The following is a 57,671-nucleotide window of genomic DNA, read 5'->3' on the forward strand; positions in this document are numbered from 1 at the left end:
TTGAGACAGGGTTAGGAAGACTCGCGCAACCTTGTAGAAGTCAGTATAGAAAAGGATAAGTGAAATTAATGCGATCGGTTTATTAAGGGTACAATCGCCTTCGCAGCAGTACCGGCATTAGACGTTTTTTGGCAGAGGCAAGGGTATTTCACTATAATCCGCACTAGGTTTATGGATAATGAAAGCCTTAGCGCAACTCCTCCAGCCGTTGTTTTAACATCTCTATCATATGATTATCAAAATCCGCCTGCCGTTCAAGGGCGATTTTATATCTCTCATGGGCCCCTGAATTGGGATAAACCGTCCGGTTAACCGGAAATTCAATCTCTCCGCCCTGGCCCTGTTTTTCCAACACCAGCAGCGCCGCCCCGCGCAGCGATCCCTCTTCAATGTCTGAGACGTCAAGGGATTCCCCAAGGCAATCGGCGACAATCTGCGGCCAGACAGAGGAACGCAAAAAGCCGGCGCCGGTGGCGATAATCCGCCGTTTTCCTGGCCATGCCCGATCCAGCCGGTTTTTCAGGAAGGCAAAACGTAAACCGACGCTTTCCAGCATCGCGCGATAAATCTCCACCGACGTGGTGGCCGCCGTGATACCGCTAATGGCTGCGGTGCGCCCTTCCGACCACTGCGGGCTGCGGGAACCCAAAAAATAGGGCAGCACGCACAGGCCATGGTCATCCGGCGCCAAAGCCGCCACCCGATCATCAATATCCGCTGCGGATTCCTTATCCAGCAGCTGTCGCGCCCAGGCAGCGGCGTTTCCCCCTTCCGACAAGGCCATACCGCCGGCGAAGCGTTTGTCATCAACGCGATAACACCACAGTCCCGCATCAGGCACAGACACACTGTCGGCTTGCCACACCATACGCATGGATCCGCTGGTGCCCAGCATCAATACCAGTGAATCAAGGCTGTTTGCCCCTGCGCCGATATTGGAACAGGCGCCGTCACCCCATGCCGGATACCAAGGGATGGCAGCCAGCCTGGGCCAGCGCTCGCCCCATGGGGCAACCAATCCCCGCAGCGGTTCATCGGAGATGGGCGGCAACTGCTCCGGCTTGATGCGGGCGATACCGATAGCCTCACGTGACCATTGTTTTTGATTGAGATCGCACAGCCCGCTGCCTGAGGCCATGGAAACAGACGTGCCGATGCGGCCGAAGAGGCGAAGAAACAGCAGGTCGGCGGCGGATAACCAATAACGGGTCTGGGCGAACGCCGTTGCATGCTGTGCCGCCAGCCAGCGCAGACGCGCCGGCCAATAGCTGGAGTGCACCGGACATCCCGTCAAGGCATGGAGACGGCGGCCGATGCCGGAGTATTTCAACGCGGCGGCTTCATGGGCCGATCGGCCGTCCGCCCAGGTGATAATGGGAAAGGTAGCGGCTTGCCGATCGTTTATTCCCGTCAGGCTATGCCAGAACGTACTGATACCCACTCCGGTAATATTCAGCCGGTCCGGCGTAATGGACATCAGCTCATCCAACGCGCCGAACAGATCGTTAAACAGGGTATCGGCATCCAGGGTCGCCTTGCCCATGGCGTCGGTGTCCAGACTGTACCCGCGGCGGATACATTCCCCGCTCTGGCGGCCATAACCGTCAAACAGGGCTGCACGGAGCGAGGACGAACCTATGTCGATAGCCAATACATAAGTGGAATGCGTCATGCTAACCTCTTACTGCTTTACCGGCGGCCGGAAAGAGGCCAGCATCACCGCGCCAATCACGAAGGAAGCGCACAGAAACAGCAAACCGGCCCGCGGCGTCCCGGTCCAGTCCACCAGCATACCGACTATCCATGGGCCGAAGAAACCGCCCAAATTGCCCACCGAGTTGATGGCGGCAAGGCCGACGGCGGCGGACAGACCTGATAAAAAGGCCGTCGGGATGGTCCACCACACCGCGATATAGCCATAGGCGGCCACGGATATCAGGCACAGCCAGAGCATGGACAGCCAGGTGTTGGTGGTTATGGACAAAAGAAACATACCCACGGCCCCGATAAGAATTACCGTAACCACATGCCATTTCCGCTCCATGGTCTTATCCGAATGCCAACCGTTGATAAGCATGGCTATCCCCCCCACGACGGTTGGGATCACCACCAGGAAACCAATAACGGTGTTGGAAAAGTGCGCCTGAAAGCCCTTGATAAGGGTCGGCATCCAGAACGTGATGCCATAAATTGCCATGACAATCCATACATAGGTAACGGCTAAATAAAGAATATGTTTATCGCCCAGAATTTTCCACCAATGCACCTGCGGTGGCGTAGAATTCGCGGCTTCGATTTCCAGTTCATCTTTAACCCAGGACTTTTCCTCGGAGGAAAGCCATTTAACGTCTTGCGGGGAGTCATTAAGTACAAAAAATGTGGCGATGCCGAGCAGTATGGCGGGAACAGCTTCCAGTAAAATCATCCAGCGCCAGCCGGAGAAACCCAGCCAATGGATATTATCCATAATGATCCCGCTTAACGGCGCGCCCAGGCAATTACAAACGATTTGCGCCAGGAAAAATGTGGCCATGGCGCCGGCGCGGTGACGGCGCGGGAACCAATAGGTCAGATAAAAGGCGATGCCGGGGAAAAAACCGGCTTCCGCCGCACCCAGCAGGAAACGCAATATATATAAATGATATATTCCCGTGGCGAAAGCGGTTAAAAACGCCACGAGGCCCCAGGAGATTAATATACGGGCTATCCACTTTCTTGCACCGAATTTATGTAGAGCAACATTACTCGGCACTTCAAATATAAAATAGCCAATAAAAAAAATACTGGCCACCATACCGAACTGGCTGCCGGTTATTTTAAGCTCGCCATTCATTTGCAGCGCGGCATAGCTGATATTGGTGCGATCCAAATAGGCGATGGCATACAATATAAGTAAAAAAGGGATAAGCCTCCAGCGCATTTTTTTCAGAGTGGATTCTTCGATCTGCGTCATAGCTTGCAGGTTATTTTTTTGGGATATGATCTGGCTCAAGATATCCTCCTGATATTGTTTTTTTGCAGACAGCTCCCTGAATTACATTCAGGGGTAGGGTTGGTAAAACATTCAATTATTATTTATTGCAAATTGGCATGCCGTTTATCGAGGTCAGCATCCTGCTGGCCGCGCAAATGTTGAATACGCCATGCAATGGCGTCACCGGCTATCAATAGAGATTGCTCGAATAAAGAACCTGCATGTTGTTCGGTTGCCACCAGGGTACGGGACGGTATTTGAATATGAATATCCGCATCCACCTCTGGCGCCGGGGCTGAACTGATTAACACCACTTTCGCCCCAGCCTTGCGGGCCGCCGCTATATGGGAAAGCGTTACGGTGGTTTTCGCCGATGAGGAGACCGCCACTAATAATTCATTTTTTCCGATGGCGGGCGTGTTGCTCTCTCCGGCGACATATACCTGAATGCCGATATGCATCAGGCGTATGGCGATGGCTTTTACCATCAGGCCCGAGCGCCCCTGCCCGCTAAAAAAAACTCTGGGTGTTTGATGAATACTATCCGCCAGCCGATTCAGCCGTTCGCCATCCAGAGCATTTCTGATTTGGTCGAGTTCTGAAATAACGGTCAAAATTCTTTCCTTCGCATCATAGGCGGCCATTATTTTTCCTCACTCTTTTTAACCGCATGACCGCCAATAACCCCGCGCAGGGCGGCAATGCTTTTGATCGTCGGGGAATCATCCTGCTGCGAACGAAACCTTGCCTGCAGCGCGGCGCTGATGGTGGGCGTAGGAACCCGCAGCCGGATGGCTTCTTCAACCGTCCAGCGCCCCATGCCGGAATCGGCGGCGTACCCTTTCACCCCCTTAAGGGAAACATCCGGCGTTAATGCTTCGATGAGTTTTTCCAACAGATGGGAACGTATCGAGCAGCCGTTTTGCCACGCCTCCATGGTGGCCAAGACATCGACCTCAATGTCCGAGGCCGCCAAAAGCTCATACCCTTCACCATAAGCCTGCATCAAGGCATACTCGACGCCGTTATGGACCGCTTTGGTGAAATGGCCCGCGGCGCTGTTGCCGACCCGGGCCCAAGCGCCTTTTGCGGCCAGCGCCTCAAACAGCGGCGAAAGATTGGCGAATACCTGTTCGTTGGCCCCCACCAGTAAACCGCAGCCTTCCCTTGCGCCCTGCGTCCCGCCGCTGACGCCGGCATCAACAAAAATAATGCCTTTCTCGCCCAAGCTGCGGCCGCGGCGAAGGGTATCCCTAAAATCGGAATTACCGCCGTCAACGACAATATCCCCTTCGCCGAGAAGCGGCTTCAGCGTGGAGATAACCTGCTCGGTGGCGTTGCCCGGCGGCGTCATTACCCATAAAATACGGGGAAGCGGCAACAGACCGATGGCTTCTTCAATACTGGGACAGACGGTAATGTTATGGTTTTTCGCTTCTTCCAGCGCCACAGGATCCTTATCCACCGCCACCACCTCATGACCGGCGTTGTGCAAACGCCGCACCATGGCCCCGCCCATTTTGCCCAAACCAATAAAACCGAGTTTCATAACCCATCCCTTTTTCATTACCCTCAAGATTATTTTGACGTTACTCTGATGTTGCCTTTAAAGTAAAGAAGTAAATAAATTTCAGCATTGTTTACATTTCTGTAAATAAATATCAAAAAGGCAATCCTCAGGATTGCCAATATTAAATTGAGATCAATGTCTCATTATTCAGGATTGATTTTTAGAGCAATAAAATGAAATTAAAATAAAAGGTGATGGCGGGGATATATATTTCACTTGTTGTTTACAGAGTCATGGCAACCGCATGCACACATGACTCACTCTTTATCAGCCTTGCATATCTTTTCTGATCATATCCATGACTTTCAAATTCATGATACTTTCGTCCAGGGATAACAGCGGCGCGGAAGGGTCAAGCACGGCATCGGAAAAGTGAGTGATTTCCGCCTTGTAACGGTCCGATTCCGCTACCGGAATGGCACGCACGCCCTCGGCCTGGTGCAGATAGACTTCGCCCGCGTCATCCAGAAAGGTATTATCGATCCGCAGCATTCCCTTGGTGCCGATGATTTCCGCATAAATCCGGGAAAAAGCGTTAAATCCGCAATGTATATTGGCAATCAAGCCATCATCATACTGCAACAAGGCCGATAGATTGGTATCCACGCCCTGCTCCGTTTCCACCAGGGCCTTACAGCGCAGCGGCAGCCGTCCGGTCACCATGCCGACAAAATTGACCGGGTAACAACCGACATCATAAAGCGCGCCGCCGCCCAGTTCCGGCTTGGCTTTGATGGTATTCGGCCGGTCCAGCAGGAAGCGGAACGAGGCATTGATATGGCGCAGGTCGCCCAAGGCTCCGCTGTCCAGTATCTCCTTCACCACCTGCATGCGATCGGTATAGCGGTACATAAACGCTTCCATCAAAATACGCTGTTGCGCTTGGGCCGCCTGGTGCATCTCTTGCGCTTCGGCGGCGGTGAGCCCCAGGGGTTTTTCACACAGCACATGCTTGCCTGCCTTCAGCGCCTTAATCACCCAATCTTTATGCAAAGAATTCGGCAACGGAATATACACTGCCTGGATGTCATCATCGGCCAAGAGAGCCTCATAACTGTCATAAGTCCGTTCCCATTCTTTGGCGGGCAATTCCCCGGCGTTGCGCGAGGCTACCCCGAGCAGACGGGCATTAGACGCCCTGCCTATGGCCGGGATAACGGAAAGTCTTGCTATACGGGCATAGCCTAGCACACCCCAATTTACGATATCAGACATCTGATTTCCCTCACATGCTAAATGATATTTTATTGATAAATAATGAATTAAAAAATTATTCCGAACACCGCTTCTGCAGGCCGGCGCGACAGCGCCCATGATAGTTCAAACATATGACTAATGGTGTGACAGCTTTTACAGATTTATTGTACCAATAAAAATATTTATCATATAGGTGGAGGCTTTTAGGGAGCGCCGTCGCCTTTTACAACGCTGCGAGGTGCTGATACTGGCTATAACCGGCTACACGCTGCCAACGTGGTGTTCGGACTGGTAAATTAATAAGCAAGCCTCCAATCTGACTTCACCTCACGAAGGAGATCCAAAGGCCCATCCATCACGGCCAGGGGACAGTAATCAATCTTTATTGAGAATCTCCAGATATTTCAAATAGGCATAGACACGATGCCGTTTATGACCCGTAATCTCGGCGATTAAATGCTGTTCCTTTTCCAAAACGGTTAATACCTTACCTGTTGTGGCGGCGGTCAACCCTGTTCGCTCAACCAGCTTGCTGATGCTGGCGATAGGGTACTCGAAGAACGCATCCAAAATCAGTTTAGCCGACCCCGACAAACGGCCGAGTCCGGATAATAAAGCCTTATGCTCAATATGCAGTAGATTAAGCTCTTTGGTCATTTCAACAGCCTGAGTCGCTGTAGCGGCAACAGCATCGACAAAAAACAATAACCATGCCTCCCAATCACCGGTCATTCTTGTCTGCTGCAAACGCTCATAATAGATATGGCGGTGCTTTTTGAAAAACACAGATAAATAGAGCAACGGCTGCTGCAAGACCTTAGCTTCCACCAGAATTAACGGTATCAGCAAACGGCCCAAACGGCCATTACCATCCATAAAGGGATGTATGGTTTCAAATTGAGCATGGACCAAAGCGGCTTTGACCAAAGGATCGGTTGCCTCGGGCTGATCATTGATAAATTTTTCCAACTCGCTCCAACATTCGCCCAAAGCATGGCCCGGCGGAGGAACAAAAGCGGCCTCATCGGCCCTATGGCCGCCAATCCAAACTTGATGTTGCCTGAATTCGCCTGGGCCGCGGCTGATGCCTCGTCCGGAGGTCATGAGGGCCCGATGCATCTCTACGAGCAAACGAAATGTAATCGGATAGCCCTCATTGATACGCTGGACGCCCAGATAAAGTGCATTCACATAACAAGATACCTCCTGCACATCATCCATGGGTACGCCTGGAGAGCCTTTCATCTCAAACAGCATCAGGTCGTTTAAGGAAGATTGAGTCCCTTCAATTTGCGAGGACATAACGGCTTCTTTACGCACATAACTATAGAGAAAAAGCTTGGTATCAGGCAACAACATGCCGATAGCGTCCAGGCGGCCCAGTGCGCGATTGGCATCATTGATCCTTTTTTGCAATTTGCTATCGATTTGCAACGCCGGCGAGGGCGGCAGCGCATGGGGAATAAATGCTTGACAGCTGATGCTGCCCGCTATGCTGGGAACATAACGGCCGGTTAGTCCGCGTTGCATAGGGTCTCCTGGACGAAGTTAAAATTAGATTCTCCCTTATTTTAACTTAAGCCTTAACTTAAAATAATAGCATTCGTTATTTTAACTTGGTCCTTAACTTAAAATAAGATGATGTCTTATTTTAGTTTCACTCATGAATTATAACTTTGGAAATTAAATGCCGATTTGACGCGGTCACCGTAAACCGCAAGGTTATGCTCTCAGGTTCTAGCGTAATAGGCGGCCAATACGCTGCTTAAATGATCTTGCAGCGCTTTTTCCGCGCCGTCCGCATCGTGGCGACGGATGGCTTCGTAAAGCGTTACGTGCTGCTCATAGCTGCGGCTATTATGCCGAATAATCTTTTCCGGCTCGGTCAGTCCCACCCGCATGGCGATAAGCCAGTCCAGCAGCGCGTGATGGATGGTCAAAAAAAGCGGATTGCCGGGAATGGAGGCCAGCACGCGGTGAAACGCCACATCGGTGCGCACAAACAGCATATTATCCGCCAGTGCCCGGCTGTTGGCCTCCAGCGCCTGCTTTAGTTTGCTTATCTGCGCGTCGGTGGCGTGAACCGCGGCATGGCGTACCAGGCTGGACTCGAAAAACATACGCAACTGCTCGAAATGCTTGATGCCGCCCGGCTGGGTAAGGAAGTCCTTGGCCATACCGGAGAGTTCGCTTATCACGGTATCGGCGGACGGACGGCTCACCCTAGCCCGCTCGCCATTGCTAATCTGCACCAGGCCCTTGCGCTTAAGGGCCGCCAGCGCTTCGCGCACAGATGGCCGGCCCACATGGAAAAAATCCATCAGTTCCCGTTCGGAGGGCAATTGATCGCCTTCGACAAATTCGCCGCGACGAATCATGAACTCCAGTTCTTCCTCAACCATATCCGAAAGCTTCTTGCGCTTTACCGGACGGCTTTGCATAAAGGGAACCTGGTTGTCAGCGGTGGATTGCTTATTCAGACTTGTCATGGGCCTTTCCATTGAACGGATACCAGGGTCAAGGATAACCTATTATACCATCGCGCTACCACCAGGGACCGGCCGCATTTATTCAAATGCGTTGCGCTCGGATTCCTGCCTCAGGATCGTTTTTCCGACGCGCCCGCCAGCGGCTGTGCATTTTGCTGCAAAGCCGCGCTGTTCGCCCTGTGCCGCCGGCGTTGTTCTTTTTCATGCCTGCGCCATTCGTCCCGGGGCATGGCGCCGCTGAACGGCAATCCGTCCACCGTGTCGAATTTAAGCAGCGCCTGTGGACGCAGCCAGCGCTGCAACCGGGACGGCATATCAAAGCCGATAAGCAGCAGCGTCACGAAGGTCAGGCCGAATGACAACGAAGCCAGCGCCGTACCCAGATCCAGCCGCTGGGAAATAGCCGCTCCGAGCACCGGCGCCAGGGCGCCGCCCAGCGCGCCCACGTTGTAGGTGAATCCTAGCCCCGCAGCCCGCTGATGAGTATCGAAGTAGCCGCCCACCAGTTTGGGCAGCAGGCCGGAGATCCCCTGCCCCAGCATTTGCTGGAAAAATAGCAGCGCACCCAGAGCCACCAGATTGGATGAGGTCATGGCGAATACCGGGATGATAAGCAGTTGCGACAAAAACAGGCTATACACATAGGCTTTGCGCGTGCCGAGCCAGTCGCCGATAAAGCCGGCCAGGCAGCACCCCACCGCGGCGCCGAAGCCGCTGAAAAACAGAATATGGGCCACCAGGGTGGGATTGAGGCCCAGCTCGGTTTTAAGATAGGTGGGCAGCAGCGCCTGAATAGGCCAGGAGTAAAGAAAGGCGCTGAACACCACCAGCATCAGCATCACCCCGGTAGGCCAGCGATCGCCGCTGCTTTGCACCATAAAACTGATGAAGACGGCGGCGCAGGCGATGCCAAGAAACGCCGCCACCGCCGCCGGGCCGGCATGACCGGAGAAACAAAGATACAGCATGGCGATAACCGCCGCCGTGGCGATGGCATTCCAAACCCGATGCCTGCCGCGGTAAAGGATATCAATCATCGTCTGTTTATGCCCATGCTGGGTTTTCTGCGCTTGCCATTCCACCGTTTCCGGAATGCTGCGGCGTAGCCAGAGAGCGAAAATAATCGGGACGATACCGATGAAGAACAGCATCCGCCAGCCCCAGATGGGTATGATCACGCTGTAAATCTGCGCCGCAGCCACCGCGCCGATGGCAAAGCCGGAGATGAGAAAGCCGCTGGCCTTATTACGCAAGTGCTGCGGCCAAATTTCGATGACATAGGTCGAGCTGGCGCCATATTCCCCCGCCATGCCCATGCCGATGATCACCCGTGCGACGAAGAGAAAGGTATAGCCGGGCGCCAGTCCGCACGCCAGCGTCCCCAGTGAAAACAGCAGGATGCTGGTGACCATGGCCATACGACGGCCGTATTTATCCCCCAGCGCCCCCAGTATCAGCCCGCCGAACCAGCGGGAAATAAACGCGGCGCTGATAAGAGTAGCGGCCTGCACCGTAGTTAAACCGAAATCCTGTTTGACTTCGGTGAGTACTAGGGCCATCAGGACAAAATCAAAACCATCCAGGGCATAGCCGATCCAGGCCGCGGCGAAGGCCTTCCATTGCGGTAGCGATAGCTGACGATACCAGGGTAGGGTCACAGAGGGTTGACGCATGATAATCTCCTACACTTTGCAGTGCATGTTTATCAGGCCCGGCCGCAACGGAACCGGGAGTCGGCACATAAGGTAAAATAAACCGGTCCCGCTCGCGCGGGCCGGCAGTTTTTTCTAGTTTTTATGGTGTTGAAATTCCGCCTGCAACTCCCTTGCGATACGTTTCAATTCAGGCAGATGATTTTCTTGCACCGGTGAAAAAGGCTTGCGGCACGCGGCGCAGCGAATAACGCCCCATTCCTGGAGGATGGTTTTCAGGCCGCCGAACACGCCCGTTTTTACCAGAACGTCGATCACCTGGTTGCATGAGGACTGTATCCGACGCGCCAGGTCGATATCCCTGTTTGCCAAAGCACGCAGGATGCCTTGGTAGCGCCAGCCCATGACGTTATAGGTACTGCCGATGCCGCCCTGGGCGCCCGCCATCTGGCCGGACAGGAAAATTTCGTCATATCCGTTGTAAAGAATTTTATCGGGATAGGCCCGATGGATCTGTTCAAGCTGATAAAAGTCGCCGGAAGTATGTTTGAGAGCGGCCACGTTCGGCAGCGACAACAGTTCGCCGAGCTCTTCCATCCCGAGCTTCACGCCGCTCATTGCCGGGATATTGTAGATAATCATCGGCTTGCCCTGGGCGGCGGCGATAATGTCACTGTAATGAGCACGCAGTTCGGGAAAAGTGAATGGATAATAAAACGGTGTCACCGCTGACACCGCGTCATAACCATACTCCGCCGCCGCTTCCGCCAGGGCGCAGCTTTCGGCGGTGCTGATGCCGCCTATATGGGCCACCAGCGCCAGCTTGCCTTTTGCTTCTTCTGCCACGATGCGCAGTACCCCCCGCCGCTCGGCGCTGTTTTGCAGCAGCGCCTCAGCGGTGGAACCGCCCACATAAAGCCCATCAACGCCTTGTTGTATGTTATGGCGCACCAGGCTGCGCAGGCTTGCCTCATCAATGCGGAATTGTTCATCGTAGGGGGTCAGCAGTGCGGTAATAACGCCGGTTAATGCAGTTTTCATCATTCCTCCGGAGAGTTCTTTGATTGGAATAACTATATACCTTGATACCTTTTATACCAGTTTAAGAAAAGCAATCTCTAGAGTGAATACGCGTTTTGTGATGAGGATCCTGGTTCTGCCATCATCGCCGCTTATCGGTCAGATACGCGATAATGATAAAGGAATGCCATATCGATCGGTAACGATCGCTATCACTGGGAAATGAGCTAGACAGTTGGCTAAGCATTTAAATTATCATATGTGGTATATAGCTTTATTAAGTATTTACCCGAAGAAGCCCGGTGCTTTTTTGCTAATGAATTTTAGAGCGTGAAGGTAAAAAGATGAAGCTTTACAAATAGATTTATACAGGATATACCTTGAAGTTTGATGCAAACAAAGGCTACAATTCATTAAAAGTTGCAAAGCGGACAATAAATAGACCTGTTGAGAGAAACGAATAGATTGTGAAAAAACCCAGCAAATTATTTATCGTTGCATAGATAAAAAACAACAATTAAAAGCACTAGAACATTATATGAAACCAATCATTTTTAGCATACTAATGATCATCACCTCAAATTCTTTTGCATATGGTAATATACTTTTCTTTTGCACAACCGATGAGGACGACACTATATCCGTGCAAGAATATGAAAATAAACTTAGGATTAAAATAAATAGCTTAATATTTTTTTCCGACGAAAACATAGATTTAATAAAAGAAAGATATTTAAAGAGCATAAAAAAGGTACCTGAATATAATGTCATTACATTTCATGTAAAAGAGGTTGAATATAATCTAGGCTCATTTAAAACAACAGTGAACCAGGCCGAACCGAGCAGTAAGCTGTTTACTTTTTCGACTAAAATGCTACCCATAAAAGAGCTCTATTGTTCATTCGGTGAAGATAATAATAATTTTGAAATCTGGAAAAAGAACGGAAGTTAGATTGTTTTAGTAGCTTAGTTTTAATATCCTATTTTTTATAATGACTATTTTCTCTGCAGTACCCGATTTTTCATATAATGACAGTGCACGCTTATAAGCCTTAAGAGCTTCACCTTTGTCCTTCTTTGTTCCTACAATTTCATTTTTATTTGGATCGTGATATCCCCCCCACAAGTACGCATAGACCCGATTGTTATAAATTGCACTGCTCTCAAAATTGAATGCTCCGTCGGCCATTAAAGCATTCATATGTTGCGCCCGAAGTACTTCCACAGCCTTGTTAAAGTATTGGATTCTATCCTTGTAGCCGTTAAAACCTCCATTAACACGCGCTGTTACCATGTTGAAATCATCAGCTTTTGCGTAATTATTGATATTTTTATTATCGTATTTCATATAAAACCAAAAGGCAGAAGTAACACAATGAGGAGAAGAAAGCAATTTATCCCTACAAGCATCATCAGAAGTAAAATCTTTACCGACTGAAATGCCATATGCCTGGTAGGCGCTTTGAAAAGTTAATTGAATTAACCCCCTCCCATACCATGGAGCATAACTTTTTTTCTCACCATGTATCTCTTTAGTGAGTCTCAGTCCACCACTTTCATGACAGACCTGGGCCAGAAAATGTGCTTTTTCCCGGCAAGTGTCCATTCCATATTGTTTGAATCCGTCATTAAAGGCTTGAACATAAGTTTCCAGAATGCCTTTATTGGCTTCAGGTGCCATTGCACACAGCTCTTCAAGAGTGATATCCCTGTTACAGGCACAAGTATTGGCATCACTCTTAGATATCGCCTCCAAAAACGTCACCGGATGCAAATGCCACAGCGCCTCGCTGCTGCGTATCTCCGGCACGTCCTTCATCCATACCAGCGCATCTATAAACTGCCGGTTGTAAAGCGCCAGGGCCGGCTGATGTTTGCCCTGCTCATCCAGCGCCGCCCGCCACAGCGCCGACATTCCGTCATGCAGCCATTCGCTGTGGTGCTTGACAATAAGACGCTGAACCTGCTTGAGAATATGTGATTGCCGGTTGTGCAGAAACTGCCACAGTCTTTTACTGAATTTTTCCCCATCGCTTTCGAACTCCATCTCCTTGAGCAGCCGCTGGTAGCCCTCGATGTAGGTTAACGAATACATATCGCGGGTGTTCTGTTGCGCCAGCTCGGCGAGCCGCTGAAATCCCTGCCGCAGCCAGCCCTCTCGGGGCGTTTGTCGCACGGTCCGCGGCGGCTCATCCTGCTCCAGCAGGATAAATCCGCGCTTTGCCAGGTCAAACTGATTGACTACGGTCACGTCGCTCTCGGCCAGCCAGGACCTCTCCGCCGGAATCTCATACCACGCGTTATCCCCGGACTTCTGCCAGCGGGTTTTGCTTCGTGGAGTGAAGCGTTCTTCGCCGGTAAGTACCGGGTCGTCGCCGATGACGGACGCCACAAAGGTATTATCCCGCTCCCGGTGGAAATAGCGCGGCTTGCCACGGGGGGAATGAATAAAGGGCTCCCCGGCGGTAACCCCGGCCCGGTTGGCCACAAAATCCGGCAGCCGGCTGTCCTGGCTGAACACCTCAAGATGGCAGAAATGATGCGGGGCGCTGTGGGGCGATTCCAGATAGCCGAGGTGGCCGATAATCTCGCCGGCGCTGACCGGCAGCACGTTGTCGCCGGCCAGGGCGACCACCTCGTTGAATACGCCTTTTTTCCGGGCCGCTTTCATCCAGCGGGGAAGCGCGCCGGCGCCGCCCCGGCGTTTAAGATACTTCTCCTGCCCCGATATCCAGCCGCTCTCTCCCACCGCCAGCCCGGCGGATACCCCTTCGGGCACGGACATGACCCGCACGTACACAAACGGCACGGCCCGGCGGTCCAGCAGAAAGGTCGCCTCCTCCAGGATTTCCACCGTGCTGAGCCGAGGCAACTGCGTGTAGGTATCCCGCGGGGCCGGGTAACGGTTTTGCACATCGTAACAGGTCCGCGCCTGCGCCCCGTCGCCGCCGGGCAGTCCCTGCCGCACCCAGCCCGGCGCGGGATTGTCCCGGCGGACCTTAAGCGCCGTGGCGGCCACCTCGCCGATGACGGTGTCGCTCGCGCCGTACACCGACAGCGGCGCCAACTGCATCCACAGGGTATAAAAATCCAGCCCATGCGCCGGTCTGGCCTTATCGGGCACGCAGGTGGATTTCACCAGAATAAACGTCGTGCTGAATTTCAGGGCGCGTTTGTTGTGGACGGCGGCGCGGTAATCGTCGTTGAGCCGGTAGGCCACGATATGGCCGTCGGTCATGCTTTTCAGGCCGTGACCGGCCGGGCCGTCGGGACGGTAAATTGCCCCGGGGACGAAGCTGTCGAAAAGATGGAGGCCGCCGTGCCAATGGCCCTGCGATTTGAGCAGCCAAAAGGCATCGCCCTGGGTGCCCTGCAGGGCCGACATAAATTCGCTTGCCGATGAATACCCATCCGTGGGCAAAACCATTTTCATCCGTGATCCCTTGTTATATTTCAGGATTCCATTCCCTATGGCAGCATTGATCGCTTTGGAGCGATTTGCAGCCACTACGCCAACGCTGCTTGTCCATAAATTCAGAACGCGATACAACACGTTGAGTTTATTGATAAAAGCGTGGTGAGACAGCGACTTTTAGCATGGGTAGCGGGGGTGTTTCTTGCAAAAATCGCTCTTAACGGGCGGTCGCAGAGAAATATGCGATCCATGTAACATAAAAAGAATAATGATGTTAACAATGTGTTTTTATCATGAAATATTGTCGACAATATTCAATATTCAATCGCACTGCGTAAGGGAGAGTTCACCAGCGGCACAGGAACTGAGCTCTCGCAGAGAAACGCCCGAGCGGTGTAGAGACTTAAGCAATGCGTTTTTTTGTCATTTTCCGGCTGTACTCGTAAGGAACCGGGACGGTGAATGGCATGTTGCGGCGGCTTCTCCGGCGGTTATCCCACCATGGGAATAGACGCTCGGGGCGCCCCTTATCAGGCATCGTGGTCGGGGCGAACACCGACACGGAGGCCTTTACATGCGAGCCGATGGGGGATTGAACAGCCTCTTACCGGCAATGATTACCTGCAAAGCTTGTCGGCGGACGGTTGCCGCCAGGCTGCTACCCGTTTGACGGAGAGTATGACAATGAAATTGATAATGTTCCGGGGAGCGACGGGCAGAGTCTTTATGTTGATTTGCCTGATGTATTTTATTGAATATATAGATCGGGTGAATATCTCTATCGCTGCGCCGCTGCTCAAAACCGAGATGCATCTGTCCAACACGCAGTTGGGGCTTGTCCTTTCCGCTTTTGGTTACTGTTACGCTATTTTCCAGATCATCAACGGCTACATGGGCGATAAAATCGGTCCGCGTCGCATGTTGGCTCTGTCAGGCCTTTTTTGGGCGGCGGGAACGCTGGCCACCGGGCTGTCCGGCGGCCTTATTGCGCTGTTCTTCAGCCGCATGCTGGTAGGGTTGGGTGAAGCGGGAACCATTCCCAACGCCACGCGGGCTATGGGAAACTGGGTGCCGGTGGCGCGCCGCGGATTTGCGCAAGGCTTTACCCATTCGTCGGCACGCGCAGCGGCGGCGATAACGCCGCCTATCATGGTGGCGTTGATTCCGTTGATCGGCTGGCGCGGCGCCTTTGTGGTGCTGGGATGTGCCAGCCTGATATGGGTGGCGCTGTGGTGCTTCTATTTCCGTAACGATCCACGTAAACATCCGAAGGTCACGGAGGATGAGATTGCCCTGTTACCCCCCTATTCAGGACCGGCTCATCGCACACCGGTTCCCTGGCTGGCGCTGACCCGGCGTATCCTGCCGGTAACGCTGGTGTTTTTCTGCCATGCCTGGACATTGTGGCTTTATCTCAGCTGGCTGCCGAGCTTTTTTGTCGGCGAGTACGGCATCAATTTGAAAACATCCGCGCTATTTACCTCGGGCGTGTTTATCGCCGGCGTTCTGGGCAATACCGCCGGCGGGCTGTTAACCGATGCGTGGTTTCAGCGGACCAAGAATATCAATGCGGCGCGACGTAATATCATTATTTTCGCCTTTTTGGGTTCCCTGGCGTTTATGTCCTGCGTCCTGTTCATTCATCAGCAGAATGTGATTGCGCTGTGTCTGGCCGCATCGCTGTTTTTCCTGGAGCTGGCGGAGGGGCCTATCTGGGCGGTGCCGCTGGATGTGGCCCCCGCCTATGCCGGGGTGGCCAGCGGCTTTGTCAGCACCTCGGCGGGGATAGCGGGCGTTGTCTCTCCGCTGGCGTTTGGTTATATCAGCGATGTTACCGGCAGCTACCGGCTGCCGTTCATTATGTCCATTGCGCTGTTGTTATGCGGCGTGGTGCTTTCATTCTGGATCCGGCCGGACCGGCCGCTGCAACGTCTGGAAAAGCTTCCCCCGCAGATGAAATCCGCACGGGTTCATCAATAATTACGATAGGGCGGGATTTCCCCGCCAAAAGCTTGTCCCGGATTCGCCATGCCTTAACGGCATGGCTACTCTCTATCAATAGCCGGAGGTCTCCGCTACCGGGGCTTTGGGCGCATCGATCAAATGCTGCCTGAACACGGTAACAGCCTGAAGGAGTTTTATGGTGCGATCCCGCAGACCATCGGTCACGGAGGTGGTCTCTCCCACCAATAGAGCATTTTGCTGCATGGCCTCATCGAGCTGGGCAACGGCAATATTCACTTGACCGATGCCTTCCGATTGTTCGGTGGTGGCCAGGCTGATTTCACTGATCATTGACGATACGCGGGTTACCTGGTTCACAATATCATGCATGACTTCACCAGCGTTATTCGCCAGTTGGCTGCCGGTGGCGATTTTTTCCACACTGTCATTAATCAAGTCTTTGATTTCTTTGGCGGCATTGGCGCTGCGCTGCGCCAATGACCGCACTTCGCCGGCGACTACCGCGAATCCCCGTCCTGTTTCACCGGCACGCGCCGCTTCAACGGCGGCATTCAGCGCCAGGATATTGGTTTGGAAGGCAATGCCGTCGATGACCGAAATGATCTCGCTGATTTTTTTGCTCGAGCTGGTAATGGTGGCCATGGTTTTCACCACCTGTCCCACCACCGCGCCGCCTTTACTCGCGGCTTCACTGGCGGATTTGGCCTGTTTACTGGCGTTATGGGCGGTATCGGCATTATTTTTCACCGTTGCCGTCATCTGTTCCATGGAGGCGGCGGTTTGTTCAAGGCTGGAGGCCGCATCTTCGCTGCGGGAACTCAGTTCGCCATTGCCCCTGGCTATGCCGTCCCCCGCATGCTGCAAGCCGGATATTTGCTCATTGACATCATCGGTAAATGACCGCAGATTCAATCCCGCCTGATTGATGGCACGCAAAATCATGCCTACTTCATCAACGCGATTTAGAGACATATTACTGTCAAATTGGCCGGCGGCGACGCTAAGCGCCTGTTTCAGCACGCGTTCAAGCGGTCGTGATACCAAAATTTCCATCCAGAGTGAAAGCAATAGGGACATACAAGCGGCCACTGCCACGGTCAGCCCTATTTCTTGCGCAGGAAGCGCCAATAGATATGCGCTTATCAGGCTCAGGGGCACAATCGCCAATGCCCCGCAGCGAATGCGCCATCGCACCGACATGGTTTGCAGACAGGACATCCAGCCAAACAGCCCGCCGCGAAGGGCCAGCCCCTCGTGGAACTTGACGCCGCCGGTTTTACCCGCCGTAAAATTCCGATAAAACCGGTCCGTCTCCTCCACCTCTTTACGCGTTGGTTTGGTGCGAACCGACATATAACCGGTCAACTGGCCGTTGCGAATTATAGGAGTCACATTCGCCCGCACCCAATAATAATCGCCATTCTTGCGACGGTTTTTCACCAGCGCGGTCCATGAGCGGCCGGCCTGTATCGTTTTCCATAAATCGGCAAAGGCTTGGGAGGGCATGTCGGGATGGCGCACGATATTATGAGGCTGCCCCAGAAGTTCATTGGGTTGATAGCCGCTCGCCTGAATAAAGGCAGCATTGGCGTAGGTAATATGGCTCTGCGTATCCGTCACAGACATCAGGGTGGCGTCGTCTGGTAAAATATATTCGTTCTGGGTCACAGGCAGATTGCTACGCATGCTAAAAACCCTGCAATAAGAGGTGGGAAAAATAAAGCGATGGAATCTTATCGGCACCTATTGAACAAACTTTACCTGTTTAGCCTCGCCCTTGTTTAATTTATATCCTGCATCACACAGCGCGTGGTCCGGCGATATAGCCGATACGATAGCGATCCGGGAAGCCGGGTTCCTCCGGCCGGCTTGAGAAACGAGCGCGAAGCACACGCCAACGGCTGCAGTCCCAGGCCGTGAGCTCATTCCCGCCGCCCGGTTGCAACGCCTCCGTCAGAGTAGTGTAGGGTGTAATGATGTGGGTGGAGATCGTTGCGAAGAGGCAACCGTCAATGGCGGTCAGATCGGGCGAGGATATTACCGTCCAACACTCAATGACCGGCCAGCCAAAGTCGTGAATCAGCTTTTCAAAAGCGTCGCTTTGCAAAAAGCCGGTCATTGCCGTGCCGTCCCGCCATACATAGAGCGGCGCGTAGCGATTCTCTTTGCCGTCAGGGGACACTCCACCGCGACGGGCATACAGGTAGGTCTTGAATACCAGACCGGGATAATTATCCAGCCGGGCGCCATTATCATGGATGCGCTGTTCGATGATGGACATATCATAGTCAGCCGGCAGGGTGAAACGATATTGCATGGCAATCATACGCGCTCCGGGGAGTAAAGTTGGCCATTGCCGAAACACCAGTCTTCCGGCGAGTTAAAACGCACCACGATCATCACATCTTCCGGCCGGATGCCGGGGCTTTCTTCCAGTCGCTGCGTCAACAGCCGGTAGAAATTCGCCTTCTGATCGCGGCTTCGCGGGCGTCCGGCGGTGATGTGAAATTGCACCTGCAGTGGTGAACGGATGCCGGTGAGATAATGCGGATCGCTGATAAGGCGCGATTCAGGCAGGCATTCTATGACCTGGAAACGATCGCCGTCCGGCACGTCAAAAGCGTCCACCAGCGTGCGGTGTAGCTGATTCGATAGCTGTGCCAGCCATGTCTCGCTGCGGCCTTCGGCCAAGATAATACGGGTAAAAGGCATCAGGATTCCTCCTCGGGCAAACAGGCCAGCGCAGTGGCGGCGGCCGGCCAACCGGCGTAAAAAGCCAGATGGGTTATCATCTCCACCAGTTCCTGTCGCGTCAGGCCATTCGCTAACCCATAGCGGAAATGCCACGCTAATTGCCGCTCGCGTCCCAAGGCAATCAGCGCCGCCAGCGTTGCCAGGCTGCGATCCCGCGGCGACAGCGGCGAACGTTGCCAGATATCGCCAAACAGTATCTGTTCGCTGAGCTCCGCCAGTTTGGGGGCCACACTGATCATCTGTTGCAATGCCGCGTTTTCTGCCATGGTTAACTCCATCAATTGTTGATGTAGCTATTGTGAAAGCAGGGCTTGATTTATAAAATCAAAACTATCAGCATTGACGATCCCATAAAACAGGACATTTACTGAAACGACCGGTCACACTGGATGGTGAAGCCCTGCGTTCGTTTGTGTCAGGCATCGAGGCAGGAAGCTTCGCCATCGCCGCGCAGCGCTTAAACCGTTCCACTTCCGCCGTCAGCGCACATCTGAAAAAACTCGAACAGCAATGCGGCACTGCATTAGTGGTTAGAACCGGCCGGCATCTGACGCTGACCCCCAGCGGCGAAGTCCTGCTGGGTTTTGCCCGCCGCCTGCTGACGCTCAATGATGAAGCCTATCAAGCGCTGTGCGGCATGACCTTGCAGGGAGAAGTGAGGTTCGGCATGCAGGAAGACTTTGGCGAAACGCTGTTGCCCGCGGTATTGGGAGATTTTTCACGTGCTCATGGGGATGTACAGATTGCCGCACGCATTGGACGCAATCAGGAGTTGAAACAAGCCATTAAGGAGCAGCGATTGGATCTGGCGCTGATTTGGCAGGATGAAGCCCCGCCAATGCCGGGTGAACTGTTGACCGAACTGCCGGTGCGCTGGTTATCTCATCCCCGTTTGGACGCCGCGGCCCTGATTGCCGGCGGGCGGCCATTACCGCTGGTGATGTTTGAGACGCCCTGCCTGTTCCGCAAACGGGCGATAGAAGCGTTGGATCGCGCAGCCATTCCCTGGCGGGTGGTATTCGAAAGCCGCAGCCTCGGAGGCATCTGGGCGGCGGTAACGGCCGGGCTGGGCCTGACGTTACGTACCTTGATGGGCAAACCCGCTGAACTTAACGCCCTTCCCCATCCGTTGCTGCCGGATGCCGGTTCGTTAGGGGTAGCGCTGCTGCAATCGGACATTGCGCTGAGCCCCGCCGCAGAGCGGTTACGGGACATTATCCAACAGGCCCTGCTTGTGCATCACGCCCGCCTGGGCGGCGGATAAGCTCAAGGGGACCTTCCCGGTCCCCTTGGCTACTCTACTATCATCAAAAAATCTAATTATTATTCACAATGGCCGAAGATATCCTCGAAGAACAGCATTCTTGAACGGCTTTTCAATGAATGTTTTTGCTCATCCAGGTATCTACGAACTTGGCGGCTTGCAGGTTATTTTTCTCCAGCATGATGAAATGGCCGTTGCCGTTTATTCCTACGCTCGGCAGGCGAATAAAATCGTTTTTGACCCCCGCTTGCGCCAGGTATTTTGAAGTGCACAGGTCAAAGGGGACATGGTATGACGCCGCGCTGCCCACCATCAGGATAGGGACCTGAGCCAGAGCGGCCAGTTTACGAACCGGCTCTGCCTGCAGCCAGCAGGGGGCAATATCCGGCTTATCTGATTTTGTCTGCTCTACGGGCTTAAGGTCTGAGGTATCGACAAGAGGCGGATCATAGGTTAACTGAGTCTGCGTCAGGCCATAAGGCCGGGCTATTTTGTTGCCGTATTTGAACCACCCGGGCGCACCGGTATCCTTGATATTGTAAAAAGGCGGTCCGCTGGACTCGATGGCGATCACCCCTTTGACGCTCTTCGGGCGATCGTTCGCGATACCCCAGCCGATGGGGCCGGATTGTGAGTGGGTCAGCAGGATGACCGGTCCTATCTTATCAATCAGCGCATCGGCGGCGGCCCGGTTGAGCGTCTCGTTTTGCTGAAGATTGGTCATGTCCTCCATCTGCGAAGCGTAGAATTGATCGAAGGTCGCATCACCCGGCTTGCCCTCTCCCGGCCACTGGGTATGTTCCTTGGCTTGGGGATAAAGGGCCGTATCCTGCTGGCGGGAAAACCATTGGATGGAGTAGCTGGTATCGGGCTTGCGGGTCGGTCCGTAAGCATCGGGGAAATAGCCGGAACGTCCGCGCCCCACTTGATCCACCACGTATACCGCATAACCGCGGCTCAAGAAATAGGTTGCCCAGCCCTCGCGGCCGTCGGGCGTTTCATAATAGCCTTCACCCGTTTGCCCGCCGCCGTGAATCATTAACAACGGATAGGGGTGCGTTTGTTTAGCGGGAATCTGGTATTGCACATACATTTGCCCCGACATGCGCTGCCCCTTGCTTGTCGGCGTATATTTACCGACGACAAAAAAATTACCCTGGCTGGCAATGGAGATCGGCCCCCCTTCGATAGGCGCTGAATGGATGGCTTTCGCGGGTTCTTGCGCTGACGTGCTGGTGAGCGTTGCTCCATAAAAAACGGCGGTTATGCAGAGACATCCTAAAATATCCGGACCTTTCATCGTCGCTTACCTTCTTGTTGAGTAGGTTATTTTCACTACCGCTACCCCGGCTACTATTTCGACATCGACGGCTTAACCTGAAAAGTAGTCAATAATTTCCACATAGCAGAAAATATTTATTTACTACAGACATCACTGCGAGATATAAGAGATATTGAAGTCAGCGTCAAGAACAGCCGCCGTTTTACTATCGACAATGTGATGCAGGAATCTTTTTCGCTGGTTTTACGACCACGCGGATATATCAGCCATTGCCGGGAAGGGAGTAAAGCAGAGCAACGCCAACGGTTTATCGGGCTAAGGGCAAGCGGAGAACGTCGGCAAGATGATCGAGGATGACCCGCGTTTTGGGCGGCATACGGTGGCCAACGGGAATCAAGGCATGCACCGGCGCACCCTCGACGTCGGCTGCAGGCAGAACGTGATGCAGCGCCCCGGAGAGAACATAGGGTTGGGCAACCCTGTTGAACAGCTGGGCAATGCCCAGGCCGTTGATGGCGGCATCAACCATCGCCCCGCCATCGGACAGAATCATCGCGGGATCAGGGGAAAGGTCCATTGTTTGACCACCGTCCCATAGGGTCCATGGGCGCAGGCGGCCAGAGATGGTGCGAAACATGATGGCTTGCTGGTTGCACAACTGCTTCACTGACATGATGGGGTCGCGCTCTGCCAAATAAGCGGCTGACGCATACAATCCGAGACGGAGATCGCAAAGCTTGCGCACGGTCATCTCGCCCTCGGCGGGAAGATGCCCGATGCGAACCACGATATCCCATCCTTCCCCCACGGCGTCCACATGGCGATCGTCCAGGGTGAACTCCAGGGTAATTTTCGGGTAGCGTTTTTGGATGACGGTAAAGGTGGGTAATAACAGCCTGCCCAGACCCACCGGAACATTCAGACGCACCCGCCCGGCGGGATCTTCATGGCGCGCCGCCAGCAATACTTCCGCCTCGCTTAACCCTTCCAGCGCGGTCCGCGCCGCTTGCAGATAGATTTCCCCATCTTCCGTCAGACGGACTACCCGGGTAGTGCGCTGGAACAGACTGGTGCCGAGCCGGCGCTCCAGACGCTGCACCGCCTTGCCGACGTTTGATTTACTGGTGCCCAGCTGTTCGGCCGCGCGGGTAAAGCTGGCGTTCTGCGCCACCACGATGAACGTGGCGATATCCAGCATGGCGGGTGGAGATTGGACCATGGTTCTATCCAAAGCGACATTACGCGGTCAGTACGGTGGAATGTCGCCAGAGTGTAGATCAACGAGAGACTGTACGTCACGCCCCTCTTGCTTAAGCCATCCCTGCCGAAGCACTTTTCAACCGGCTCCGATATGCCTGATATCGTCTTCCTCGATAGTGCCATGATCCAGTCGGAAAACGCGGTTGCATAACCGTCTGATTAAATTATGATCGTGGGACGCAAATACAAATATATCCGTCCCGGCAATCCAATCGTGCATCCGCGTCTCCGCCTTTTTCTGGAAGGAAGCGTCGCCGGTAGCGAACATTTCGTCAATCAGCAGGATTTCCGGCCTGACGGATGTCGCTACCGAGAACATTAGCCGCATTGTCATGCCTGAAGAATAGGTCCGCACCGGCAGGACCAGGAAATCGCCTAACTCGCTGAAATCTTCGATATCGGGTATTTTTGCCTTGGCCGCCGAAACGGAATGCCCCATCAGCAACAGCATGCGCATGATATTTTCGTAACCCGAGAGTTCAGGGTCCATACCGGCGCCCAGTTCAAAAACCGTGGAGACCGACCCTGTCCGGATGATGCTTCCCGAGGTGGCGCCGTATATCCCGGCCATGGTACGCAATAAGGTACTTTTGCCGGCGCCGTTATGCCCGATCAGTCCGACGGCGTCCCCGTTGCCTAAAGCAAAACTGACATGATCCAGGGCAGTGACGGTCACGATGGCGTTGCCGCTGCTGCCAATGCATCCTCCTGAGCCGATCCTGACCAATTGATTGCGCAACGATTGCGAATGGGCGTTATAAATGGGATAGGTCACCGTGACATCATCAAAAACAAGGGCCGCCATGGTTATATCCAAAATGCCAGACGGGGAGCATGGCGGTTGAAAAACAGCAGCGTCGCCGTCCAGCCCCCTATGGCCATGATAATTACCGTTTGGTAAACAAAACCGGCGGGGACAGTGCCAAATATCGGATCGCGCACCAACGTGACAAAATAGGTAAAGGGATTCAGCCAGATAATGGCCTGGCTGACACCCCCATGACCGGCCTTGTAAATGACGGGGGTCAGGAAGAACACAATGGGCATCAGGGATTGCACTATCTGCTCCACATCACGAAAGCGGGCACCGATAAGGCCAAGCAATACCGAGATCCATAACAGATTAAGCACCACCAGGCCGAAACCGATGACGCTCAATAAATTTACCCAGCTCAATGATTGAGGATAAACCATCAAAACACCTACCAGCACCAGTAGATTATGGCCAAGAGAAATACATTGACGGGCAATCAGCTGAATGGGGTGGATAAAAAAAGGCAACTGCAAGTTGCGGATAATCTGCGACTGACGAACAAAAACGCCGGTACTCTCGGTGACGGTCCCGGAGATAAATTGCCACAGCAGCAATCCCACGGTTAACGAAGGAATAAACTGGCTGCGATCCTGATGCAGCAGCTGGCTCCAGACCAGGCCCAGGCCCACGACGCCAATCGCCGCTCCCAGCGTCAGCCAGAGCGGCCCGAGCATGCTTCTCTTGTACCGCGCTTTGGTATCGCTATAGGCCAAATGAGAAACGAGCGGCAGATGGCGAACGCTTTTTATTAAATCATTTATTGCAAAATACATTGCCGCAGCTAATCCTACATGAGATATCTATTTCCAGTCATAGTTATAGTCTGGCATGAATCATGAAATGCATTGCTTTTCCATGGCGGAAAGAAAATAAATTCAAAACGGTTCCCTTCCGGAGAGAGTGTAACGCCAGTTTAATAAAAAACACCAGGGTTTACTTTGGGCAGGATGTTATTTACTTTTTGCCTATTAACCTGGAAAAGCCTCTTAGACATCTGCTTCACTTCTGGAAGATACAAAATAACTAAATTACTGTTAATAACATATTTAACACATAAAGTAGAAATAACGTATTAATGCCCTCGCAACCCCGACTTCTTGAACTAACATAACCAACTGATATATTCCCTTCATCGTACATGACGATATTTCCATCTAAGCGCTTTGTTTCATCATTATTCCACCTTCGATTATAACTTTATGGATCAATGACTCAAACATACTCAAAGAAATATCAAACAGGAGCATTGATGGATATGGTGTACCAGCAAGATCGATTAACACTTAAGGTTGCCATTTTGATGGGTACTTATAATGCCCAACGATTTTTGGCAAGGCAATTGGATTCCATCGCGGCGCAAAGCTGGCAGGAGTGGTCGATCTGGATCTCCGATGATGGTTCCCGCGATGAGAGTTTGTCCATCATCTCTGCCTTCCAGCAAAAATGGGGGGCGAAACGGCTGGTGCTGTTGGCGGGTCCGCAAAGAGGATTTGCCGAAAACTTTATGTCCCTGGTATGCAATCCGGCCATCAAAGCGGATTATTATGCCTATGCCGATCAGGACGATATATGGGAGGCGGATAAGCTCAGCCGCGCCCTTGATATTTTGCGCAAAAATGGGCAAGGGTTACCCGCCATGTATTGTTCGAGGACAAGATTAATCGACGAGTTCGACCGTGAGCTGGGCTTATCTCCCTTATTTACCAAGCAGCCGAGCTTTGCCAATGCCTTAACGCAAAGTCTTGGCGGCGGAAATACCATGATATTTAATCAGTCGGCCCGGGAGCTTCTGCTTGAGGCCGGGCGAGTGACCGTTATTTCCCATGATTGGTGGACCTATATGGTTGTCACCGGCTGCGGCGGCTGCGCTATTTATGATGAATATCCATCGGTGCGTTACCGTCAGCATTCGAATAATTTAGTGGGTACCAATACAGGCTGGCGCAATAACATGACACGGATTCGCCGGCTATGGCGGGGTGAATTCAGAAAATGGATTGATTGTAATGTATTAGCCTTACAGCATATCAGCAAACATTTGAATCGGGAAAATGCCCGACTATTACACCAATTTATGGTGGCCCGCGGCATTTGGCTATTGCCGAGGCTGGTGGTCCTCAAGCAGACAGGTATTTACCGGCAAACGTGGCTTGGAAATCTGGGTTTGATATTTGCCGCTATTTTTAAAAAGGTTTGAAGATATGAGCATAATGGTAACCGGCGGCGCCGGGTTTATCGGCAGTAATTTTGTACTGGATTGGTTAGCGTTATCGAATGAGCCGGTGATTAACCTGGATAAGCTGACCTATGCTGGAAATAGAGGAAATCTGGCGACGCTGATTCACGATCCCCGCCATACCTTGGTTCAAGGGGATATCGGTGACGCATTGCTATTGGCCAGCCTGCTGGAAAAATTCCGGCCGCGCTGCGTAATCCATTTCGCGGCGGAAAGCCATGTCGATCGATCCATTTTAAATCCCGGCGATTTTATTCAAACCAATGTGGTAGGCACTTTTCATTTGCTGGAGGCGGTGCGGAAATACTGGATGTCCGGCGGCGACGCCTTGAAAGCCGGCTTTCGCTTTTTACATGTCTCAACGGATGAAGTCTATGGCTCCCTGGACAACGTAGCGCCGGCTTTTCGCGAAACGGACAGATACGAGCCCAACAGCCCCTATTCCGCCAGCAAGGCCGCAAGCGATCATCTGGTGCGCAGCTATTTCCATACCTACGGCCTGCCGGTGATAACCACCCACTGTTCCAACAATTATGGTCCGTACCAATTCCCGGAAAAATTGATTCCGCTGATTATCCATAACGCATTAACGGGCAAAACCCTGCCCCTGTATGGCGACGGCCGGCAGGTAAGAGACTGGTTATATGTGAAGGATCACTGCGCCGCCCTTCGCTGCGTACTGGCGGCCGGCGAAGTGGGGCAAACCTATAATATCGGCGGTTGGAATGAAAAAACCAATATCGAGGTCGTGCAGACTTTGTGCCTGATCCTGGATCGGTTATGCCCTCCGGCCAGGGGGAAATCCTATGCCGGGCAAATCGCCCATATACAAGATAGACCGGGGCACGATCGCCGGTATGCGCTGAATGCCTCCAAGCTTGAAAACCGATTGGGCTGGAAACCGGTGGAAACCTTCGAGACGGGAATGGATAAAACGGTGCGCTGGTATCTGGAGCACCGGTCCTGGGTGGAGAATGTCACCAGCGGTAGCTATCTGCGCTGGGTTGAAAAACAGTATCAGGGAAAAGAGGCTTTGCCATGACCGCGGCATCGTACCGTATTTGTGCGGTTATCGTCACCTATGAGCCTGATTTACCGCTATTTGCCGACGTAATAGCCGCCATAAGCGGACAGGTGCAGGAAGTCATCATCGTCGATAACGGGTCTGCGGCATGTTGCCGCGCCGCGCTGGGTGAAATCGTCCGGGTTTCAGCGCATCGGCATCTTCTCCTGCATGAAGATAACCAAGGCATCGCCGCCGGCCAAAATCGCGGTATTACCCTGTCCCGGGCGTGGGGATGTACCCATACGCTGCTGCTAGATCAAGACAGCATCCCCGCCGCCGATATGGTTCGGCAATTATTGATGGTGGAGTCCGGTCTGCTGGCGCGCGGCATCAAGGTGGGAGCCGTTGGCGCCACGGCGGTCGACCGGCGGACTTCCACCCGGGCCGGGTTCGTGCGCAAACGGGGGATGCTGATTCACCGCTGCACTCCCCCTCCGCGGGAAGAGCATATCGAGACCGATTTTCTCATTTCATCCGGAACCCTGATCCGCACCGCCGTTTTCAAAGATACCGGCCTGTTGAACGACGGCTATTTTATCGATCATGTCGATACGGAATGGTGCTTTCGGGCGACCCATAAGGGCTATCGTCTTTTTGGTTCGAAGAAAGCGCTGTTAAGCCATTGCCTCGGCGAGACCGTCATCAAAATATGGTTTGCCCGCTGGCGCGAGGTCCCGCAGCATAACCCGCTGAGAAATTATTATACGTTCAGAAATACCATCAGGATGATTTACCATACCCCCATGAGCGCCTCCTGGCGTCTCGCCCATTGCTACCGCCTGGCGATGTTCTTTACCTTTTGCCTCATCGCCGGCAAGCCGAGGTTATTGCGTCTGAAAATGATGCTCCTCGGTTTGGCCCACGGCGTTAAAGGCGTGCAGGGCATCTTTACCCCTGACAGAAGAACATGATCCGCACGGCAGGGCCGCTTGCTGACAAAGCGCCAGGCCCGGACAGGCCGGGCCTTTATGTCAACATCCCCCGGCACCGATCCGTTCAACCGGTCAGGATACCGGCTCCTCCCTAGGGGTCATTACCGCTGAATCCAGATTTTCCATTACGTACCGGTAGATGCCGTCCATTTGCTGCTCCCATGATAACGGCGCCATGGTGGCGAGGCCGCCGTCGGCCAGCCGCTGTCGCAGCGAACGGTCATGATAAAGCGCGCTGAACGCCTCCAGCATCGCCTGTGGTACGGGATCCGCCAGGCAGGCATTTATCCCGTGCCGGCAGTGCCACTCCACATGCGGGCCGTTGTTGCAAATGACCGGCACCCCGGAAGCCATTAACTCAACGGGCAAATAGGAAAGATTGGTCCCGGAAAAGGCCATGCCGATATCACAGGTACGGTAAAGATCGCCGGTCTCCTTAAGCGTCAAATTGCCCATCAGCGTCGCCGGAAAGGGGGGTCGGGCCTGTAAATCCAGCCCCGCGATCACAATTTCAACGTCAGGAAACCGTTCAGCGATTTTTTTCAGCGCGGCCATTCCCAAATCAAAGCAGCGGCGCTCCGTAGAGGGCCGGCCGTAAAAAAACAGCCGCGACACCTTCTCGCGTACGCGGTAGTCCTTCACGCGCGGAGGGTGGAAAATTTGGCGATCCGCGGCAAAAAGAAAGTTCCGCGCCCGGCCGCCATGGGATTCATAGCACTGTTTCAGCCAACCGCCGCCGGTAATACCGATAAAACCAAAACCGTAGGTGGCGTTTGCCTGCATGGATGTCGTGCCGTAAGCGTAAAAAAGGCTCTCGTAATCCTGCATAAAATAAAATTTTTTATTGGTAAACTCGAAGGCCCTTACGTCATAGGCGGACTGCCAGGTGGTGGCGATGGCGGCGGTGCAGGAAGGCAATAAAGCCGGATCGATCATAACCTCTAACTGGCAATCCGGCAGCGCCGACATAAGCTCCTCTTGCAAATGTTTTACCGAGTGATGCCGGCGATTATCATGGATAAAAATAATATTCCGAGTGTCAAACCTGGCGAAATGATTGGCAAAACGAAATAAGGTATAATGACCTCCGCCCCAAACATTCGTCCAATCCGGCACAAACCAGATGAATGTCGGCCGCGGGTCTTTATTGGCAACCGGAACCACGGTACCGCCGTATTCAGTCCAGGGCTTATAATCAAGCACCGTGCCATAAGTCATTTCCGGATCCAGGTTTGTCATACCGGGCCAGACGCAGTGATGGCCGGCATTGACCTTTTGGTGTAATAACACAAAGAAACGGGGAAACTGCTTGAATAAGGCGAAAATAACGGCGTTACCCCAGCCAAATTCCTTGGCGTATTGCATAAAAAGTTTGATTTTATCATTCATGATTATGTTATTAGCCTTGGAAAGTAGCAATATATCTTGCGAGATCATCTTTCCAGTAACCGGGATTAATCGACTCGTCCAATGTGGATAAATAAAGGGATTTAATACCTTCAGAAAAAGGCCGAGGGGCCGACAGTGGGAACATGGAAGACTGAACGGGAACAATATCCCCCCGATAGTTCAAAAGATCGCCAATGGCGCGCGCGATATCGAAGCGGCTGATGGTTCCATTGCTGGCGAAATGAAAGGTGCCGGTTTGGCGCTGATTAATTGCCCACAGGATAAATTCGCTTAACTGAACGGCGTAGGTAATACTCCCCAACCGATCGCTCACCGCTTTCAACTCTGCCGCTCCATTTTTTATTTGCTGAATGATCTTGCCGACAAATTTATGATCTTTCCCCGGCCCGCCGCCTATCATCCAGCCGGCACGAAGAATCAGGTGCCGCTCGGGGCAATTGGCTTTCACCGCTTCTTCGCCGTTTAACTTTGAGCGGCCGTAATAATTTGTGGGAATGGGAATATCCAGTTCGTTATAGCTGATTTTGCCTTCTGCGCCGAAAACGTTTGAAGAAGAAATATACAGTAACCATGCGCCGCAGGCTTCAGCCGCCTTGGCAATTTGTTCCGTTGCCAGATGATTGCATATACCGGCCCGTGCCGGTTCTCTTTCACATAAATCCACATCGGTTTCAGCGGCAAAATGCAAAATGACATTCGGCCTCGCTTCCCTGATAAAGGAATAAATACACTTGGGATTCGACAGATCAAAGCGGTGGCGGTCAGCAACCACTATTTCGCAATGGGTATCACTCAACGCATTGGCAACATAGACACCGAGCATGCCGGTGCCGCCGGTAATGAATATTTTATCAGACATTGTTAAAAAACCTCCGCACCGGCCAAGGAATCCCCGGCCTGATCTTTAAAAGAGATGATGGGGTCAATATCAGTGTGAGCCATATCCTGCCATTTGATATCAATATCCGGATCGTCAAAGCGTATACAGCGATCGTATTGCGGATACCAATAATCGGTCACCATATATTGTAATTTTGCACTATCGGATATCACCAGGAAACCATGGGCGAAACCCTCCGGTATCCAGAGCTGATGAAAATTTTCGTCAGATAATAGCGCCCCTGCCCACTGGCCGAAGGTAGGCGAATTTTTTCGTAGATCAACGGCAACATCAAATACGGTCCCTTTAACCACCCGTACTAATTTCCCCTGCGGTTTACTCACCTGATAATGCAAACCACGTATCACGTTTCTTTTAGAAAATGATTCGTTACTCTGAACGAAATGTATTTCGCGATTGACCGCCTGTTGAAAGGCTTTAAGCTGAAAGCTTTCATAGAAATAACCTCGTTCATCTTTAAAGACTTGAGGTTCAAAAAGTAATACATCAGGAATGGGTAGCTTTGAGGGTTTCATTGGGTATTCTCTTTGAGCAAAAAATGCAGATATTGCCCGTAGCCGTTTTTCATCAATGGCCGGGCCAGCTTCGCGAGTTGTTGATCGTCGATCCATTGTTGTTTATAAGCAATTTCTTCCGGGCATGATACTTTCAGACCCTGCCGGCTTTCCAAAGTGGCAATGAATTGACTGGCATCCAATAAGGATTTATGGGTACCGGCATCCAGCCAGGTATATCCTCGCCCCATGACCTGTACCCTAAGGGCATTTTTTTCTAGATAAAGCCGGTTTAAATCGGTTATCTCAAGTTCGCCCCGTGAAGAGAGTTTCAATGTCCTGGTCAATTCACACACATCTTTATCGTAAAAATAAAGTCCTGTGACGGCGCTGTTTGACTTGGGATCGGCGGGCTTTTCCTCAAGGCTGATAACCCTACCATCCGCGCTCAGCTTCGCGACGCCATAACGCTCAGGATCCTGGACATGATAAACAAAGATGCTGGCGCCGCTCTCACAATAGGTCGCATTTTTCAATAAATGAGGCAGGTCGTTGCCATGAAAGATATTATCCCCAAGAATAAGAGCACAGGGATCGCCATTGAGAAATTCCTCTCCCAGGATAAACGCCTGCGCCACCCCATTGGGGGTCGGCTGTACCTGATAACGCAGCCTTATGCCCCATTGTTCTCCGCTGCCCAGCAATTGTTTGAAACGCGGCGTATCCAGCTCGGTGGAAATGATGAGAATATCTTTAATACCCGCAAGCATAAGTGTGCTTAACGGGTAATATATCATCGGCTTATCAAATACGGGCAGCAGTTGCTTTGAAATGGCCAATGTTGCGGGATGCAAACGGGTACCCGCTCCGCCAGCGAGAATGATGCCTTTCCGTTTCATGTGTATTTTCCTTTGAACTCCCGTATAGGATCTCGGCAAGAGGAAGAATGACAACTTGCGCGACCCAAAGCATATTGGCAAAAATCAATGGCAGGGCAGATTGGCGTATAATGTAATGATAATCATGCAACCAATTAGACATATTAATTTTATAGATAGCGATTAATAACCAATGCCTAATGGCTGATAACGACCAAAGTCGCTTCAATATAGCCTAAAGGGATAATTTTAATACCCACCCTCGGGAAACATATCTTTGCATAATTACACGTAAAGGCGGCTCCTACGCCCTTCTTGCCTAAGGGGTTGTAGTAAGTAGGATTTCAGCGGTATGATCCCACTGCAAGGCAATAATAGGATTAAAACAAATACATATTAGCTCCCGGTCACTAACGCCGTTGGATTAATCTATTAACCACAACACTGCGTCAGGTGCTCCCTGAACGGTCGAATTTTTATATTATTAGAATTATGATCAACCAGACTTGATACGGCTATTTATTCATCTTTACGGCTGGCGATCTGTCTTTTGAAGCCGCGAATAATATGCAATCTGGTTTTTTCGCTATAAAGAACCGGATTTTTCTCCTCGATAGCTGAAATTATTTCGTCATGCTCATCGCACAGAATATCGAGGTCCGGCACTCCCTGTCCTTCGTGAAATAAAAAAAGCTGCGGACCAAAATCGAGTACTGTATACATATCGTTTATCAAGCTATTTCCCGCCGCGTTGACGATGACTTTATGAAACTCAGCATTCATGGAAATAAGATCGCTGTAATTATCATAAACCCCGTCATGACCATGGGTACGAATATCATGATTCAAGCGTTTTAATTCACCCAATTCATCTTGCGTTATTTTTTCGATTACCGCATCCGCAATAGAGGATTCAATGAGCACGCGAGCCTCATGCCACTGATAAATATCATTATTACAGGGCTTTGCGGCCACTCTGAAGCCTTTATTATGCTCTAATATCAATAATTTTTCAGCGGTCAGCCTTACTAAGGCCTCCCTGATAGGAATGCCGCTGATACCGAATTTTACACTTAGGGCGCTGACGATAAGATGCTCTCCCGGTTGCAATTGATTGTATATGATCTCCTTTTTGAGAATATCATAAACTTCATCACTGACGCTTTTATTTTTAAGCATAACCTGTTCTCTTTATTTATTATCATTTAGGATGACACGGATGGTATATAATATATCATTCAAAAATGTTAAAAAATTAAATATTATTTGCATTAGATAATTGTCAAATTGGAGATTGAAAGCCGCTTTAAGCGGTGATTATAACGATAACCATATCATTAAAAAGCATTTGTTTCTATTGCCGACCAGAATTGAGTAATTATCCGAATATCAATTAAGCCCGTGGAAACCATCATCCAATGTAATTAGTTTTTCTACAGAGATAATTATTATTTATACGAAAAAAATTTGATCACCGTTATCCGGCTCCAATGATATTAGCGCCTTTTCATTGGTCAAATTATTCAGCAGGCAGGGCATAAGCGACACCCATGCCTATCCTTTCTATGGAACCCAGGCTATGCGTTGTTGAGACCCGCTATTCCAGCGTTAACCGCTGATGCCGGTTATGTATGCGGCGCCAGGCGGCCGGGCCGAAGGGACAGCGGCTCAGCCTCCTCCCCCCCCTGCCGTGAAGGTCAGAACGTCAGTCGCGCCTTGCGGATGGCGGCAATATGCTCCGGCCCGATACCGCAACAACCGCCCACTATGGTCGCGCCCTGATTAACCCAGCGGCGGACCCATTTCAGATAGTTTTCCGGATCGAGATCGGGCCGTATGCCGGAAATACCCGCATAAGGCTCATCGCTCGGCGGTTCGGGCAAAAAGGCATTGGCATAAACGCCCAGCCCTGCCGCCGGTGTCGGTGAAGCATCTATCACCCGTCGTGCGGCCATGATCGCCTCGCTCATGACCTCCGGCTGGCTGCAGTTAAACAAAACGGCATCGGCTCCCGCCGCAAGCGAAGCCGCCACCGCTTCTCCCACGCCTTCACCCGAGCGGAGCTCCGGCGGGCCGATACGCCCCGCCTCATCCTTCAGGGTATAAGAGATATAAACAGGCAATGAATTGGTTTGCCGGATAAAAGCCAGGTCGGTTAACGCTTCGGCGGTGGAGCTTTGTGTCTCAATCAGCCAAAAGTCAATATGCGGCGCCAGCCCCTGCACCAGCGGGGCAAGAATCTCGGGGGCGCGGGCGGCGATAAATTTATCCGGCCGATAGCTTTCAAACAGCGGCGGCAAGGACCCCGCCACACGGACCGGGGATGCCGAACGTCGGTCAGCGGCTCCGTCCGCCACGGCGCGGGCCAGGCGTCCCGCCCGGTCGGCCAGCGTTTGGGCCTGGGCGTGAAACCGAGCCTCCCCCAGCATATGGGGCACCAGTCCGAAGGTATTGGTGGTAATAATATCCGCTCCGCTGTCGGCGAACGCCTGATAGGCGCGGCTGACATATTCCGGCGCTTCAATAAGCGCCAGCGCCGACCATTCGGGAAGACGGAACGGCGCTCCCAGTCTTTCCAGCAATCGTCCCATGCCGCCATCAAGAATGGTGACGGCCCGCTTCGGGGCATGGCTTTGATTTGTGGGATTTGTGGCGCTAGCGTTCATCAGATACCGTTCCTCTCAACGTTGCGAATGCTGTTGTTCATAACCCTGCCCGAAATGGCGCTCCAGCCGCTGCTGAAAAAGCTCCAGGACAATCGACATAAGCCAATAGACGGCCGCCGCGGTGGCCAGCATTTCCATATAATGATAGGTACTTCGGCCATAGGATTGGGCCAGGAAATTGAGTTCCCACAATCCCATCAGCGACACCAGCGACGAATCTTTAAGCATCGAAATAAAGAGCGATCCCACCGGCGGCAAAATGATGCGCAGCGCCTGCGGCGCCACCACATGGGTCAAAATCACGCCACGGGAGAGGCCGAGCGCCATTGCCGCCTCTTTTTGTCCGTTAGGCACCCCTATCACTCCGCTGCGAATGGTTTCCGCCAGATAGGCGCCGTAATTCAGCGACAGGGCAACTATCCCTGAACTGAACGCCCCCAGGACAATGCCCGCCTGGGGCAGCGCCAGATAGATTATCAATACCTGCACCAACAGCGGCGTGCCGCGGAATAACGAGACGTAAAAAGTAGCGCAGCCGAAAGCGATGGCGCTGGCGGATAACCGTCCGGCGGAGGCTATAATGCCCAGCAGGATGCAAAACAGCATGGAAATCAGGGTGATCACCAGGGTTAACGCCGCTCCCTGGATGAAACCGTCCGGCGAAAGGTGCAATCCGAGCATAAACGGCAATTTTTGCCGGATCAGGCCGGTATCAAGACCCATGCGGGAAAACAGGCAGAGCAGCAGCGTCAATAGCAGCAGCCAGGTAAGACCGGTACGCAACCGGAATCCAAGGCCGCCTTTGGCCACCGACGCCGGGGGAGTTTGCCGTGAGGGCGCCGTCTCATCCTCGCCGTCGTTTTTGTTCGGATGCAAAGAGAATGGCAAAGCCATTACAGCGATGCCCTGGTGATATCTTCGCCAAACCAGTGCTGCGAGATTTTTGCCAAGGTCCCGTCGGCGCGCAAGGCATTGATTGTATCGGCGACCTTTTTATTCCACTCTGCATCGCCTTTATCGGTGGCGACCCAGTTCGGTTCGGCATAGAGTTCGGCGGCAATACGGAAAGAACTGGTTTTGGCGATGCGCGCCTTGGCCGTTGCCAAATCGGAGACCACCGCATCCAGGCGCGTGCCGGCGCCTAACGCCAGGTTCTGAAAGGCCACGGTTTCATCCGTGGGAATGATTTGGACATGATTAAACGGAAAATCAATAGGCTTGGCTCCCGGAATGACTAAGGTTTTATTCAGGTAATTCTCATAGCTGGAACCAATGCCGACCCCCACTTTTTTATTACTCAAATCCGCGGCGCTTTTAATGTTCTTTTCATCTCTGTTCACCACCAGTACCGCCGGGGAGCTGTAATAGGGCGCCGGAAAATCGAGGACTTTGGCCCGCTCGGAATTAGGCGTCATTGAACAGATGCAGACATCCCAGCGCCCGTTCCATTTGCCGCCGACGATGGTTTCCCATCCGGGCGCGGTCAGTTCCAGCGTAACGCCCAGCTTTTGCGCCACCGCTTTCGCCACATCCACATCAAATCCGGCCAATTGGTTATTTTCATCAATAAAACCAAAGGGAGGGTAATCATTAACCAACACATCATGCAGCACTTTTGATTGATTTACCCGGTCAAGGGTTGAACCCGCGCTGGCGGGTTGCGCCCCAAAAAGGAAAATGGCGGCGGCCAGTGTCGATAGTCTTAGAAATGCGGACATTTTTTACCCTGATCTTTCCATAAGAGAAGCCTATGACCACAACTTAGTAAACCAACCAGCGCTTTCAAAATACCAAAGCGGTATATCTTATATAAATCATCTTCAAAGGGGGATTAAGCTGCAACGGGATTTGCTAAGTTTACGATTTCATGTAAACTAATCTTGATAAATCGTAAAGTTTTGGGGTGCCCATGGGAATAGTCGCTAAAAAAACCACTAACCATCAAATTGGCCGTCAGTCCGTTAGCCTTGACCACTCCGAACTGGTCAGGGCGCGTCTAGCCAACCTTGCGGAACACTTTATCGATGTGCTCAGAAATAAAGACGCGGACAATATCCATGCTTTATTAACACTACCGGACGACCAATTCTGGTCCGAAATCAAAGGGCGCGCTAACCATATCGAAATTGTGGAAATGAGTACTCCCGAGAAAATAGAGCATCAAGAATATATTGATAATCGAAATGCTTTTCTTGCTCATCTGGGAAAATACGGCGGGGTCTATAAATCCAGCATGGTAGCTGAAATCCTGGGCATCTCCCGTCCTACCGTCAATAAATACGGCGAGCAAAGCAAGATCATCGTCCTGAACTGGGGAAGCGAAAATCTCTACCCGGTTTTTCAATTTTCCACTGATGAAAATAACGGCGAGAGAGGCCTGCTGAAAGGGTTGCCGGAGATATTAGCCAGCTTGCGAAACGTCAGCAACGTAAGAAAGTGTAATTTTTTCACCCGCGAAATTGATACGCTGGACAAAGCGCTGGATAAGCCCACGACTGCCCTGGAAACATTGCGCAAAGGCGCCACGGAAGAGGAAATACGCCAATTGGTCAGGCTGGCGGGCATCTTCGGCACCCCCGACGCGGCGTAGCGGCGAACAAGGGCCACTACCGATTTTATACAGATACAGTCCTAATACCGACGGGCAGAACTCGCCATAGTCCACAGCGGCATTATCCGGTAATGCGAATGTCCAGGTGGTCTCTCAGCATATCCCTGGCGCTGACGCCTTCATGCTGAAAGTCGGACAGCCGCTTGACGGATTTAGTGGTGATGAGGCCTGCGCCTGACGAGTCCTCGCACCAGAATACCGTGCAGCATTGTCCGGTCATGCATGACAGGTATTCCAATCCATCCACGTGCTTTGACAGTATTGCCGCCAGCATTTGTGTATTACGGTAATTACCCCCCATCAATTCCCCTAGCGGAACATGCAGCAAGGGGGCCAGCGCCGTTAAATCGATAATCGACAGATCCCGTACCGCCGTGACGATTGCCATGCAATTTTTAGTAAAATCTTCCAGATCGATAAAACGTTCCCCTTTGTACATTTCAGCGCAGGCCGTTACCGGCACGGCCGTGACATAAAATGTGCCCTTGCTTCGATCGGGAATAGCGTAACGGGACTCTCTTTTAGGATCTTTATTAAAAAAAACGCCGTTCCCGTCGTAAAAATTATCCTGTAAACGAAAATAGTCAGTTGAAGCGGGGTATGTCTTGACAATTTTACTTCCGGCAACCTTTATTTTTTGAATTATTTGATCCATTCTATATTCAATGTTACCCCATACCTTTAGTAGCATAAAATATTTACTTTAAAGTGATTAGATAGAAACATTTATGCTTCCTTATGGTTTATAGGGCTGACTCCCTAATAGAAAATAATACTCAATTGATAAGATACGGAGCAAGCCTTCGGCAGGGATATTTAGGTAATGTTTATTTGTAAACGATTTTAATTATTATTTACCCATGTTTAAGAGCATGTCGATTATCTAAAATCCAGCTAACAATATAACAATTTTTATCAAGGGAATATTTTTGCAGATTTTTTCCGTTAAACGAAGTATAAATTATCTTTTAATAATAACCATATTAATTGTGTGTATATAAAAGGCCAATGTCGGGTAAAACAATGACTAGCGCAGAGCGTCTGAAGAGTATCTTGCAGGGTAAACCCGTTGATAGAACCCCTATTGCCGGTTGGTTGCATATGCCGTTGGTGGACAGGGTTATCCCGGAATTCGTCGGGGCGACCGTTCAGTTCACCGATGAGAATGAGTAGGATTTTGTCAAGGTCATGTCCAACGGACATTACATGGCCGAGGCCTATGGGGCCGATATCCTGTTTTCCACCGACCCAACGCAATGGTCGGGTACTTTCCGTTCATATCCGGTGAAAAGCCCTCGCGACCTCTTGACGCTACCGGTACTGGATAAAACCAATAGCGCACTGGCGCGGGAAATTTCGGTAACCGCTGCCCTGGTACAACATTATCAGGGAAAAGTACCCATTGTGGCGACGCTGTTCACTCCCCTTACCTGGATTCAGGAAATGAGCAGCTCCACCGATCCACGCCTGACCAGGGAGTTTATGCAACGGCATAAAAAAGCATTGCACAGGGGCCTTGAAGCCCTGCTCTCAACTCAGTTGAATTTTCTTGACGGGTTGCTGGCGGCGGGTATCGACGGTATTTTTCTGGCCTCGCAGTTTATCAGCGGCGAGGTCATCGGCCGGGAAGAATATCATGAATTCTGTCGCCCCTATGACCAGAGGATTCTGGACTATATCAAAGGCAGGACCTGGTTCAATATTCTGCATGTACACGGCAACAAGCGGTTGCTGTTCGATGAGTGCCTTGATTACGATGTGCAGGCATTTAATTGGGAAGACGCACCCTATGGCGTACCGGACACGCAGCGGAGCAGTATAAAAGCCATACGCGGCTTGACCGATAAAATCATCATAGGCGGTATCGATCAGCACCATGATTTTTCCCAGGAGGAGAATAACCGGGATGTCATTAGGGCGCGGCTCCAGCTGCAATATCAGCGCGCAATGCAAGAATCAGGCGGAAATAAGTTTATCTTCGCCCCCGGCTGCGCGCTGCCGCAAGATATACCCCGAGACATTTTCAAGCTGCTAAAAGAGGTAGTGGGACAGTCCTCACGCCCATGACTAGCCGAAGAGTTTGAACTGCGCGGTCAGCTTACGTACGTTTTTTTTACCACCGATAATCGCCATCCCCAGCAGTTGCAGCTGTTCGGTTTTCTGCCCCAGCACCATTGCGGTAAAGTCATCATAGCGGGTAGTCTCCTGCCCCTCAACGGGAAAGATGACCTTATCCACATCCTGGGCCCGGCAGCTTTCCAGCAGTATTTTCAGCTGGTCGGCCGACGCGGCCAGCACCGGTATTCCGATGGGGATCAGTCCTGGATATTCGCAGCGATCGCCGTCGATCAGGGGTTGTCCCACCAGAGCGGGATGGCGTTGTCCCACCGTCAAGGCGATGACCGCGGCGGCATTCACCGCTTTGCCGGCGGGTAAACCGTCATCAAGAATGATGACGCAGCGCTCAGGTTGAAGGGACATCGTTTCGTTTATCGGAATCGAACTCATGATCATTCTCCTGCTGAATCGAATTCCGAGCATAGATCAGATGTTTTTACCGGTCTGGAACGATTGTGCAGATCCGCCGGTAGGCCGCGGGGGTAAGATAATAAGCGCGTTTAAACCAGCGCCCCAGATGGCTTTGATCGGCGAAACCCGTCTGGGCGGCCGCGTCCGCCGGCAAAAAACCCTTAGCCAATAATGCCCGCGCTTTAACCAGCCTCAGCTGCACCAGATAGGCGTGGGGCGGCAGACCGTAACGATGCTGAAATTGACGGGTTAACCGGAACCGGTCCATACCCGCCAACGCGGCCAGTTCCGTTAAACCGATTTCTTCACTTATATTGTCATGCAGATAATCCCGCACCCGCTGAAGAGCCGGATTTTTATTATCCGCCGTGACCCTTTTCTTACGCCAGGGATAGCGGCGGGTTAAGGCTGAAATCAAATGTTGCATCCCATGATCTTTGACGATTTTGAAATCCTGGCGGTGCAGGGCATCGAAAGCCGATAGCGTGGCGGCGGCCAATAGATCATCCTGGAACAGGGTAACCGGGAAGGAGAACTCCGCCCGATCCGGCGCGTTCTCGAAAATCTCCGGCAATTCGCGGCGCAGCAGTTCCGGCGGAATATACAGCATACGATAGGTGAACCCGTCCCGGTCCACCGCATCGCCATCGTGCACCTCCCCCGGCGCCAGGGTAAAAACCTTGCCGGGGGTGCTGCGGTATCTCACCCGGCCGGAATGGAACTGCTGCACCCCCGCTTCGGTGACGCCCACCAGATAGCTGTCGTGCCAGTGCGCGTCATAAGCGTGTCCCTCGAAATGCGCCCGGATGGTTTCTACCTGCGAATCCTTATCCTTTACGATATCCACCCATTGCGTCGTGGTCATGGAAGCTTGCCCGGCCCGTTGATTGAGAAAAAACTATACTAGCAGACACAGTAAGCAAGGCAGTGCTGACAAGCCGTTTTTTTGTTCAAAAATGTAAAGCAACAAACTGCCGTTATGCTAAAAATAAGCATAATGCTTGACAATGTAGCTTGGCATCGTTGCCACTGTCGAGTCCATTAGAAATTAATATAATATTTATTTCGGAAATTGTTTTTATTGATATTGTTTTAATAAAAATTATATAATTTATTTCTACTTTTGGCATGCGAATAAGTTTTACCTATAATAAGTGGTCATTAACCAGGCCTTCTGCCCATCTCAACGCTGCGCAATAAAAGACTGGATATGTGGCAAAAAATAGGCAAATCTAACGATTACGGCTCTTTTAACGGCAAAATAATAGCCGCCCATCCTAATAAACAGCTTTCTCTAAAAAGCAAAATACCTACTTGTCGAAACAGTTAATTTGATATTTATTTCCCCCGTATAGTTACGTTAATGGCGTATTAAAAGCATATGTATGATTATTAACGTTTTGAATAACATAAGTTTTAAAATTTCAACTTTATTTTCATATGCCTTTAGGTGGCGGTTTGACAAATTGATACGGTACTATCACTCTAAATGAGCGTTAGTTATTATTATCAATATTTTATTGAATCAATTTATTATAAATATATTATGGAGCCATAAAAAATGCCTACACTTCACAAGCCAGCGATATATCTGCCGGAGCATATTATCACCCTCGAGGAAACGCTTGATCTTGCGAAAAAGAATTTCAAAGACAATCCCAATTTGGAAAAATCCATCGAGCTGATAACCAATACAGGCGTGAAAAAAAGGCACATCATACAACCAATCGAGCTGGCGACATTGCATCCGGGTTTTGGCTATCGGAATGCCGTATTTGAATATCAATCCAAGCGACTGGTACCTAACGTGATAGAGGAAGCGTTGAGCCATGCCGATATCACCGCCAAGGATGTTTCCGCAATCATTTATGTGTCATGTTCAGGTTTTCTAATGCCGTCGCTGACCGCCTGGCTGGTGAATAAAATGGGATTCCCTTTGCAGACGGTGCAAATCCCTATCGCGCAGCTCGGCTGCGCCGCCGGTGGTTCGGCCATTAATCGCGCCCATGATTTTATACTGGCGCATCCCGGCAGCAATGTGCTTATTGTCAGCTGCGAATTCTGCTCACTAAGCTATCAGCCCACGGATGGTGATATCGGCAGCCTGCTGTCCGACGGATTATTTGGCGATGCGATAACGGCGGCAGTGGTGACCAGCCGCGCCGGCAACGGTCTGGAATTACAAAGAAACAGCAGTTATCTCATTCCGGATACCGATGAATGGATACGCTATGCGGTAAAAGATACCGGCTTTCATTTCCGGCTGGATAAACGGGTACCGGGCACCATGGCGCCTTTGGCCCCGGTCATGGCAGAACTGGCTTCGACGCATCATTGGCAGATTGACAGTCTCGATTATTATATTATCCATGCCGGCGGTCCGAGGATCTTAGACGATTTATGCAAATACCTCGGCGTGCAAAGGGAGAAATTCTCCTATAGCCGAGACACGCTGGTGAATTGCGGTAATATCGCCAGTTCAGTGGTATTTGAAGCCTATCGGCGCATGCACGAAGACAGCATTTTCAAATCCGACCAGAGGGGGATCATTGCCGGTTTTGGCCCGGGAATTATCGCGGAAATGAACCTTTCACAATGGCGATCCGCCGAAATTTCGCGGCTCACGGCGTAGAATATCTCTCAGGCCCATAGGGCGGGCGTCCAGGCCGCCCGAATCGGCTGCCCGGTAGTCCTTTACCGCGCTGAAGACGGAACGTTCTCCATGCCGATATGCGGTATACCGTCTTCTTCATACAGCTCGGTGACCGCATGAAATCCGAAACGACCATAAAATTTCTGTAAATGCGCCTGGGCGGAGAGATGAATCTTCCGGCCCGGCCACCGCGACGCACAGGCCTCCAGCGCCTGTTCCATCAGCCGATTACCCAGATTCATCCCGCGAGCCCGGGGCGAGACGATAACCCGGCCTATGGACAAGGTATCTTCACCGGTAAGAATCCGGGCATACGCAACCAGTTCACCCGCCATATAGCCCGCGACATGGCGGTTGTCATCCAGAAGATCCTGGCCGTCGATATCCTGGTAGGGGCAGGTCTGCTCTACGATAAACACCGCATTACGCAACGCGAGAATGTCATATAGACGTTGTACCGTCAGCTCATGGTGATGCCAGTCGTACCACGTTACATTCATTGAGCTTCCTTAGAAATCGGCTGAAAATTATCAATTCGCCACCTTTATATCCACCATTACTGTAAAATGCAAATATAATTATTGGATTGAAATTAACAATGACTGTTATAAGCATCGGAACGCTACTTCCCCCTTCAATGAGACTGAATATTTAAGTTTCCACAGGTTATAATAGCCCATAAACAGAGCGATTAAATTATCGATAAATATTTAAAACGTCATGATTACAATAGTCTGAATGGCATATTTTTTTGCAAGTGTATTTATTGCGTTAACTTAATCTAAAATCATTTTTTTAATAACCATCTTCACGATGATAATTATGTGTTGGATACCATTGGCATATATAACAGATTGATATTTGTCCCTCAATAAATAATGCCTCCAATTTCTATTCAACAATAGATGGGCCGATTTTTTAATCTGTTAGATTATTATTTTCATTCAAAGAGAGTCATCATGAAAAGACAATTCGCAAGTGTTATCTCTCCGGTTGAATTAAAAACCATTCAACCCATCAGCAGTACGGAACGGCAAGGCAAGATCAGCGATTTATTCACTATCTGGTTTGGTTCCAATATCATGATGCTGACGGTGATCACCGGTTCGCTGGCGGTGTGTGTATTCAATTTATCTTTTTTCGCCGCGGCGGCGGCGGTGATTATAGGTAATCTGGCGGGGGCCGTTTTTATGGCCCTGCACTCAGCCCAAGGCTCACAGCTGGGCGTGCCGCAAATGATCCAAACCCGCGGTCAGTTCGGATCCTTCGGCGCCTTGCTGGTTGTGGTCTTAGTGGTGGTGATGTACCTGGGCTTTTTTGCCTCCAATCTGATATTGGGCGGCCAGGGGCTGCACGCCATCTGTCCCCCGCTCAGTATCAACGGCGGCATTGCCATCGTCGGCGTCTTGAGCGTTACCGCCACGGCTTTCGGCTATAAACTTATACACGCCTACACCCGAATCATGTCCTGGCTGTCCGGTACTGCCCTGTTACTGTGTTTTGGCTGGATTCTGCTGGTAACCGGTTTGCCGGAGGCGTTCTTTAGCCACCGTCCGCCGACGTTTGCCGGTTTTTTCGGCGCCCTGTCTATTGCCGCTCTGTGGCAGTTGGCCTATGCCCCCTATGTGTCCGACTACTCCCGTTACATGCCGGAAAACAGCCATCAGGGTAAAGTATTCTGGGCCAGCTATTGGGGCTGCTCCCTGGGGTCCATTCTTCCGATGATCCTGGGCGTGGTGATCGCCCTGTGCTGGAAAGACGATGATGTCGTTACCGGCCTGGTGACCCTCACCGGCGGAGCCAGCGCCCTGATAGTGGCGATTTTCTCCGTGGGCATCGCCGCCACCAACGCGATGAATCTGTATTGCGGAACGCTGTGCGCGTTAACCGTCGGCCAGACACTGGCGCCGGCATGGTCTCCCCGCTCCGGCGCGCGCATTATCCTGGCCCTGGGGATGTTTACCTTGTCACTGCTGCTGGCGGTGGCGGGCCAGGGAAATTTTCTGGTGAATTACATCCATTTCATTCTGTTGTTGCTGTATGTGTTGATCCCGTGGACCGCCATCAACCTGGTGGATTATTACCTCATCGCCCACGGCAGCTACCATGTCCCCTCTTTTTTTCGGCAAGACGGCGGTATCTACGGCTATTTCAATTACAGGGCCATAGCTTGCTACCTGCTGGGCATCCTGGTGCAAATCCCCTTTATCGCCACCGATGTCTACACCGGCTGCATCGCCCGCGCCATGGGAGGCGCGGATATCTCATGGATCGTCGGTCTGATGGTAGTCTGTCCGGTCTATTACCTGATGAGCAGGGGAGTACGGGCGTCAGCCCACAGTCCGGCCTGATTCGCCCGACCGTTTTTTAACGTATTCAGGCGAAAATCGATGTCGGTCCGCTGCCTGATGTCGTATTTGACGCCAAATCGGTCGCAATGTTGATGGCCCCGGAACGGCGCTATGCAAAGATGATGCAGCGGGCATTTTTCACTGTTAGAACACCTATTATGCGGATACCTTGATGCAGATACTTGAAACAGTCTGGATTACCTTGCAGGATGGCTGCAAGCTCGCGGCGCGGATCTGGCTGCCGGACGGTCCCCGGCCGGTGCCGGCGATACTAGAATACCTGCCCTATCGCCGGCGGGACAGGCATCGCGGCGATGATGCCATTCTCCATCCCGGCCTGGCGGAAAGCGGTTATGCGGCCGTGCGGGTGGATATGCGCGGCGCGGGGGATTCCGACGGCCTGATGAACGACGAATACACTCCCCGTGAGTGGGCCGACGCGTGCGAAGTCATCGCCTGGATTGCCCAACAGCCCTGGTGTTCGGGGGCGGTGGGCATGATTGGCATCTCCTGGAGCGGATTCAACTCTCTGCAAATCGCCGCGTTGCGTCCCCCGGCCTTGAAAGCCATCGTCACCGCCTGCTCTACCGACGATCGTTATGCCGACGATATGCATTACATGGGCGGGGTGCTGCTTAACGATAATCTGCAATATGGCTCCACGCTGTTTACCTGGACGCCGACCCCGCCGGATCCGGACATCGTCGGCGACAAGTGGAAATCAATGTGGCTCCAACGGCTGAACGCCATGGAGCTGCCCCCGGCGAGCCGCTGGATGGCGCATCCCACCCGTGATGATTACTGGCGCAGCGGCTCGGTATGCGAAGACTACTCCCGTATCGAGGTGCCGGTGCTGGCGGTGGGCGGCTGGGCCGACGGTTATACCAATACCGTGCTGCGTCTGCTGGAAAACCTGCCGGGACCGCGCAAAGGGCTTATCGGTCCTTGGGGCCATGCCTTTCCTCATGTCGCCACGCCGGGCCCGCGCATTGATTTCATCCGCTACGTGACGCGCTGGTTTGATCACTGGCTGAAGAATGAGCCCACCGGCATTATGGATGAGCCGATGCTGACCTACTGGCTGCAGGAGGCGGAACCGCCGCGGGTCAGTTATACCGAACGCCGCGGTCGCTGGGCCGCCGAACAGCATTGGCCCGCACCGGCCATTGCGCCCCAGCGGTGGGCGCTGTCTCCGGACGGACGGCTGGAGACGTCTTGGCTGGATGACGGCGCCGAGGATGGCGGCGCCGCGATTGTCCGCCGGGGAGAGCCCCGCCACGAGGGATTGGTTCCCTTTACCCAGTCCATTTGTTCCCCTGCCGCCACCGGCATCGTTTCCGGGGAATGGTGTCCTTATGGCAACGGGCCGGATATGCCGGGGGATCAGCGGGAGGATGATGCCGGCTCCGCCTGTTTTGACAGCCCGGTATTCACGGCGCCGTTGCAAATTACCGGCCGTCCGGTGATAAGACTCGGCCTGTCGTCCGACAGCAGCCAGGGAATGATTGCCGTGCGGCTGAACGCCGTGGCGCCGGACGGCACCTCGCTGCGTATCACTTATGGCCTGCTCAATCTCACCCAGCGTAACGGCCATGATCGGCGCGAACCGCTGACGGCGGGGGAGCGCTATGATGTGGCGTTAACGCTTAATGCCGCGGCGTTTATTCTGCCCGCCGGCTATCGTCTGCGGGTGGCGGTATCCACCGCTTACTGGCCGCTGGCGGCGCCGCTGCCGGTCCGCACGACCTTGACATTGCATAGCGGCACCCTTGAACTGCCGGTTCGCGACAGCGGGATTGCCTCAACCCCGCCCCCTTGTCTCGGCAGGCCGCCGGTTCCCCCCGCCCTGCCTTCCCGTATCATCGTGCCGCCGCAACGGGGACGGCTGCGCCTGATCCGGGATATGAACGACGGCGATACCACCCTGGAGGTTGTGCGCAATCTGGGAGCGATATACCTGGAAGAAACCGGGCTGCGGCTGGACGCCTTGGGCCGTGAAACCTATAAAGTCAACGCCCTGGACCCCTGCGCCGCCAGCTCCAGGGCGGTGCGCAGCGCCGGTTTTCACCGCGGCGAGTGGCACGCCAGGCTGGAGGTCAGCAGCCTGCTGACCGCCGATGACGGCGGATGGCGCCTGGTATCCAGCCTGGAAGCCTTTGACGGCGACAGCCGTATCTTTCATCGTCGCTGGGACGATTATTATCCTTTTTTCAGCGACATCGCTCCCAAGGGAGACGCAACATGAATATCGGCATTGCCCAAATAACGGGCACTCCCGCAAGGGAGAGTGAAATAGTGGATTGGGTTCGCGAATCCATGGACGCGTTGCCGGACGCCGACATGATTATGCTGCCGGAGTTGGCGTTGTGCGGTTATGACGATCCCCATCGGGTCCGCAGTCTGGCGCTGGAAAGAGAGGGGCCGGTGCTGGGGAAGCTGGCGCAATTGGCCGCGGAAAAAGAGCAGGCGCTGGTATTCGGCTACGCGGAACGCGACCCCGCCGGACTGTATAACTCTTTACAGGTGATTGACGGCCAGGGCCGGGTGCGGGCCGATTACCGCAAAATCCATCTCTGGTCCGGTTATGAGACGGCGCTGTTCCAGACCGGTGAAAGCTTTGCCAGCTTTGCCCTGGGGGGACTGCGCTTCGGCCTGCTGATTTGCTATGACCTTGATTTCCCCGAGTCGGTCCGGGCATTGGCCCTTAAGGGAATGGATTGCCTGTTGTGCCTTAGCGCCACCACTCCCGGTTATGATGTGGTGCCACGCCATGTGGTGCCGACCCGCGCCTATGAAAACGGCTGTTTTGTCGCGTTCGCCAACCGCGGCGACAGCGGCTGCATCGGACAAAGCCGGATTGTGGGACCCGACGGCGGTATCGTCGCGTCGCTGCCGGGCAGCGGAGCGGCGCTGCTCATGGGAGAAATCAGCCTGACGGCCCTTGAGCAGTGGCGCCTGGGCCATGCCTACCTGGCGGAGCGCCGCACGGATCTGTATTGATTATGAGAGATTTTTTTTCTGTCTGACGCGGCGCATGGCCGATGGCAAAACACCGAAGGTGCGGCGAAACCAGCCGGCGAAGTGCGATGTGGAGCCGAACCCTGCCGAAACCGCGATTTCGATAATCGACTGGTCGGAATAAATCAGCATCTCCCGCGCCTGCTCAAGGCGCAGCTCCAGATAAAAGCGCTGCGGCGTTTTATCGAAATAGTGTGCGAACAGCCGCTCGAGCTGGCGCTTACCGACGCCGGCCCGCTTGGCAACCTCCGGCAACGAGATGGGATCTTCTATATGCGCCTGCATAACGGCGATAGCGGCGCCAAGAGGGGCGGGCATCGCCGCGCCGGCGGGACGCCCGCCCCGCTGATCGTCTTCAGCGCTGCGAATCCGTTCATGATGAAACTGATTGGCGATGGAGGCGGCATGTTCATCGCCGTAGCGTTCGGCAATGAGATTAAGCATCATATCCATGGCCGCCGTCCCGCCGGAGCAGGTGAGTCTTCCGCGATCGATTTCAAAAATTTTATGGGTACATTGGATATCCGGATAGACTTCCTTAAACGCCGAACGGCTTTCCCAATGGATGGTGCAGCGATACCCTTTAAGCAGCCCGCATTTGGCCAGCAAAAAGGTTCCGGTGGAAAGCGAACCGATAATGATCCCGGCACGGGCGGCCTGCCGCATGGCCTTTTGGTAGCCGCGTTCATACTTGGGCGCCACCACCCGCTCGCCGCCGCAGATAAAAAGATAATGAGAGCCGGGCATGACGTCATCGATGGACCGGGTGGGGAAAGGAATGCCGTTGGCGGCCACCACCGGCTCTCCGTTCAAGCTGGCCAAGTGCCAATTGAAGGCCTGTTTTTCATACAGCCGATTATAGGAACGCAACGGCTCAATGGCCGAGGCCAGACTCATCATGGAAAAGTCATGGCCAAGTAAAAAAGTGAACACGAGGGGTTCGACAAGAGGCATAGGTTCAAATCACTTCAATCTATAATATCACCGGTAAACAATACCCTATAGCCGTCATCTTTCAAGCCGCAGCGTGAAAGCTATTGGGCATTGCTTAGGTATTAACCGCCAATTGTCTTGATTCTCGCCGGAAAGCGATGTTCCCATTGCCGCTGGAAAATCTCCCGATCGTTTTCCCAGGCGCTATAGCTTGAGTTCAATACCAGGCCGCCGTTTTGCCATGCCAGGCGGCTTTCGCTGCGCAGTTCGATATGCCAGCCGGGGCGCTGGTAGCGCTGTCGGCGTTCGGCCTGCCAGCGGGCGGTTTCCGCGGTGGCGCCGATCTCATATGCCTCATGGCCTTCGCTATCAAAACTCAATTCGCCGATGCGGGTTTTCTGCCGCCGGGCATCCATTGTCAGCCGGTGGGTATTGCTGCCGGCATCCCAACTGAGCCGGCGGGCGGTGACTTCCGGAGCCATGACCTCATGATCCAGCGCCGGCGCTGAGCGGGGGGGGCCAAAAGCATCAGGCTTATCCGGCAGGCTTTCGGTTCGCAGCGGCAGCCGGAACCGGCCGGTGGCGGGGAGTATCTGAACCGGCCCCTGCCCTGGTTCGGCCCAGGCCATGGGCCAATATGCCGTGGAGAGCGCCAGCCGGATCCGGCTGCCGGCGGAAAACCGGTAGACAACGCCTTTAAGAGGCAATACCACAGGAAAAGTCTGGCCGGCGGGGACGTCCGGCCGGCTCAGCCGGTGTATGCCAAAGGTCACCCGCGCCGAACGGCCGTGGACATCCACCTCGTTCAGCCGCAGAACCAGCATGGCCGACGGCGTTTCAAAGGCGATATCCACCGTCAACTCCGCCTTGCCGCACAAAATAAGCGGGGCTTCCAGTACCGGCGCATCGAAACACACCGACAAACCATCATCGGCGCGCTGATCCCCTTGGAATTCAGGCGCATTGCCGCCGCCATCAAGGGGACACCACTCGCCGCCCATGGCGCCGCAGTGCGCCGGGGTATCAATGAGCAACGGCGCCGCGGCGGCGGGTGCATCAGTCAACAGGCCGTCCCCAAGATAAAAGTCATGATGATTTGTGGTGGCCGGCCATTGGGACGCGGTGATCCAGTGGCCGTCCAGCGTCAGCGATGACGGGTCGGGACGCAGCTGTTCCCCCTGCCATAGATGCAGCATCGGTTCATCCATGATGCCGGTTTGTTCGCCAAGCAGCCAATGCCGCCAAAATCGCAGGCATTCTCCGAGAAAATCAATTGCCGGACCGGGAGTGCCCCAATTGGGGTAGATATGGGTCCAGGGACCGATAAGACCCTTGCGCGGCACGTCAAGGTGCTCCATCAACCGTAATATGGCGTCGGAATAACCGTCTGTCCAGCCCCCCACCGCGTACACGGCGCACTGAATGTCGCGATAATTTTCATTTATCGACCCGTGCCGCCAGTAGTCGTCACGTTCCATATGCGCCAGCCAGTGGGCCAGCGGCGGTTCCATGCCCTCCAGACGCGCCAGCCATTGCTCGCGCCAGCCGTCGCCTACATAGGCTGGATCAAGGGGGCGTCCCAGCTGGGTAAATAAACCGCTGCCCCATTGCAGACCGTCGGTGAGCAGCGCCCCACCCATAAAATGCACGTCGTCCGTGTAGCGATCGTCGGTGGAACAGCAGGTGATAATCGCCTTCAGGGCCGGCGGGCGCCGGGCGGCGATTTGCAGGGCCGCGAACCCGCCCCAGGAGATGCCGATCATGCCGACGTTGCCGTTGCTCCAGCTTTGCCCGGCAATCCAGGCAATCACTTCCACCGCGTCGTCTTGCTCCTGTGACAGGTATTCGTCCCGCAGCAGGCCCCCCGAATTACCGCTGCCGCGTAAATCGATGCGCATGGCGGCAATGCCGTGGGCGGCGAAATAACCGTGGATCATCGAATCCCCCACCGCGGTATTATCCGACTGGCGATAAGGAATCCATTCCAGCACCAACGGCACCCGCCCCGGCCCATTAGGCAGCCACAGCCTGGCCGTGAGTTGGGTACCATCCGAAAGGGGGACGGTTATCTGACGAAAAGCCGGTACAGTGAGAGTATTGTCTATGGTGTCCGACATGGTCGGTCCTCCTGGCGATAAATAGTTAAGAATGAGGCGGCGATAACCGGCGCCGGGTTCCGAAGCGTTCCCAGGCGGCAATGGCGGCAGCGCCCGCCAGGCACAGCAGGCCGCCGACAATCATGGTCAGCGGCAGTCCCATGATCTCCGCCACGCCGCCGCAGATAATGGCGCCTATGGGCACCGTGCCGATTAACATCATGGAATAAAACGACATCAGCCTGCCCCGCAGGCCGTCGGGAACCTGGTGTTGCAGCAGCGAGTTCGAGGTGAGGTTCTGGGTCAGGATGGCGTAACCGATAGGCGCGGCAATCAGCGCGCTCAGCCAAAACAGGTGGGACAGGCCAAGGCATATTTGCGCAATCCCCAGCATCAGTGCGGCCCATAGCGGCCAGGGGCGCATGGGTTCAATACTGCTGCTGTAAGCCAGGCGCAGCGCGGCCACCAGCGCGCCGATGCCGGTAATGCTCATCAGAATGCCCGATCCGGCCGGGCCGCCTTTTAATACCCGATCGGCCAGCATCGGCAGGAACGAGAAATAGGGCACGCTGGTGAGGCTGCACAATCCCACCAGCAGCAAAATGCGCAGGGCATCGGCGTCATGGCGCAGAAAGCGCAGTCCTTCGGCCATTTCCGCCAGCAGACCGCCGGTCCGAACGGTGGGGGGACGCTGGGGAATACGCATCCCTGCCAGAAAGAGAATCAGCGGCACATAAGAGAGGGCAATAAAGGCGAAACACCAGCCCTCCCCCAGCTTATCCACCAGCAGGCCGCCCAGGGCGGGGCCGATAAGCCGGGCGCCGTTGAATATCACCGAGTTAAGCGCCAGGGCGTTGCCTAAATCGTTATATTCCACCAGATCCACCACCAGTGATTGCCGGCCCGGCAAATCGAAGGCGCTGATAAGACCCAGTCCGAGGGCGATGAAAATGGCTATCCTGGCGGTTATCCAATGATTCAAGGTGAGTATCGCCAGCATTGAGACCAGCACCGTCAGGCCGATTTGCGTGGCCAACACCAATTTGCGCCGATCGCAGCGATCGACGATGACGCCGGTGAATAACCCGAATATTAAAATGGGACCCTGGCTGCAAAAGGCCAACAGGCCCAGCATTACCGGCGACGCGACCCCGAGACGCCAGATAAGCCAGCCCAGGGCAATGGTGTGAATCCAGTTACCGATTACCGATAACAGCTGACCGCCGAAAAACCGACGGTAATTAGGGTGCCTTAAAGCGCTGCCGGCGGACCGTAGGCTCTTTTTAGGCGCGAGGGGAAGACGGGCAGTACTCAAGGAAGCTCCCACGTTAAGACAGGGGCGAAAACAGCGCCACCGGCTTATTGATCTTTTTTTGTTGAAGGCCCGCACCGTCTCCGGGCCGTGAGGGTGAAAACTCTGTCGCGTTCGAACGCGCGGGAAATTTCACGTCCGAACGTTTTATGCAAGCCGTTCAGTCATGAACTTTTTCCCGCACGCATTTTCATCTCGCGCTTCGTATTTCTCTGCTTTTATCACACTGCTTTTATTTCCCGGAACAAGGGCCACTGGCCGTCAGGAGTCCAGGCGCCTTTGATGGTGTTGGGCGTCACCCAGGCGTTACTGCCGTGGTAGAGAAAGACATAGGCGCCGGTTTCCTCCAGTTGATCCTGCAGCTTGACATACATGGCGGCCCGTTTGCCCTGGTCCAGTTCATTGGCGGCATCGTCGCTCAGTTTGTCCCAGTCCTTGTCGCAGGTTCTTTGGGTATTCCAGATACCCACCTGCTTGCAGGTGAACCAGGCGGTAACCCAGCTGGCATCCGGCGCGGTGGTAAAGGTGGTCATCCGCAGCTGCGAGTCCTTCCAGGCGGTGCCTTCGGATTCCTGCCCGGCCGCCACAAAGGCCGCGCTGTCCATTTGATTGATTTGCAATTGAATACCCACTTCCGCCAATTGCGCCTGAATGACCTGGGCGACGGTGCCGCCGTCGGTGGAGGTGGTCAAGTCCAGCCGCAGCTGCAGCTTGGATACGCCGGCTTCCTTAAGCAGGCGTTTGGCGGCGTCCGTTGAGTAGGGATAGATATTTTTACTCCGGGCGCCGGGCAGCGGCGGCGGCACCAGACCGAAAGCCGGTTTTACCGCCCCGCCGAAAGCTGCGTCCAGAATGGAGGGCACGTCAATGGCTTGCTGGATCGCGCGACGGACCCGGATATCCTTAAGCAGCGGATGATCAACGTTCATGCCGAGCCAGGTATAGGCCAGCGCCGGTCGCACCGTCAGGGTGGTGCCGGCCACTCCCTGCTGGTATTTGGGTATGGCGCTGATATTGATTTTGGTCATGTCCAGATCCCCCGCTTCAAAGGCGATTTCGGCGGTATTCAGATCGCCGATGGGCACCAGTTGAATCTGGTCGTAAAAACAGTGCGGTCCACTCCAGTTCTCGTTACGCACCAGGGTCAGCCGCTCCCTGGGTTGCCACTCGCCGATGCGATAAGGCCCGGATGACGCCAAGGGATCGGTGGCGATTTTTTTATCCTTCGCCGCTTCCACGGCCTTTTTACAGATAATCAGGCCGGAGGCATGGGGCAAGGTACTGGTGAACAGCGGCGCGAAGGGATGTTTCAAATGAATGAGTCCCTCGTAGGTGCCCTTGATCTCCACATGATCGAGGGCCTCCCAGTCGGTGGCATAAATCGCCGCCAGTTTGGGATCGATGAACCGTTCAAAGGAGTACTTCACGTCTTCCGCGGTCATTTCGCCAAAATCACCGGTCCACTTGATGCCCGGTTTGAGCTTGAAATGCACCGTCAGCGGGTCCACCTGTTCCAATACCTCTGCCGCATCCAGCTGCCATCCCCATTCTGTGCCGGCCTTGTACTGGCATAAGCCGGAATAGACGGCAAACATGACCATTTCATCGTACCAGCCGCTGCGATTGGCCGGATCGAGGTTGGTGATATCCTGATCGTTTTGCACGCGCAGGATTTTATTTTTGTTATCGGCGGCAAAAGCCACCGTCCGTCCGCCAAGCGCCAGCGAACCGGATACCCCGGCGGCAAGGATCGCCATGGTTTTAATAAGCTCACGTCTGTTCATCGAGGGGCCTTTCATGGATGCATCTCCTTTTAAATGATGCGGCTTGGCCGGGCCATTTGGGGTTGGTTTGGGATTAACGGGGTATGACAAGTCACCTGATGCTCCGCGGTAAGCTGCCGCGGCGCCGGCGCTTCGCTTCGGCAACGTTCCGTCGCCAGGGGACAACGGGTGTGAAACTCGCAGCCGGCGGGCCGGCGGGATAAGGTGGGCACATCCCCCTGCAACACGCCGGCGCCCGGGGGGTTATGCTTGCTTTTAGCGTTGAGCAGCGCCCGGGTATAGGGATGCGCCGGCGCGCGGAAAATGGCCTCGGTGGGCCCGGTTTCCACAATTCGTCCCAGATACATAATGGCAATTCGGTCCGTGACATGGCGGGTAATGGCCAGATTATGGGTAATAATCAGATAACTCATGCCCAGTTCCCGCTGTAGCGAGGTCAGCAGGTTAAGCAACTCGCCCTGAACCGAAAGATCCAGGCCCGCCGTGGGCTCATCGGCGATGATAAGCTTGGGCCGCAGGGCAAGAGCCCTGGCTACCGCCACCCGCCGCGCCTGGCCGCCCGAAAGTTGATGGGGATAGCGGTCCAGAAACAGCGATGGCAGGCCCACCAGTTCGAGCAGTGCCGCCGCCGCGCCGCGGCGTTTATATTCGCGGCCGTTAACCGCAAAAGGTTCGGTGACCAGATATTCCACCGTCATGCGCGGATCGAGGGCGGCCATCGGGTCCTGGAATATCAGCCCGGTTTCCCGGCGGATAGTCCGCCAGGACAAATCACTGGCATCCAGCGGTTCCCGGCCGTTAACCTGGATACTGCCCTTGGTTACCGGGGTCAGGCCAATCACGGCTCGCCCCAGCGTGGTTTTGCCGCTGCCGCTCTCGCCGATAAGACCGACGGTCTTGCCCGGCGGCACATGCAGACTGACGCCGGCCAGCACATCCACATGCCCGACGGCGCCGGGCATCAGACGGCTCAACAGATTGCCGGTCTTGTAGCGAACCACTAAATCCTGAATTTCAAGCATCGGCATTCACCTTATGGCAGCGCACCGTCCGGCCCTTTTCCCCCAGCAGGGTTTCCGGCGGCGTCTCGCTGCCGCACGGCGCGAACGCCAGGCTGCAGCGGGGCTGGAACGGACAACCGACGCGGTGGACGCTCGGCATCGGCACCGAACCGGCGATAAACGGCAGTTCGCGGGTGGCCACTTCAATTCGCTCCGGATCGCAGGCCAATAACGCACGGGTATAAGGATGGGCGGGAGAGCCGAAAATCTCGCCGATGGGACCGGCTTCGACGATCTCTCCGGCGTACATCACCGCCACTTTGTCGCAAAGAGCGCTCACCAAATGCAAATCGTGAGTCACAAAGATAATGGCGCCGTCCACCAACTGGCGGCTGGCCTTAAGCACTTCCACCACCTGCATCTCGGTGGTGGCGTCCAATGCGGTAGTGGGTTCGTCGGCAATCAGCAGCTCCGGTTCGGTTAACAGCGCCGCCGCGATGGCGATACGCTGGCGAATACCGCCGCTGAGTTCATGGGGATATTGCTTCAGCCTCCCCTGAGGGTCTGAAATCCCTACACGTTCGAGCATTTTCACCGCATGATTCAGCTTATCTGCCTTCGAACCCGGCTTATGGTGCTGGAACGCCACCAGCTGCTTGCCGATGGTGATCACCGGATTGAGAGCGGTGAAGGGATCCTGGGACACGGTGGCGATACCGTTGCCCCGCAGGCGGCGCTTGGCGGATTCAGGCAGCGCAAGGAGGTCTTGTCCGTGGTAAAGCAGCTGCCCGGAAGCCTGGGCATTGGCGGGCAACAGCGTGAGCATGGCTCCCACCAAGGTTGATTTACCCGAACCGCTCTCCCCCACCAGACCCAGCACTTCGCCTTTTTCCACCTGCAGGGAAATCTGGCGAACGGCCTTTAGCGGACCCTTGTCGGACGCATAGGTGACCGACAGGTTGTGCATTTCCAACAGTGCCATCAGTTATCCCCCCGGGATTGTCTGGCGGTGCGGGGATCAAGCGCATCCCGTAACGCCTCGCCGAGAAAGGTAAAGCCAAGGGTGGCGATGATAATGGGAATGCCGGCGGCAATAACGATATGGGGCGCCTGGCGGATAAAGGAGTAGCCATCGTTGAGTACCGTACCCCAGCTGGCGTCCGGCGGCTGTACCCCCTGCCCCAGGAAACTCAGGCCCGACTCAATGGCGATAACCGCCGGAATATCCATCGCCACCAGCACCAGCAGCGTGCCGGTCATATTGGGAACCAAGTGGCGAAAAACCACGCTGACGGGTGAGGCGCCCATGGCGCGGGCGGCGACAATATACTCCATGCGTTTGAGAACGCGGGTCTGGCTGCGCACTACCCGAAAGTAGCCAGGCACCATAAAAGTGATGATAATCATGATGATGGTGCTCACGCTCGACCCTACCAGCGTCACTACCGCCAAGGCGAACAGAATCATCGGTATCGACATCAGCGAATCGCAGAACAGCATTAGCAAGGTATCTATCTGCCGCGGACCGTAACCCGCCAGCAGTCCCAGCATGGCGCCGATAAGCAGCGCGCCGCCGGTGCCCAGGAATGCCACCGTCATAGCGATCCGGCTGCCGTAAATCAGGCGCGACAGCACATCGCGGCCGAGCTGATCGTTGCCCAGCCAGTAGTCCATGCTCGGCCCTTTAAGACGCAGGGCCGCTTTGATGGCAATGGGATCGTGCGGAGCCAGCCAGGGGGCGAAGATGGCGCACAACAGCATTGCCGCCACGCAAATCAGGGCAAAACGCCCCATGGGGCCTGACCAAACGTGCCGCAGCACGCGAAACGGGTCCGGCCGGCCCGCGGCGGCAATGTCGCCGGGACTCAATGCCGGGGTGGTGGTGATGAGCGCCATGGTCAAAGCTCCTGCCGCACGCGCGGATCCAGAAAAGTGTTGATCAGGTCGGCGATGAGATTGGCCAGTACATAACATCCGGAGGTCACCACCACCGTCCCCATCACCACCGGAAAATTGCGGGAAATCACCGAGTCGTACGCCAGCTTGCCCAGGCCGGGCCGCGCGAACACGATCTCGGTCAACACCGCGCCGGAGAGCAGCGAACCAATGCCGACCCCTAATACCGACACCACCGGCACCACCGCGATGGGCAGGGCATAGCGCAGCGCAATCAACCGATCGCCGATGCCGAAGGCGCGGAAGGTGCGGATATGGTTTTCCTTCAGCACTTCCAGCATCGAGGCCCGCACCAGCCGGGCCAAATAACCGATCCAGCTTAATGCCACCGTCAGGGAGGGCAGTACCAGCGCCTGTAGCTGCGAGCCCAAATCCCCCTGCTGCCCCGCGCCGATGGCCGGAAACCACTTCAATGTCACTGAGAACACCAGCAGTGCGTAAATCGCCACCACAAAAGCCGGCAGGGCGATCACGCTGGTGGACAGCAGTCCTATCAGCCGGTCGAGCCAGGTATTGGGCCGCAAGGCCGCCCAGCACCCCAGCGGGATGCCGATAATAATGGCCCAGGCAATGGCCGACAGGGCCAGAATGAGGGTATTGGGTAAGGCGCGGGCAATAAGCTGATTCACCGGCCGATGAGTCAGGACATCTTCGCCGAGATCTCCTGCGGCCACATGGACGATAAATCGTCCGATTTGCACGATAGCCGGCTGATCAAGCCCCATGTGTTCACGCAATGCCTGCTTTTGCGCCTCGCTGGCCCTCGGTCCCAACGCTACCGAAGCCGGATCCCCGGGCACTAAAAACACCAGACAGAATAATATCGTGATTGCCACCAGCATCACTGACGCCGCCAGAACTAACCGGCGAAGCAGGTAAAAGAACATAAGCGCAGCCTGTTAAATTAATTTTGTCAATGAAACGACAGCCCACCATCCGGCGCCGGAGAGATCTTCCGTCACGTTTTACTCAATTCGGGTGGGAGATAACCGGAAAATCGTCGCCGGCCCGACCGGTTATTTCGCCGGCTTCGGCGGATTGCGGCGGTAAACGTAAGCAAGCTTGCCAGTGTTTTAACCAAACAAAGGCCACATTCACGACATGATTTATTAACAATGCGACATATAAGAACTACGTATGCATGTCCGGTCCTATCCGGTCCTGTCCGGCCAAAATAGCGTTCTGACC

General features: G+C 53.7%; 51 protein-coding genes. 13 read left to right on the forward strand and 38 right to left on the reverse strand.

Annotated elements, in window-relative coordinates:
* Positions 1-187: 187 nt before the first annotated feature.
* The 9 genes from ACL2XO_RS27590 to nanA form a co-directional block, all read right to left on the reverse strand.
* The gene (locus tag ACL2XO_RS27590) at positions 188-1,672 is read right to left on the reverse strand and encodes a gluconokinase (protein WP_413741985.1); all 1,485 of its coding nucleotides are present in this window, start codon (positions 1,670-1,672) and stop codon (positions 188-190) included.
* A 9-nt stretch (positions 1,673-1,681) separates the two neighbouring features.
* Positions 1,682-2,992 carry an MFS transporter gene (locus tag ACL2XO_RS27595; RefSeq protein WP_413741986.1) on the reverse strand — a complete coding sequence of 437 codons (1,311 nt, stop codon included), beginning with the start codon at positions 2,990-2,992 and terminating at the stop codon, positions 1,682-1,684.
* 83 nt (positions 2,993-3,075) lie between these two features.
* Positions 3,076-3,618 (reverse strand): SIS domain-containing protein, encoded by a 543-nt coding sequence (locus tag ACL2XO_RS27600; protein ID WP_413741987.1) that lies wholly within the window; start codon positions 3,616-3,618, stop codon positions 3,076-3,078.
* Complete coding sequence (gene gnd, locus ACL2XO_RS27605; protein ID WP_413741988.1) at positions 3,618-4,523, reverse strand: phosphogluconate dehydrogenase (NAD(+)-dependent, decarboxylating); 906 nt, start codon at positions 4,521-4,523, stop codon at positions 3,618-3,620. The genes ACL2XO_RS27600 and gnd overlap by 1 nt, the downstream gene beginning before the upstream one ends.
* A gap of 288 nt (positions 4,524-4,811) precedes the next feature.
* Entirely contained in the window at positions 4,812-5,759 is a 948-nt protein-coding gene (locus ACL2XO_RS27610; RefSeq protein WP_413726097.1) for a Gfo/Idh/MocA family protein, read from the reverse strand.
* A gap of 357 nt (positions 5,760-6,116) precedes the next feature.
* Positions 6,117-7,271, reverse strand: coding sequence for a Fic family protein (locus tag ACL2XO_RS27615; protein WP_413741989.1), 1,155 nt, complete (start codon positions 7,269-7,271; stop codon positions 6,117-6,119).
* Between the two features lie 200 nt (positions 7,272-7,471).
* The gene (locus ACL2XO_RS27620; RefSeq protein WP_413741990.1) at positions 7,472-8,230 is read right to left on the reverse strand and encodes a transcriptional regulator NanR; all 759 of its coding nucleotides are present in this window, start codon (positions 8,228-8,230) and stop codon (positions 7,472-7,474) included.
* 110 nt (positions 8,231-8,340) lie between these two features.
* Positions 8,341-9,903, reverse strand: a complete 1,563-nt coding sequence (locus tag ACL2XO_RS27625; protein WP_413741991.1) for an MFS transporter — start codon at positions 9,901-9,903, stop codon at positions 8,341-8,343.
* A 114-nt stretch (positions 9,904-10,017) separates the two neighbouring features.
* Positions 10,018-10,923 carry an N-acetylneuraminate lyase gene (gene nanA, locus ACL2XO_RS27630; protein ID WP_413743014.1) on the reverse strand — a complete coding sequence of 302 codons (906 nt, stop codon included), beginning with the start codon at positions 10,921-10,923 and terminating at the stop codon, positions 10,018-10,020.
* Positions 10,924-11,440: 517 nt separating this feature from the next.
* Here nanA and ACL2XO_RS27635 point away from each other — a divergent pair.
* Positions 11,441-11,854: a hypothetical protein gene (locus ACL2XO_RS27635; protein WP_413741992.1), complete on the forward strand. Its 414-nt coding sequence runs from the start codon at positions 11,441-11,443 to the stop codon at positions 11,852-11,854.
* A gap of 6 nt (positions 11,855-11,860) precedes the next feature.
* On the opposite strand, the gene ACL2XO_RS27640 is transcribed toward ACL2XO_RS27635, so the two are convergent.
* Positions 11,861-14,335, reverse strand: a complete 2,475-nt coding sequence (locus ACL2XO_RS27640) for a glycoside hydrolase family 19 protein (protein ID WP_413741993.1) — start codon at positions 14,333-14,335, stop codon at positions 11,861-11,863.
* Between the two features lie 666 nt (positions 14,336-15,001).
* Here ACL2XO_RS27640 and ACL2XO_RS27645 point away from each other — a divergent pair.
* Positions 15,002-16,297, forward strand: a complete 1,296-nt coding sequence (locus ACL2XO_RS27645; RefSeq protein WP_413726102.1) for an MFS transporter — start codon at positions 15,002-15,004, stop codon at positions 16,295-16,297.
* 75 nt (positions 16,298-16,372) lie between these two features.
* Here ACL2XO_RS27645 and ACL2XO_RS27650 read toward each other — a convergent pair whose 3' ends face one another.
* The 4 genes from ACL2XO_RS27650 to ACL2XO_RS27665 all read right to left on the reverse strand — a co-directional run bounded on the left by ACL2XO_RS27650 (position 16,373) and on the right by ACL2XO_RS27665 (position 19,302).
* Positions 16,373-17,968, reverse strand: coding sequence for a methyl-accepting chemotaxis protein (locus ACL2XO_RS27650; protein ID WP_413741994.1), 1,596 nt, complete (start codon positions 17,966-17,968; stop codon positions 16,373-16,375).
* Between the two features lie 112 nt (positions 17,969-18,080).
* A complete protein-coding gene (locus ACL2XO_RS27655) occupies positions 18,081-18,608 on the reverse strand; it encodes a DUF4865 family protein (protein WP_413726104.1) in 528 nt (175 codons plus the stop codon).
* A complete protein-coding gene (locus ACL2XO_RS27660) occupies positions 18,605-18,994 on the reverse strand; it encodes a tautomerase family protein (protein ID WP_132924214.1) in 390 nt (129 codons plus the stop codon). The genes ACL2XO_RS27655 and ACL2XO_RS27660 overlap by 4 nt, the downstream gene beginning before the upstream one ends.
* Positions 18,994-19,302, reverse strand: a complete 309-nt coding sequence (locus ACL2XO_RS27665; protein WP_132924213.1) for a carboxymuconolactone decarboxylase family protein — start codon at positions 19,300-19,302, stop codon at positions 18,994-18,996. The genes ACL2XO_RS27660 and ACL2XO_RS27665 overlap by 1 nt, the downstream gene beginning before the upstream one ends.
* A gap of 146 nt (positions 19,303-19,448) precedes the next feature.
* Here ACL2XO_RS27665 and ACL2XO_RS27670 point away from each other — a divergent pair, with 146 nt between their 5' ends.
* Entirely contained in the window at positions 19,449-20,300 is an 852-nt protein-coding gene (locus ACL2XO_RS27670; RefSeq protein WP_413741995.1) for a LysR substrate-binding domain-containing protein, read from the forward strand.
* Positions 20,301-20,412: 112 nt separating this feature from the next.
* Here ACL2XO_RS27670 and ACL2XO_RS27675 read toward each other — a convergent pair whose 3' ends face one another.
* The 4 genes from ACL2XO_RS27675 to ACL2XO_RS27690 form a co-directional block, all read right to left on the reverse strand.
* Positions 20,413-21,600, reverse strand: a complete 1,188-nt coding sequence (locus tag ACL2XO_RS27675; RefSeq protein WP_413726108.1) for an alpha/beta hydrolase — start codon at positions 21,598-21,600, stop codon at positions 20,413-20,415.
* Positions 21,601-21,889: 289 nt separating this feature from the next.
* Positions 21,890-22,801, reverse strand: a complete 912-nt coding sequence (locus ACL2XO_RS27680; RefSeq protein WP_132924210.1) for a LysR family transcriptional regulator — start codon at positions 22,799-22,801, stop codon at positions 21,890-21,892.
* A gap of 117 nt (positions 22,802-22,918) precedes the next feature.
* Entirely contained in the window at positions 22,919-23,647 is a 729-nt protein-coding gene (locus ACL2XO_RS27685; RefSeq protein ID WP_413741996.1) for an ABC transporter ATP-binding protein, read from the reverse strand.
* A gap of 2 nt (positions 23,648-23,649) precedes the next feature.
* The gene (locus ACL2XO_RS27690) at positions 23,650-24,429 is read right to left on the reverse strand and encodes an ABC transporter permease (protein ID WP_413726110.1); all 780 of its coding nucleotides are present in this window, start codon (positions 24,427-24,429) and stop codon (positions 23,650-23,652) included.
* 527 nt (positions 24,430-24,956) lie between these two features.
* On the opposite strand from ACL2XO_RS27690, the gene ACL2XO_RS27695 reads away from it, so the two are divergent.
* From ACL2XO_RS27695 to ACL2XO_RS27705, 3 genes are read left to right on the forward strand one after another with little or no spacing between them, the layout of a single operon-like run.
* Entirely contained in the window at positions 24,957-25,853 is an 897-nt protein-coding gene (locus ACL2XO_RS27695) for a glycosyltransferase family 2 protein (protein WP_413741997.1), read from the forward strand.
* 4 nt (positions 25,854-25,857) lie between these two features.
* The gene (gene rfbB / locus ACL2XO_RS27700; RefSeq protein ID WP_413726112.1) at positions 25,858-26,934 is read left to right on the forward strand and encodes a dTDP-glucose 4,6-dehydratase; all 1,077 of its coding nucleotides are present in this window, start codon (positions 25,858-25,860) and stop codon (positions 26,932-26,934) included.
* Entirely contained in the window at positions 26,931-27,869 is a 939-nt protein-coding gene (locus ACL2XO_RS27705; protein ID WP_413726113.1) for a rhamnosyltransferase, read from the forward strand. The genes rfbB and ACL2XO_RS27705 overlap by 4 nt, the downstream gene beginning before the upstream one ends.
* Positions 27,870-27,962: 93 nt before the next feature.
* Here ACL2XO_RS27705 and ACL2XO_RS27710 read toward each other — a convergent pair whose 3' ends face one another.
* From ACL2XO_RS27710 to ACL2XO_RS27745, 8 genes are all read right to left on the reverse strand, one after another.
* On the reverse strand, positions 27,963-29,279 hold the full coding sequence (locus ACL2XO_RS27710) for a glycosyltransferase family 4 protein (RefSeq protein ID WP_413726114.1): 1,317 nt from the start codon (positions 29,277-29,279) through the stop codon (positions 27,963-27,965).
* A gap of 10 nt (positions 29,280-29,289) precedes the next feature.
* On the reverse strand, positions 29,290-30,159 hold the full coding sequence (locus ACL2XO_RS27715) for an SDR family oxidoreductase (protein WP_413726115.1): 870 nt from the start codon (positions 30,157-30,159) through the stop codon (positions 29,290-29,292).
* A gap of 2 nt (positions 30,160-30,161) precedes the next feature.
* Positions 30,162-30,716, reverse strand: coding sequence for a dTDP-4-dehydrorhamnose 3,5-epimerase (gene rfbC, locus ACL2XO_RS27720; RefSeq protein WP_132924202.1), 555 nt, complete (start codon positions 30,714-30,716; stop codon positions 30,162-30,164).
* Positions 30,713-31,594, reverse strand: coding sequence for a glucose-1-phosphate thymidylyltransferase RfbA (gene rfbA, locus ACL2XO_RS27725; protein ID WP_132924201.1), 882 nt, complete (start codon positions 31,592-31,594; stop codon positions 30,713-30,715). The genes rfbC and rfbA overlap by 4 nt, the downstream gene beginning before the upstream one ends.
* Positions 31,595-32,092: 498 nt before the next feature.
* Positions 32,093-32,752, reverse strand: coding sequence for a GntR family transcriptional regulator (locus ACL2XO_RS27730; protein WP_413741998.1), 660 nt, complete (start codon positions 32,750-32,752; stop codon positions 32,093-32,095).
* Between the two features lie 518 nt (positions 32,753-33,270).
* On the reverse strand, positions 33,271-34,239 hold the full coding sequence (locus ACL2XO_RS27735; RefSeq protein ID WP_413726118.1) for a homocysteine S-methyltransferase family protein: 969 nt from the start codon (positions 34,237-34,239) through the stop codon (positions 33,271-33,273).
* 15 nt (positions 34,240-34,254) lie between these two features.
* Positions 34,255-35,133: an amino acid ABC transporter permease gene (locus tag ACL2XO_RS27740; protein WP_413741999.1), complete on the reverse strand. Its 879-nt coding sequence runs from the start codon at positions 35,131-35,133 to the stop codon at positions 34,255-34,257.
* Positions 35,133-35,957, reverse strand: a complete 825-nt coding sequence (locus ACL2XO_RS27745) for a transporter substrate-binding domain-containing protein (RefSeq protein ID WP_413726120.1) — start codon at positions 35,955-35,957, stop codon at positions 35,133-35,135. The genes ACL2XO_RS27740 and ACL2XO_RS27745 overlap by 1 nt, the downstream gene beginning before the upstream one ends.
* Before the next feature lie 191 nt (positions 35,958-36,148).
* Between ACL2XO_RS27745 and ACL2XO_RS27750 the strand changes: the two genes are divergently transcribed.
* The gene (locus ACL2XO_RS27750; protein ID WP_413726121.1) at positions 36,149-36,829 is read left to right on the forward strand and encodes a hypothetical protein; all 681 of its coding nucleotides are present in this window, start codon (positions 36,149-36,151) and stop codon (positions 36,827-36,829) included.
* Between the two features lie 82 nt (positions 36,830-36,911).
* Here ACL2XO_RS27750 and ACL2XO_RS27755 read toward each other — a convergent pair whose 3' ends face one another.
* Positions 36,912-37,505 carry an RES domain-containing protein gene (locus ACL2XO_RS27755; RefSeq protein WP_165934197.1) on the reverse strand — a complete coding sequence of 198 codons (594 nt, stop codon included), beginning with the start codon at positions 37,503-37,505 and terminating at the stop codon, positions 36,912-36,914.
* 368 nt (positions 37,506-37,873) lie between these two features.
* Here ACL2XO_RS27755 and ACL2XO_RS27760 point away from each other — a divergent pair, with 368 nt between their 5' ends.
* Both ACL2XO_RS27760 and ACL2XO_RS27765 read left to right on the forward strand, forming a co-directional pair.
* Complete coding sequence (locus ACL2XO_RS27760; RefSeq protein ID WP_413742000.1) at positions 37,874-38,023, forward strand: hypothetical protein; 150 nt, start codon at positions 37,874-37,876, stop codon at positions 38,021-38,023.
* Positions 38,024-38,038: 15 nt separating this feature from the next.
* Entirely contained in the window at positions 38,039-38,917 is an 879-nt protein-coding gene (locus ACL2XO_RS27765) for a uroporphyrinogen decarboxylase family protein (RefSeq protein ID WP_413742001.1), read from the forward strand.
* Here ACL2XO_RS27765 and ACL2XO_RS27770 read toward each other — a convergent pair whose 3' ends face one another.
* Positions 38,918-39,358 (reverse strand): DUF2000 domain-containing protein, encoded by a 441-nt coding sequence (locus ACL2XO_RS27770; RefSeq protein ID WP_413742002.1) that lies wholly within the window; start codon positions 39,356-39,358, stop codon positions 38,918-38,920.
* Positions 39,359-39,404: 46 nt separating this feature from the next.
* On the reverse strand, positions 39,405-40,244 hold the full coding sequence (locus tag ACL2XO_RS27775; RefSeq protein WP_413742003.1) for an AraC family ligand binding domain-containing protein: 840 nt from the start codon (positions 40,242-40,244) through the stop codon (positions 39,405-39,407).
* Positions 40,245-40,940: 696 nt separating this feature from the next.
* Here ACL2XO_RS27775 and ACL2XO_RS27780 point away from each other — a divergent pair.
* Positions 40,941-42,011, forward strand: a complete 1,071-nt coding sequence (locus tag ACL2XO_RS27780; RefSeq protein ID WP_413726125.1) for a type III polyketide synthase — start codon at positions 40,941-40,943, stop codon at positions 42,009-42,011.
* A gap of 62 nt (positions 42,012-42,073) precedes the next feature.
* Here the strand turns inward: ACL2XO_RS27780 and ACL2XO_RS27785 are convergent, their stop codons facing one another.
* The gene (locus ACL2XO_RS27785; RefSeq protein ID WP_413726126.1) at positions 42,074-42,532 is read right to left on the reverse strand and encodes a GNAT family N-acetyltransferase; all 459 of its coding nucleotides are present in this window, start codon (positions 42,530-42,532) and stop codon (positions 42,074-42,076) included.
* A gap of 459 nt (positions 42,533-42,991) precedes the next feature.
* Here ACL2XO_RS27785 and ACL2XO_RS27790 point away from each other — a divergent pair, with 459 nt between their 5' ends.
* From ACL2XO_RS27790 to ACL2XO_RS27800, 3 genes are all read left to right on the forward strand, one after another.
* A complete protein-coding gene (locus tag ACL2XO_RS27790; RefSeq protein WP_413742004.1) occupies positions 42,992-44,383 on the forward strand; it encodes a purine-cytosine permease family protein in 1,392 nt (463 codons plus the stop codon).
* 172 nt (positions 44,384-44,555) lie between these two features.
* Positions 44,556-46,628: a CocE/NonD family hydrolase gene (locus ACL2XO_RS27795; RefSeq protein ID WP_413742005.1), complete on the forward strand. Its 2,073-nt coding sequence runs from the start codon at positions 44,556-44,558 to the stop codon at positions 46,626-46,628.
* Positions 46,625-47,383, forward strand: a complete 759-nt coding sequence (locus ACL2XO_RS27800; protein WP_413726129.1) for a nitrilase-related carbon-nitrogen hydrolase — start codon at positions 46,625-46,627, stop codon at positions 47,381-47,383. Before ACL2XO_RS27795 ends, ACL2XO_RS27800 begins: the two co-directional genes overlap by 4 nt.
* Here ACL2XO_RS27800 and ACL2XO_RS27805 read toward each other — a convergent pair whose 3' ends face one another.
* From ACL2XO_RS27805 to ACL2XO_RS27840, 8 genes are all read right to left on the reverse strand, one after another.
* Positions 47,384-48,355: a GlxA family transcriptional regulator gene (locus ACL2XO_RS27805; protein ID WP_413742006.1), complete on the reverse strand. Its 972-nt coding sequence runs from the start codon at positions 48,353-48,355 to the stop codon at positions 47,384-47,386.
* A gap of 101 nt (positions 48,356-48,456) precedes the next feature.
* Entirely contained in the window at positions 48,457-50,451 is a 1,995-nt protein-coding gene (locus ACL2XO_RS27810; protein ID WP_413726130.1) for a CocE/NonD family hydrolase, read from the reverse strand.
* Between the two features lie 25 nt (positions 50,452-50,476).
* A complete protein-coding gene (locus ACL2XO_RS27815) occupies positions 50,477-51,745 on the reverse strand; it encodes an MFS transporter (protein WP_413742007.1) in 1,269 nt (422 codons plus the stop codon).
* Between the two features lie 218 nt (positions 51,746-51,963).
* A complete protein-coding gene (locus tag ACL2XO_RS27820) occupies positions 51,964-53,526 on the reverse strand; it encodes an ABC transporter substrate-binding protein (protein WP_413742008.1) in 1,563 nt (520 codons plus the stop codon).
* 29 nt (positions 53,527-53,555) lie between these two features.
* Positions 53,556-54,548, reverse strand: coding sequence for an ABC transporter ATP-binding protein (locus ACL2XO_RS27825; RefSeq protein ID WP_413742009.1), 993 nt, complete (start codon positions 54,546-54,548; stop codon positions 53,556-53,558).
* Positions 54,541-55,509, reverse strand: a complete 969-nt coding sequence (locus ACL2XO_RS27830) for an ABC transporter ATP-binding protein (RefSeq protein ID WP_203524192.1) — start codon at positions 55,507-55,509, stop codon at positions 54,541-54,543. Before ACL2XO_RS27830 ends, ACL2XO_RS27825 begins: the two co-directional genes overlap by 8 nt.
* Positions 55,509-56,423, reverse strand: coding sequence for an ABC transporter permease (locus ACL2XO_RS27835; protein ID WP_413726133.1), 915 nt, complete (start codon positions 56,421-56,423; stop codon positions 55,509-55,511). Before ACL2XO_RS27835 ends, ACL2XO_RS27830 begins: the two co-directional genes overlap by 1 nt.
* 2 nt (positions 56,424-56,425) lie before the next feature.
* Positions 56,426-57,370 (reverse strand): ABC transporter permease, encoded by a 945-nt coding sequence (locus tag ACL2XO_RS27840; protein WP_132924180.1) that lies wholly within the window; start codon positions 57,368-57,370, stop codon positions 56,426-56,428.
* Positions 57,371-57,671: the final 301 nt, after the last annotated feature.

This window comes from Sodalis sp. RH15, assembly GCF_047324255.1.
Lineage (GTDB): Bacteria > Pseudomonadota > Gammaproteobacteria > Enterobacterales > Enterobacteriaceae > Acerihabitans > Acerihabitans ligni.

Bases quoted from the DNA above. Each gene is read 5' to 3' on its own strand.
- ACL2XO_RS27590 (WP_413741985.1), bottom strand. From the start codon at position 1,672: ATGACGCATTCCACTTATGTATTGGCTATCGACATAGGTTCGTCCTCG.
- ACL2XO_RS27600 (WP_413741987.1), bottom strand. From the start codon at position 3,618: ATGGCCGCCTATGATGCGAAGGAAAGAATTTTGACCGTTATTTCAGAA.
- gnd (WP_413741988.1), bottom strand. From the start codon at position 4,523: ATGAAACTCGGTTTTATTGGTTTGGGCAAAATGGGCGGGGCCATGGTG.
- ACL2XO_RS27610 (WP_413726097.1), bottom strand. From the start codon at position 5,759: ATGTCTGATATCGTAAATTGGGGTGTGCTAGGCTATGCCCGTATAGCA.
- ACL2XO_RS27615 (WP_413741989.1), bottom strand. From the start codon at position 7,271: ATGCAACGCGGACTAACCGGCCGTTATGTTCCCAGCATAGCGGGCAGC.
- ACL2XO_RS27620 (WP_413741990.1), bottom strand. From the start codon at position 8,230: ATGACAAGTCTGAATAAGCAATCCACCGCTGACAACCAGGTTCCCTTT.
- ACL2XO_RS27625 (WP_413741991.1), bottom strand. From the start codon at position 9,903: ATGCGTCAACCCTCTGTGACCCTACCCTGGTATCGTCAGCTATCGCTA.
- nanA (WP_413743014.1), bottom strand. From the start codon at position 10,923: ATGAAAACTGCATTAACCGGCGTTATTACCGCACTGCTGACCCCCTAC.
- ACL2XO_RS27635 (WP_413741992.1), top strand. From the start codon at position 11,441: ATGAAACCAATCATTTTTAGCATACTAATGATCATCACCTCAAATTCT.
- ACL2XO_RS27640 (WP_413741993.1), bottom strand. From the start codon at position 14,335: ATGAAAATGGTTTTGCCCACGGATGGGTATTCATCGGCAAGCGAATTT.
- ACL2XO_RS27645 (WP_413726102.1), top strand. From the start codon at position 15,002: ATGAAATTGATAATGTTCCGGGGAGCGACGGGCAGAGTCTTTATGTTG.
- ACL2XO_RS27650 (WP_413741994.1), bottom strand. From the start codon at position 17,968: ATGCGTAGCAATCTGCCTGTGACCCAGAACGAATATATTTTACCAGAC.
- ACL2XO_RS27655 (WP_413726104.1), bottom strand. From the start codon at position 18,608: ATGATTGCCATGCAATATCGTTTCACCCTGCCGGCTGACTATGATATG.
- ACL2XO_RS27660 (WP_132924214.1), bottom strand. From the start codon at position 18,994: ATGCCTTTTACCCGTATTATCTTGGCCGAAGGCCGCAGCGAGACATGG.
- ACL2XO_RS27665 (WP_132924213.1), bottom strand. From the start codon at position 19,302: ATGGCAGAAAACGCGGCATTGCAACAGATGATCAGTGTGGCCCCCAAA.
- ACL2XO_RS27675 (WP_413726108.1), bottom strand. From the start codon at position 21,600: ATGAAAGGTCCGGATATTTTAGGATGTCTCTGCATAACCGCCGTTTTT.
- ACL2XO_RS27680 (WP_132924210.1), bottom strand. From the start codon at position 22,801: ATGGTCCAATCTCCACCCGCCATGCTGGATATCGCCACGTTCATCGTG.
- ACL2XO_RS27685 (WP_413741996.1), bottom strand. From the start codon at position 23,647: ATGGCGGCCCTTGTTTTTGATGATGTCACGGTGACCTATCCCATTTAT.
- ACL2XO_RS27690 (WP_413726110.1), bottom strand. From the start codon at position 24,429: ATGTATTTTGCAATAAATGATTTAATAAAAAGCGTTCGCCATCTGCCG.
- ACL2XO_RS27695 (WP_413741997.1), top strand. From the start codon at position 24,957: ATGGGTACTTATAATGCCCAACGATTTTTGGCAAGGCAATTGGATTCC.
- rfbB (WP_413726112.1), top strand. From the start codon at position 25,858: ATGAGCATAATGGTAACCGGCGGCGCCGGGTTTATCGGCAGTAATTTT.
- ACL2XO_RS27705 (WP_413726113.1), top strand. From the start codon at position 26,931: ATGACCGCGGCATCGTACCGTATTTGTGCGGTTATCGTCACCTATGAG.
- ACL2XO_RS27710 (WP_413726114.1), bottom strand. From the start codon at position 29,279: ATGAATGATAAAATCAAACTTTTTATGCAATACGCCAAGGAATTTGGC.
- ACL2XO_RS27715 (WP_413726115.1), bottom strand. From the start codon at position 30,159: ATGTCTGATAAAATATTCATTACCGGCGGCACCGGCATGCTCGGTGTC.
- rfbC (WP_132924202.1), bottom strand. From the start codon at position 30,716: ATGAAACCCTCAAAGCTACCCATTCCTGATGTATTACTTTTTGAACCT.
- rfbA (WP_132924201.1), bottom strand. From the start codon at position 31,594: ATGAAACGGAAAGGCATCATTCTCGCTGGCGGAGCGGGTACCCGTTTG.
- ACL2XO_RS27730 (WP_413741998.1), bottom strand. From the start codon at position 32,752: ATGCTTAAAAATAAAAGCGTCAGTGATGAAGTTTATGATATTCTCAAA.
- ACL2XO_RS27735 (WP_413726118.1), bottom strand. From the start codon at position 34,239: ATGAACGCTAGCGCCACAAATCCCACAAATCAAAGCCATGCCCCGAAG.
- ACL2XO_RS27740 (WP_413741999.1), bottom strand. From the start codon at position 35,133: ATGGCTTTGCCATTCTCTTTGCATCCGAACAAAAACGACGGCGAGGAT.
- ACL2XO_RS27745 (WP_413726120.1), bottom strand. From the start codon at position 35,957: ATGTCCGCATTTCTAAGACTATCGACACTGGCCGCCGCCATTTTCCTT.
- ACL2XO_RS27750 (WP_413726121.1), top strand. From the start codon at position 36,149: ATGGGAATAGTCGCTAAAAAAACCACTAACCATCAAATTGGCCGTCAG.
- ACL2XO_RS27755 (WP_165934197.1), bottom strand. From the start codon at position 37,505: ATGGATCAAATAATTCAAAAAATAAAGGTTGCCGGAAGTAAAATTGTC.
- ACL2XO_RS27760 (WP_413742000.1), top strand. From the start codon at position 37,874: ATGACTAGCGCAGAGCGTCTGAAGAGTATCTTGCAGGGTAAACCCGTT.
- ACL2XO_RS27765 (WP_413742001.1), top strand. From the start codon at position 38,039: ATGTCCAACGGACATTACATGGCCGAGGCCTATGGGGCCGATATCCTG.
- ACL2XO_RS27770 (WP_413742002.1), bottom strand. From the start codon at position 39,358: ATGAGTTCGATTCCGATAAACGAAACGATGTCCCTTCAACCTGAGCGC.
- ACL2XO_RS27775 (WP_413742003.1), bottom strand. From the start codon at position 40,244: ATGACCACGACGCAATGGGTGGATATCGTAAAGGATAAGGATTCGCAG.
- ACL2XO_RS27780 (WP_413726125.1), top strand. From the start codon at position 40,941: ATGCCTACACTTCACAAGCCAGCGATATATCTGCCGGAGCATATTATC.
- ACL2XO_RS27785 (WP_413726126.1), bottom strand. From the start codon at position 42,532: ATGAATGTAACGTGGTACGACTGGCATCACCATGAGCTGACGGTACAA.
- ACL2XO_RS27790 (WP_413742004.1), top strand. From the start codon at position 42,992: ATGAAAAGACAATTCGCAAGTGTTATCTCTCCGGTTGAATTAAAAACC.
- ACL2XO_RS27795 (WP_413742005.1), top strand. From the start codon at position 44,556: ATGCAGATACTTGAAACAGTCTGGATTACCTTGCAGGATGGCTGCAAG.
- ACL2XO_RS27800 (WP_413726129.1), top strand. From the start codon at position 46,625: ATGAATATCGGCATTGCCCAAATAACGGGCACTCCCGCAAGGGAGAGT.
- ACL2XO_RS27805 (WP_413742006.1), bottom strand. From the start codon at position 48,355: ATGCCTCTTGTCGAACCCCTCGTGTTCACTTTTTTACTTGGCCATGAC.
- ACL2XO_RS27810 (WP_413726130.1), bottom strand. From the start codon at position 50,451: ATGTCGGACACCATAGACAATACTCTCACTGTACCGGCTTTTCGTCAG.
- ACL2XO_RS27820 (WP_413742008.1), bottom strand. From the start codon at position 53,526: ATGAACAGACGTGAGCTTATTAAAACCATGGCGATCCTTGCCGCCGGG.
- ACL2XO_RS27825 (WP_413742009.1), bottom strand. From the start codon at position 54,548: ATGCTTGAAATTCAGGATTTAGTGGTTCGCTACAAGACCGGCAATCTG.
- ACL2XO_RS27830 (WP_203524192.1), bottom strand. From the start codon at position 55,509: ATGGCACTGTTGGAAATGCACAACCTGTCGGTCACCTATGCGTCCGAC.
- ACL2XO_RS27835 (WP_413726133.1), bottom strand. From the start codon at position 56,423: ATGGCGCTCATCACCACCACCCCGGCATTGAGTCCCGGCGACATTGCC.
- ACL2XO_RS27840 (WP_132924180.1), bottom strand. From the start codon at position 57,370: ATGTTCTTTTACCTGCTTCGCCGGTTAGTTCTGGCGGCGTCAGTGATG.